Consider the following 57,671-nt stretch of genomic DNA (forward strand, 5'->3'; position numbering starts at 1 on the left):
GCCTTATCCGTGAGTACATTCCCAAAGGTAAATCACTTCACCACTACTCGAACACACAACTCCATCAGATTCAGTTTGCACTGAACCACCGACCACGTCGCATCTTAAACTACGCCACGCCTACCAATGTCTTTAGTTCATACGATACTTTATTTGATTAGTTAACTAGACCACTATGAAGTAGTGTCTTCCAAGTGTTGCACTTGATTTGACAATTCGGGTTTTTGAAAATTTTTCATCATGTTTAACTCTAAGAAGCTGGTTTGACCTTAACGATCCAATTAACTTGCGGATTCGGTTCATTTAGCGTCTCGACATTTTTACCAATATCGTGATTTTGAGCAATGACGGTGCCGGCAATTGGCGATTTTAAGGTTTCAACAGATTTGTCACCTTCAATGTCCAACAGGTCATCATCAACTTGGATTTCTTTAAGCTGGGTCGGAAAGTCCGCAAAAGTAATTTTCCCCATCAATTGATAAACCGATTTGTCAATTCCTAAGAGATAAGTTCCATCGCTTTGCTTTGCATACCAAATTCCGTCTTTTACCTGAGCATTTTCAACAGTTGACGCACTTTTTTTGCCGGCAAAAAATTGTTTAATGCGCGCCCACAATGACATCTTAGCCATAAAATGACACCGCCTTAATATGATTTAACTTTATTATAACGTATAATGGACAGTGTGTGGAACAAAGCGGTTAGGGGGAGGACGTTAATGTATCTGATTGATATTTCCAGAAATGGGCAGCCAAGCTACGATGCGAGGGTGAACCAGTCTCTGGATAATTATTTTGTCAATGATTTGAAGTTACCAGGTCATGGGTTGATGTTTTATATTAATCAACCGTCCGTGATCATTGGTCGGAATCAAAATGCCTGGGCAGAAGTCGATATTGATTATCTGCACGAGCATCAAATTGAAATGGTTCGGCGAACTTCCGGTGGCGGAGCTGTCTACCATGACATGGGCAACTTTATTTTTGAAAATATTTTGGTAGATGATGCGTCGCATTTTGGCGATTATGAGTATTTTGCCAACCCGGTTTTGAAGGCGCTTCAAAAGCTGGGATTGGATGTTCAAATGAAGCCTAATAGCAGTGATTTGATTTTGGAAGGGAAAAAGTGGTCCGGCATGACAATGTTCAAGAGCGGTCAGGGAATTGCGGCCGGCGGTACGATTATGTACGATTTAAATATTGAAAATGCTAAAAAAGTTTTAACCGAAAACCAGCTTGAAAAACAGAAACGATTAGGGGTCTTTTCTAAGCGCAGTCCGATTGTTAATTTGAAGGAGTATCTACCGGATGGCATGACCATGCCGGAATTTCGAGAATATTTATTAAAGGAACTCTTTAAAGTTAAATCACTCGATGCCATCGAAGTTTATCACATGACAGGTGATGATTGGCGTAAAGCAGATCAGCGGTTGGCTGAGACGTATGGGACTGATGCGTGGAACTTTGGGCATAATCCCGGTTATTATGATTATCAGGATCATGAATTTGAGGCGGGTAAACTAGGCATTAATTGGACGATTACAGATAATCAAATGGTTCACCTTAAATTCAACCCATTTTTTAAAGTTGACGGGAATTTGGACGAAGTGGCCAACTATTTAATCGGCAGAAAGGTTTCACCGCGAACCATTAAGAAAGCTGTTAAGAAGGGCAATTTACAAAATATTGATCCTCGGGAACTAACGGACTTTTTAACGCAAAGCTTTCAGGTATGATTAAACCCGTTAAATCAATCAAAAAGACCATTTCCAAAGTTAACGGAAATGGTCTTTTCTACTATTATATAGGTCCAGCTTAGTGACTAATTATTTGCGACGTTATTTGACGCTGCCGACTGAATCGATTCCTTGACCGATTCGGTTGTGTGTTGACGCCACCAAGAAGAAAGAACTGAGCCGGAAACGTTGTGCCAGATCGAGAAGATGGTTGATGGGATGGCAGCGGCCGGAACAAAGTATTTCATAGCTAGCGTTGCGCCAAGACTGGAATCTTGCATGCCAACCTCAAACGTAATTGCCTTTCGTTGGGGTTGACGAAGCCGGATTAAGTGGCCAAACAAGTAGCCAAGTGCGTAACCGCTCAAGTTGTGCAGCATGACGACTGGAATGACTAAAGCAGTTTGAGCAGTGAATAAGTCGTCGTGGTTAGCGGCAAAAACGGCACCGATGATGGCAAGAATTGCCAACTGTGAAATTAACGGTAGCACCAAGTTAACCTTGGCAGCCTGCTTACTGAAGAGGGTGTGAACAACCACCCCAAGAACCACCGGAATAACCACAATCTTCAGGGTACTAAGGAAGAGTTGAGTGGTTGGGATCGCAACGTAACGACCAGCGTAGAACTGGAGTAACAGTGGCAGCATGATTGGTGCCAATAGGGTTGACAGTGCTTCAATTGAAACATCCAAGGCAACATCCCCCTTTGCCAGATAAGCCATCACACTAGAGGATGTTCCACTTGGGCAGGAACCAACCAGGATGACACCAACGGCAGTGGCGCCGGTTAAGTGAAACAGCTGGCAGAGCAAAAACGCAATTAATGGCATGATGACGTAGTGGGCAACCGTCCCAAGCAGGACTGGTACGGGTCGCTTTAAGATTCGGGCGAAGTCGTCCTTACTTAAAGTTAATCCCATGCCGAACAGGATAATGCCTAATAGATAGGAAGTATTCGGTGCAATCCATAAACTGGCCTGTGGTAAGAAGTAATTAACAGCGGCCCATAAGATGACGAGTAAGGTGAACCACTTACTCATCCAATTACCGACTTTAGAAACAGTTCGCATAAGCATTCCTCCAATAAATTCAATTCCCTAAAATTTCTCTATTTTAAATTGATGATGACTAATTAAATAGTTCGTCGTAACCCCGCATGACACCACCCGTATTAGCGGAAGTCACCAATGCTTGGTAACGGGCTAAGTAACCTGAACGAACCTTTGGCTCAAATTTAGGCAGGTGTTTGCGGCGCTCAGCTAATTCTTCTTCTGAAACGTCTAATGAAATATCGTGATTCTTCAGGTCAATGGTGATGGTATCGCCGTTTTTGATCAGGGCGATATTGCCACCTTCAGCAGCTTCTGGTGAAATATGACCAACCGCAATCCCACGAGTAGCACCGGAGAAGCGGCCGTCAGTGATCAAGCCAACTTCGCGACCGAGTCCCCGACCAACAATACTGGAGGTGGGGTTTAACATTTCCGGCATGCCAGGGCCCCCTTTAGGACCTTCATAGCGAATGACAACAACGTGTCCCGGCTGAACTTCACCGGAATCAATTCCATGAACAGCTTCGTCGTGGGAGTCGTAGCAAATTGCTTTACCCACAAACTTACCTTGATCACGGATGTCTGGATCAACACCACCGACTTTGATGACCGCCCCGTCCTGGGCAAGGTTGCCATGAAGAACCGAAAGACCGCCGACATTGGAATAGGCGTTGTCGAGGGTTCGAATGACTTCAGGATTCTTGGTCTTGGCGCCGGCGACATTTTCACGCAATGTCTTGCCGGTAACGGTCATTCGATCTGGATGTAAGATGTCACCCTTTTCGATTAATTCGTTAAGAATGGCGGGGATCCCACCAGCTGCGTGAACATCCTGCATGGTCCAATGAGAAGATGGCGCAATTTTGGCTAAGTATGGCACCTTGCGACTGATTTTGTTAATGTCGTCAAGGTTGTAGTTAATGCCGGCTTCGTGGGCGATTGCCAAGCCATGCAAAATGGTGTTGGTTGAGCCACCCATTGCCATATCCAGCGCATAAGCATCGTCAAAAGCTTCCTTGGTCATTAAGTCTCGTGGTTTGATGTTGTTCTTGACCATGTACATGACTTGTTTAGCGGCGTTTCTAACCAATTCCTTTCGTTCTTCGGAATCAGCTAATGCAGTGCCGTTGTAAGGAAGGGCAACACCTAAAGCTTCCATCAGTGAATTCATTGAGTTGGCGGTAAACATCCCGGCACAGGACCCACAGCCTGGGCAGGCGTTTTTTTCGTATTCCAGTAAATGTTCTTTGGAAAGTTTGCCGCTCTTGAAAGCACCAACGGCTTCAAACATGGTGGAGAGCGTGGTGGCCCGGCCTTTAGGATCGACGCCGGCCCGCATTGGTCCACCGGAAACAAAGACTGATGGGACGTTGGTTCTGGCGGCGGCCATTAACATCCCGGGAGTAATTTTGTCACAGTTTGGCATGAATAAGACACCATCAAACCAGTGGGCGTTAATCACGGTTTCGGCTGAATCGGCAATGATTTCCCGACTTGGTAAGGAATACCGCATGCCAACGTGGCCCATGGCGATCCCGTCATCAACGCCAATGGTATTGAACTCGAATGGAATCCCACCGGCCTCACGAATGGCCCGTTTAGCAACGTCGGCTAAGGCTCGCAGATGAATGTGACCTGGCACAATTTCGATATACGAATTACAAATGGCGATAAACGGTTTTTTCATGTCACGTTCGTTCTTTACTCGGCCTGTTGCGTAAAGCAAACTTTTCGAGGGCGCTTCGTCAACACCAACTTTGATCTTGTCGGATCGTTTATTGATACCTTCTCCTTCTGCATTAAAATCAAGTGTATTTGCCATTAACTATCATCCTCTCTGATATGTAGTGGTGTGGTTGAGCACCAAAATTTGCTTCTTGACTGGTGGGGATAAAACAAAAAGCCAAGAGCTGTGTTGAACAGCTCTTGGCTTGAAATTCACCAATGCTGCCCGCCGGGTTAGACGGGCTCATTACAAATTAGCCCGTCTAGATAATAATAATCACGACGAGAACAATAATTTGTAATAATAATAAAGCATTGGTAGTTTTCATTGTTGGTATGTCCTTTCACTTGTCTAAGAATTGCATTAAGCTTATTATAATTTTCCTCACTTGTAAACAGCTAATGAAAAAAATGAGGGAATACCCTAACACTTATTCTCATTTTTATTTAATTGTCAAGCATCTTGCTTGGCAGATTAAATTCGAAAATTAAAGAGCACCGCGCCGACATTCAGTCGTAAAACGCGATGCTCACTATGAGAAACGTTCAAGTAATTATGAGAAATTTAAACCAACATCCGGTAAAGCGCTTGGTTTTCCTGGAGATTGATGTAGTGGGGGTCAAATTGTTGCAGACGGTTAAGCAATTGATCCAGATTGGCGACGTTACCGAGGCGAACACCGATCAGGCAGGGCCCCATAGTGCTGTTAACTTTCTTGGTGTACTCGAATTTGGTGATATCGTCGTCAGGATTTAGAACGTGATTGACAAATTCCCGAAGCGCGCCGGCTCGCTGGGCAAAATTGACGACGAAGTAGTGTTGCTGCTGATTATAGATCAATGACCGCTCTTCAATTTCCTGCATCCGGTTGATATCATTGTTACCGCCGGAAATGACGCAAACGACGGTCTTACCGACCACCCGATCTTTATTGGCTTCCAATGCGGCGACGCTTAAGGCACCAGCCGGTTCGGCCACGATGGCAGCTTTGCTGTAAAGATCTAAAATGGTGTTGCAGACCTGACCCTCTGGAACCTGGCATAAGCGATCAACGTTTGCTCGGCAGGTGGCGTAGGTTAATTCACCGACTTTCTTGACCGCGGCACCATCGACAAAGGTGTCCAAAGCCTTTAATTCAACCGGTTGGCCGGCGTCAAAGGCGGCTTTCATCGAGGCGGCCCCGCTGGGTTCAACACCGACGATAGTTGTTTTGGGACTTTTAGCTTTGGTGTATGTACTGATCCCACTTAGTAGGCCACCACCGCCAATCGCCACAAACAACTCGTCAACTTTTAGATGCTGTGCAGCGGCGTCATTAAAAATTTCAACGGCGATTGATCCTTGACCAGCCATGGTGTTTAAATTATCAAATGGCGCGATGAACGTTTGCCCATGATTCTGACAAAAGTCCAAAGCGGCCGTGGCTGATTCGTCAAAAGTGTCACCGGTCAGCTTGATGGTGGCGTGATCACCGCCAAAGTACTTCACTTGGTTCACCTTTTGAGCCGGGGTCGTGGTTGGCATGAAGATGGTTGCCGGAATTTTCATCCGGTTGCAGGTCCAAGCGACTCCTTGGGCATGATTACCAGCACTGGCACAAACGACGCCGGCTTGCCTGGTGCTTGCTGGGGTTTGGGAGATTGCGTAATAAGCGCCGCGGAGTTTGAAAGAGCGTACCAGTTGTTGGTCCTCACGTTTTAAGTACACGTTGGCATGATAACGCTCGGATAAGTAGCGATTATATTCTAAAGCGGTATGCGCTACAATCGGCTTTAACACCGCATAGGCTTTGGTCACATCTGTTTCGGTTAGTTTGGGAGTTCTTGTTTGCATTAAATCATCACTTTCCTTTCTTGAAATAAAAACGCCGGGACCACTGCTGATTTGACAGTGGTCCCGGCGATAGTCGTCTTGAAACGACTTATCTTAATTTCCCATGTACAACCGTAACACAACGGACGGCCCGGCTTTTTGGACCCATTGTTGTGTGGCCTTCTTGGGATGATAAGTGTCCAAAACAAATGCAGGGTTAACCTGTTGCGCACTGCCAAATGTCATCTTTGGGTTATCGATCGCCAAACCAATTTCTTGGTTTGGCGTCATAATGGCCCCGATGATTGAAAGGTCCTTTGCAGTGACGTTGCTGATGGAAACTTTAGCGATCCCCTGATCATGGGCAATCTTAATTCGATCGGTGAGGCCGGCAAGACCGTATGCTGAAAAACCGCCAAGATTCACAATGGCGTTGGTATGGGTGTCGGCCAGTTCGGCCTTCATAGTCTGAATTTTAACTTTGAAGTCTTTATCGGAAAGTAGATTTGGCTGGTAATTAGCAGTCTTACTCTGGTAATCGCTGATCAGAATGGTATCCGCACCACAACGGACCAGTTCATCTGCAGTCGTTGCCCAGTTGGTAAGATTGTCGCCACCAAAAGAAGTGTCAGCCAATAGGCGAGCACGGGTCGCGTTTCTCATACAACGCAAGTATTGTGCGTAATCTGCCAAATCTAACACTCGATCAGCCTCTTCACCCATTAATTGGTTTGCCACCGAATCCTTATCGATGTAAAGTTCGTTAAATCCTTGTGATTCGAAGTATTTCAGCATTGGCGCATTAGCTGCAGCTGGGATTATGCTAGTCGTCATGGTCATCATTCCTTTCTGAATGTCAAATCTAAAATCAAATTAAAGCAAAAAAGTCAAAATAAAAACGCTCTTTGAAAGTTTTTCAAAGGGCGTCTTTAACGCGGTACCACCTTTGTTCGCGACTGAAGAACGGTCGCCTCAAATCGTGTTGAAACACGGCTGGATATTGGGCAGTGCCAGAGACGATTTTTATAACGGAACTACCTTCACTGATTGATTGCTACCCTGTTCCAGCAGCCCAGGGCTCTCTTGCTAACAGTCGGTCAGTTACTCTTTCCTGAATCGATTTCTCATTTTTTAACTTGTCGCTAACTATACCACAGGTTGTGAAAATTGCAACAAAAATCTTACAAATTTTTTTTAGTCCCCGATTTAAAATTGAAGTGCAACACTTGATAACTAGACCAATTAGACTAGCTTAAAAGGCCATGAAGACCTATTCTTATTATTAACGACAAAATCAACAGATAAGGATAGGTGTCTTCATGACCCTGAATCACCGTCCCCGCCGCTGTTTAAGCTATAGTTGTCCAGCAGATGTTATGCCACAACTGGTTTAACTTCCTAGACCAATTATAAGAATAGGCCGTTAGTGTTGCACTTAACTTGACAATCGAGGAATTTTTTTTAGTGAAGCAACTTGATTGAATTTCTTCATATAAGGCGAAAAAAGCGGTCTGGCAGGCATCAAGAAACTTCAAAAAATGACTTGACTTGTTAAAAAAAGCTAGTATTGTCAATAGGCAAGTGATATTTTGCTAAGTCCTCACATGGCAGTTGGCGAAAAATCATTTAAAAAAATTTTTTTGAGCGGTCAAATCGGCCATCTGTCAGCGCTTCCACGCAAAAATGGTGAGATTGAGATTAAAATAAATCTAATTTACGGGTTGACAAGTTCAAAAAAGTTGTGTTAAATTTCAACCATCACGAAATGGTTATTCGCAGATTAAGTTAAAACGGGCCTAACGTGATGTTGTTAGATACATAATGTGTTTTGAAAGGATGTGAATCAGAGATGCTTGCTGAAGAATCAAAACCGGCAACCGGAACTGAAACCGGGGCCGAAATCCTGGTTGATGCATTAGCGGAACAGGATGTTGATTTCTTATTTGGATATCCGGGTGGTGCCGTATTACCGTTATATGACGCGCTTTATACCAAATCATTTGGGAATGTCTTAACCCGTCATGAGCAAGGGGCCGTGCACGCTGCTGAAGGGTATGCCAAAACGACCGGTAAAACGGGCGTTGTTTGTGTGACAAGTGGTCCGGGGGCGGGCAATGTCGTCACTGGCATTGCGGATGCCCAGATGGATTCGGTACCGTTGGTTGTGTTTACGGGTCAGGTAACCCGTTCTGCAATTGGCACTAATGCATTTCAAGAATTGGACATTGTCAGTGTGACCAAGCCAATCACCAAAGCTAATTTCCAAGTTTCAGACGTCAACCAGTTACATAATACCGTCACTAAAGCCTTTGAGATCGCCCAAAGTGGTCGCAAGGGACCGGTTTTGGTTGATCTCCCCAAGGATGTCACATCACAGATGGCCGCCTTTGACCCTCAAGTCACCTCAACGAAATCGGCGGCGCCAGCCAAGTTGGGCAAGACCCAACAGGCAACGTTGGCTGCAGCCCTTGAAGCATTGAGTTATGCGGCTAAACCGGTTGTTGTCGTCGGCGCTGGGGTTGCTGCGGCGCAGGCAACGACTGAGTTCAATCAGTTCGTTCATGATTGGAATCTGCCGGTAGTTGCCACGTTACTTGGGTTAGGAACACTTCCAAGCGACGATCCGCTGTTCTTGGGCATGGGTGGCATGCACGGTAGTTATGCGGCTAACATGGCTTTGGCAGAAAGTGACTTTTTGTTGAACATCGGCTCGCGTTTCGACGATCGGATGGTGCCTAAAGCGGCCAACTTCGCCGATCGTAAGACGATTGTGCATATCGATATTGACACCCATGAATTGAACAAGATTTTGAAGGCCGATTACTCAGTGGAAGCCGATGCCAAAGCGGCTCTTCAGGAAATGAACGCCAGTCAGGCGACTAAGCCACAAACGCCGGCTTGGAATCAGTTATCAGTTGAACGAAAGGCTGAGCACCCTGAGGATACTGAACCGGCACGGGGCCAATTTAACCCTCATGAAGTGATCAGTGCCGTGGGTAAAACCACGAACGGTGACGCGATTGTGGTCACGGATGTTGGCCAACACCAGATGTGGGCGGCCCAATCGTATCCGTTCAAGCATCCCCGCCAGTTAGTGACTTCCGGGGGGTTGGGTACCATGGGATATGGATTACCCGCCGCAATCGGTGCCAAACTGGGCAACCCAGATCGGGACGTTGTATTGTTCGTCGGGGATGGTGGTTTTCAAATGACCAGTGAAGAACTGGAAGTGCTGGCCGCAGAGGGCTTAAATGTCAAGATTTTCCTTTTGAATAATCATGCATTAGGAATGATTAGACAATGGCAGGATGCCTTCTATTCAAATCACCGGTCACAATCACTGTTTAACCATCAACCGGATTTCAAAAAATTAGCCGATGCCTACGACATTAACTATCGGCAATTGGATTCGGCCAAACCGTTGGAACAACAATTAAATGCGATCTTTGATGATCCCAAGTCAACCTTGGTTGAGGTTCAGGTACCGGTTGACGAACAGGTTTATCCAATGGTGGCACCTGGCCACAAGAACAGTGATATGCTGGGCTTTTAAAGAAAATTACTTTGAGGAGGTGAGGCACTTCATTACTAATTTGGCTTTAAGTTCCTACGACAGTTGTTTTTAGAAAAATACTTAAGTGTAAAAAATGGAGGAATCAGTATGAGTGTAGAAATGTTATATGACAAGGATGTTACCACCAATTATCTTCAAGGAAAGAAAATCGCCTTTATCGGTTACGGCTCACAAGGCCATGCTCAAGCCAACAACTTACGTGATTCGGGTTACGATGTTATCGTAGGTGTTCGGCCAGGACAATCATTTGAAAATGCCAAGATCGACGGCTTTGATGTTTATACACCAGCCGAAGCAGCTCGTCGGGCAGATTGGATTCAAATGTTAACTCCGGATGAAGTTATGAGTGATGTTTACAAGAAGGAAATTGAACCAAACCTTGAAGAAGGCAATGTATTAGGCTTCTCACACGGGTTTAACATCCACTATAAGGAAATCGTGCCACCAAAGAACGTTGATGTTGTGATGATGGCCCCTAAAGGTCCAGGTAATCTTTGCCGTCGTACATACGTTGAAGGTTCCGGTGTTCCGGCATTATACGGCTATTACCAAGATTACTCCGGTCATGCCGAAGATTTATCCAAAGAGTTTGCCAAAGGAAACGGGGCAGCTCGTGCCGGCTTACTGAAGACAACCTTCAAAGAGGAAACTGAAGAAGATTTATTTGGTGAACAAAACGTCTTGATGGGCGGGGTAACTGCACTGATCGAAACTGGTTATGAAGTTTTAACTGAGGCAGGTTACTCACCACAGTTAGCTTACTTCGAAGTTGATCACGAAATGAAATTAATCTGTGACCTAATCTACGAAGGCGGCTTTAACAAGATGTACGCTGACTGCTCAAACACGTCTGAATATGGTTCATACGTTGTTGGCCCAAAGGTTGTTGGTAAAGAATCCAAGCAGGCAATGAAGGATTCTCTCAAGCGGATCCAAGACGGTTCATTTGCTAAAGAATTCATGGATGATTACCGTAACGGCTTTAAGAAACTTTACAAGATGCGTGAACGTTCAGCTAACTCACTGCTTTCACGAGTTGGTGCCGATCTTCGTGACCACATGTCATTTGTTGGTGAAGCTGACAAGTACAGCACCCCAACGGAAAAGGAAGCGGACGCGGAAAAGTAGTAGTGAGCGGATTCAAGCGGTTAATCTACGAAGGCTAAGGCGTCAAGAGGTGAAAAGCCTGACTTTGGCTTTTTGCCTCTTGATCCCTTAGACGTAGTAGATTGCTTGAAGGAGATGTCCTACTAACAAGCGGTTAGATTCCAAGATTATTTTCTAACATGTTGATTAAATTGTGAGCTTTCCCCCTCACAACTAACTAGGCAATTAAACGAAAGGACTGAATGAAAACCCACTCCGGTTTATTCAGTCCTTTTGAATACATATACAATCAAGGAGGCAATTATGGAACGAATTTTGAGATTTGATGACGTCTCGGTGACTCGCGGCAAGAAAAAAATTCTGCACCATATTAATTGGCAGGTAAATCAAAATGAAAACTGGGCCATTTTAGGCTTGAACGGGGCGGGTAAAACGACCATGTTGAAAATGATTCATGGTGATCTATGGCCAACAACTGGTCAATTGGAAGTTTTGGGTGGCGTTTTTGGCCACACCAATATTCCCGAACTAAAAACTAAGATTGGTTGGGTCAGTAATGCGCTTCAAGACCAGCTGCATACCGGTGATCCGGTTGACTTGATTGTGCTTTCCGGAAAATTCGCCAGTATTGGGATTTATCAGGAATTTTCACAGTCTGAATTAGATGAAGCCCGTCAAATCTTAATCGATATGGGTGGCCAAAAACTCTTGGGTAAAAAGTATGCGGTACTGTCGCAGGGAGAACGCCAACTGGTGTTAATTGCCCGGGCAATGATGGCACATCCCAAATTACTGATTTTGGATGAACCTTGTAACGGTTTGGATTTATTTGCCAGGGAAGAATTGTTGAGCCGAGTTGCCAGGATTGCGGAAATGCCCAATCGGCCAGCTTTATTGCTGGTGTCCCACTACACGGAGGAACTATTGCCATGTTTTAATCACGTTTTATTGCTGCGTTCGGGTCAAGTGATTAAGAAGGGCGCCCGTAAGCAAGTCTTAACGGCAGATAGTTTATCTGACTTCTATGAAAAGCCAATTCAAACGGTCACCATTGATGGTAATCGATTGGCTGTTTATCCTAAATAATGACTGAATTTGTAGGGTAACTGTCTGCTTATGAATCCCATTTTAGCAAAATCTAAAAAATCTCGTATGATCAACATGTTAAGACGTTGACGATACGAGATTTTTTTAATCTATTTATGGCTTTTAGACAAAATAAATTATTTTGACTAAATTTAATGGCCAAAATGGCATAGTTTCTTCATGAATTATTCTAAGAATGGTTAAATTTTCCTGTTAAGCTAATAAGCGTAAATTAAAAATGTCTAATTGTAACCATTAGCAACCCATGGGGAGGATAACCATGAAGTTCTTAAGTAAAAAATTGATTATTCAAATAGTAGGTGTGTTGACACTGCTTTTTGGTAATTTTTTGACGGCTGGACAGGCTTTGGCAGAAGCTGCCAAACCTGGCGATGTTTCTGTAAGTCAAGCAGCCTTAGTCAATGAACGAGAGCAGTTGATCAATCAGACAAAAGTTGGTGAAAAAGCGAAGCTGAGCTTTAATTTAACGGTGGGCAGCCGTTCTAAGAATGGGAAGGTGAGGTTTAATTATGATGATCAGTTGTTAAAGATCAAACCAAGAAGATATCGGTACGCAAATGGTGCGACTCGGGTAGTGATCACAATTGGCGCCGATGAGTCCGAAATTCGTTGGCGCGGCGCCGATGGTCGGGTGACAGTGCCAGTGAGTTTACCGACTACGTTTCGACGACCAGCTGATCAACTGGCGCTAAAATTGACGATTGCTGGGCAAAAAATTCAATTGCCAGCGATTAGCGTCTTGAAAAAATCAGCTGATTTAAAACAAGAAAAAGCGGCGACTGCTGGTGACTTGAAATCGGCGAATCAATTTGAAACAATGCAGCAGCAAGAGCAAGCAGAAGCTGCTCAGAAGGCGAGTCAGCAGCAACAGCAACAAGCTTATTTAGAGAAGAAACAGGCAGCCGATCAAAAAAAGGCGGCTGAAAAACAACAGCAAGCAATTGCTGAAAGCAAGAAGCAACAGCGTTCTGCAGACAATCAACAATCGGTAAAGACACCTAAAGCGACGGCCGATTCTGTCAAAAGTCAGAGTAGCAGTTCGGAATCAACACTTAAAGAAAGCGTTACTGACAGTCGGAAAGCTATCGAAAAAACGGCTGAAGCTGATGATGAGGGCGAGCCGCCAGCGGGACCAACTGCTGGCGTCCAGGAATCTTCAAAAAGCCAATCAGCGGTAAAACGGGTCTTTACTCGAAGCGACGAATCAGAAGGCACACGATCTATCAACGAATTGGTTAAAAATTATTTCTTTGATAAAATCAGCTACACCATTCATCAAGATGGTAATTCATCAACGCATGACTTGCCGACAGGTGAAAATTCAGGCAACGTTCAGATCCCTGAAACGATCCGGGGAAGTGACAGCGTTGATTTACATTGGGAATGGAGTACGGGCAACATTGAAGACAAAAATGCTTTCCCGGCTGATCAACGAATTCAAGATGGTGACTATTACGAGTTTGACTTGAAAGGGTTCAAATACGACTATGGTCAAAATGAGCGGATTAAACAGCCAATTGTTGCGAGTCAGAATAATCGACGGGTCGGATATTTTATTATGACGCCGACGGATGACCCAGGCGTTCAAAAGATCCGGATTGTCTTTACACCGGGCGAATTGGCTAATACCGATGTCAGATACAGTACTAATCTCTCGACAACTTTTGATGAAAGTAAGGAAGAAATTCACTTTGGTCAGGTGGCTGAAGATGGTGGCGGCGTGCAGGTAGCTAAGGCGTCGATCGATATTCGAAAGGATGGTAATTGGAATACTCAAATTGTTGACGGGAAAGAGTACAATGACTATTCAAAGGTAAAATGGACGTCTGTTTTTAACGTTAAGAGATCTGAAGGCCAAGATCAAAGAGGAGCCTCAAAAGTCGTCCTGCTTGATCAGTTTGAGCAGCGCGGGGGCTACGACAATAGTGGTAAATTTGAATATGAAATTGAAGGAATTAAGGATGGTAAGAAGGTCTCCAGCCAGGCTAAACCTGTAGTGGAGCGGGATGGCACCTCTAAAACAGCCCGATTTACGTTTAATGCGGCCGATATTTTTGAGGACCCTGAAGTAGTGATTACCAAAATCACGTTAACGCATACCGCTTCGATTTGGAATTTAAACAATGACCTTTATGAAAATCAAATTCGGGTAGAATCCTGTCAAATTGGCAACGATAAGGTGCAGACGGATTGGGCTGAAGCCAGTGTTAAGAACACGAAAGACCATCTTCAAAAAACGATGGATATTTTACCTGGCGGCATTGTCCAAGCAAAAGTGCGGTTCGCAGTGGACGCCGACGACGATATTGCCAAGCTCACTTTAACAGATAAGGTGCTATCTCAAAAATTTAAATATGATGAAGCATCATTTAAGCTATTTGCCTTAAACGCAAGTGGGCGGTATGAGCAGGTTAATTTAGACGAGTTGAGTAACTGGAGAATTGCTGATGATGGCCATTCTTTTGAAATTAAATTTAAAGAAGAAGTCAAACCTAAAACAGGTCGTCAGGTTTACCGGCTGGAGTATCAATTAAAACCAGACGGTGCGACGAACGAAGATTACAATCCACTGACAAATCAGGTCAGATGGAAGGATAAAGAGTACGCTGAAAAAAAGACGTATAAAACGGCTAATGAAAAAACAGCAACCGGTAAGTGGGTCAGTGGCACTTTCGATGACGACACTGACTGGGATAAGATGACGACCAGTTGGCGAATTGGTGTCAATTTATTGGACCGTGACATTAATTTTCCGGTTGAGATTGTCGATTTTGATGCGGCTAATGCTAATACCGCTAATTACTTGAAGTATCAACAATTCTTCGATAACTTTAAGCAGGCCGATGCCGATAGATTGAAGGATTATCTTGACTTTCAGTACCTGCCAACCGGGTCTGGGACTCATAGATCAATTGCCTATTACTATGATGCTGAATCAGGTAAGTACTATTGGGGTAACCAGGATGATCAATCAAAACGGGAAGCCTTTGAGATTAGTTACAATGAAGGTAAGATGACCATTCAGGTTAAGAGTAATCCAAATACGGCAGGTGAGGGTGAACGGGCCAGCCGAAAATTTTATGTCAAGCTGAGCCAAGTACCAATCGACACCGAGAAGCTGCATCAAGCCCTGGAATCGGACAAAGCACCTGAAAGGTTGTCCAATAGCGCCTCGGTTAAATTTGATGGCGAGAAAAAACAATATTATTCAGCAAGTGTGCCAATTCCAGAACTTATCGCCGAAAACATTTCCAAACGGGGTCAGTTGGACGAGAACTTTCAAGATCCGGACCACCGTTATATCAATTGGGAAGTCGCGATTAATTATCAAAATTATTTGATTCCTGAAGTCCTCAAGGGAGGCATTCATATTCACGACATTTTTGGACCAGATAAAATGATTAATAAGTCAGGCACTAGCAGTACTTCTGCCAATTTACAAGATCTGTCTGGGTTCAAAGAGAGCTTAAAAGTTTCAGTAGCCAATCTTTCCGGTGATGGTAGTGAATTAGTGGGTGACCGCCAGCAACTTTCACCGGCTGATTATAAAATTGAGGATCTAAAGATCGATACCAAGCCGGGTGACTCACTAACCGATTTAACGTGTCGATTCATTTTAACGGAATCCGGGAAAAAGATAGTCGAAGACACCGGTAAGCACGTTTTCGTTTTTGAGTATCAAACTAAAGCTAATCTCAATAAGCAATCTGATGAACTCAGTCATCTTGGTAAATGGGTTTTCCACAACCAGGTTAAAATGACCAAGGGCGAAGGCGCAGAAGCAAAATCACTGGAGACCAAAGCTGAAGTCGGTTATGCCGACAATGGGTATTTACTGCACAAATATGGTAAGTTGGAGAAAATAACACCGAACAATCAGGAATTATCTGGGATTAAATGGACAAATTTAATTAACGGGGAAGGTAAAACGATTTCCGGTGATCACATTAAAATTGTCGACCAGCTGAAAAGTGTCAATCACGCTCATTTGAACACGGATGACCCAGCGTACCAGCCGAAGCTGTACTATGCTAAACGAACCTTGGATAAAGAGAGTCAGACGGTTTACTATGAACCGGATATGGATCGGGAATTCCCTGCGGATAAGTATAACATTAGTTACAGCGATGATTTATTAACGATGACAATCGATTTCAAAGATGATGACGGTAAATTCAAAATCGATGCGCCACTCATGTTGGTTTATCATACGGTCATTAATGACGGTAGTGCAGGTAGTGAATATGGGAATACCATTACCTTGCATGTCGGTGAGAAAAAATTTACCGATGGGAGTGTGATTGGTTCCAATATTGAAAGTGGCGCCTCATTTAAACAGTTTGGTGTTAATATCAAGAAAACGAATCGAAACGGCGTGCCGCTGCCAGGCGTGATCTTCAACTTGGAAACAACGACCAAGCAGGATCCAAATGACTGGCAAACGGTGAAGGGCACTGACGGGCAAGCCATTACCGCAACAACCAACGAAGACGGCGTCGCCTCGTTTGCAGGACTAGGGACTAAGGACGTGTATCGAGTGGTCGAGGCTAAAGGAAACGATGATCATTACTTTACGAACTTTATTTCGGAAACGATCACCTTTGAAAAGGCCGAAGATTATTTGTATCACGTCCAGGCTAAAAATCCGTATAAGGGCGATTTGGAAATTCACAAACAAGTTAATTCAACGGATCCGAGCCATGCCAATGATCCCTTTGAGTTTCACTTACGGGCTCGTGACAATGATGGAAATTATCCGAAGCCCAATCCACTGGGCCCTAGTGGAACAGATGGTCAACTGCCGGATTTTGGTTATGAAATTTATGAGGGCGACCAACAGGTGACTAGTGGGACCGTGACCTTTGGTGATGAGAGCAATACGCTGGCAAAATTACCAGCCATTAAAGACAATCAGCACATCGTTATCAAAGGGTTACCTCAAAACCTGCTTTACCAAGTTGAGGAAATCAATAGTACCACATTTAAAACCAGTCACGAAACAAATAATCTAACAGCCAAAATAAATCAAGAAAATCAAACGGGCAAACGGACGGATTTACTTCAACTGCAACAAGGGAAGGGGACTAATCCAGGCATTATCACGTTTACCAACCGCTTTGATACGGAAGAAAAACCGGCTGAGTTTAAATTCACCAAACGTTTGAAAGATCCAAGCACCGAAAGTGATCGTCAAAAGCCGTTTGAGTTTAAGCTGGCTCTCTATAGCTCGACAAATGAGCTGATGGATTATGATGGGAGAATTAAAGGTGTCAAAGTAACGGCTGATGGGACGACGAGGACGGATGTTTGGTTTGACTTTAAAGATGGGCAGGCCACTCACTGGGCAACTTCCAGTGATGGAGCAGCCGATCAAAAGATCACACTGGCGGATGGAGAGTCCTACGAGAAAATCATGCTGCCAAACGAAAGCCGATTGAAATTGTTTGAAAAAACTGACGATCAGTATTCCTTGGTCAGCTACCAATTGGATGATGGCAATCAAGTTAAACCAGCTGATCAGGAAGGCGACTTCCATGCGGTGGGACCAATTGAAGCCACTCACCAGTCTGTTACGGTCATTAATGAACAACGTGAGAATCAACTGGCTTTCAGTAAGTCAGTGATGGGACAATTGGGTGACCTTAAGGCGTTTAACTTTGAAATCGAAGCTGCTAACGAAAAGACGTTGGCGGCCATCAAAGAAAAGACCTTTGCGGTTTCGATTGTGAATGCCACGACCGGTCGGCCAATCAATACTGGAAAGGTGACTTTTGATAAAAACGGTCAAGCTTCCCGGATTAAACTAGGTGAGCTTAATGAAGAACCGTTAACTTTACAGGATGGTCAAAAGTTGATTTTATCCGGCTTACCGACTGATGCAACCCATTTTAAAGTAACTGAGAAAATCAATGCATCTGATCCGCAACTAAATTTTGAGACCACTTATTCAGTAGCCGGTGGGGAAGTTCAATCCGGAAGGGTAGCGGGAATTGAATTGAATACCGGAAAGGTACCGAATTTAATTGCCTTTACCAATACCATTGAAGATTATGTACCATTAATTGTTAAGAAAACGGTTAGTGGGGGCGCACCAAAAGATCAAAAATTTGAATTTGACATGACGATTGCGCCAAGTGAACGGCTAAAAGCGTCAAAAGTTGAATTTAATGGCCAATTAATGACGGCCGATCAGCAGGTAACTAAGGTGAAGTTAATCTTCAATCGTCAAAAGGATGGGTCATATCGATTAGACGATCAAAAAATTCGATTATCGGCTGATGAATGGTTAATGGTCTATGTTCCAACAGGCACCAAGGTGACAATTAGTGAACGGGTCCCAGATGATTATCGGGTTTCTCACCGTTATGATGGCCAAACTAAAGACGGATCGACGGCCGTTTTGACAATTCGCAAACAAGCGTGTTATCACGAACTGATTTTCAATAATCATTTACCGACCACTTCGTTGAAATTAACGAAGCAGTTAAGGGATGTAACACCGTCAGGCAAACTTTTAACGGCCGCAGACTTTGACCTCGAGTTTGAATTTGATTTGGAAGTGACCGATAACCGTGACAATCACTTGACTGGTCAGTTTGAAATCCGACACTATGATGCCAATAACCAGTTGAAAACCGGGGAAATCTCTTTCAAAGATGGCCAATTAGTTAATGTTAAACTAGGCGAATTGACAACTAACAAATTGATCTTGAAGGGGGCTGAACACGTCGTTATCCTTGGGTTGCCAGACAAAGCAACCGTTACGGCAACTGAAAAAGCTCGGCAGGATTTCAGTGCCAGTTACCAAGTTAGTGGCAAGGAGGAACGACCGGGTAACGTCGCAACTAGTCAACTTCATGAAACCAACTCGGTGACTAACGAGTTGCGGTTTATCAACACTAAATTGGCAACCAATTTAAAACTTAGCAAGCAGGTTGTCGATAAGGCGGGTAAACCGGTAACTCATCAGCAAACCTTTGCCTTTCAGATTTCGGCGGATCCTGCGCTGAACCAATCATATCGGGCAATTAAACAAACCGCTGATGGCCAACAGCACCTGGTAACGGTCGACTTTGAAAATGGCCAGTCAATCGTTCATTTGAAGAGTCAAGAGTCGCTAACAATGATTGGCCTGTCGAGTCAATCTCGTTATCAAATCAGTGAAGAACTGGTGACTGGTTTTAGACCGTCTTATCGATTGGATGAAACAGCCGATGAGATAGCAGGCCTGGCAACACCGAAATTCCAGTTAACAACCAATCAACAGCGCGTTGTTCGGTTCACAAACCAACTGGATGAAGTACCGGCAACTGGTTCGCTAGTAGTGCACAAGTTCGTTAACCAATTAGGCGATCGAAGTCGTTCGTTTAACTTTGAACTGCAACTCACGGATGGCTTGGGACAGCCAATTAATCAGAACTTGTCTGCAGTCAAATGGCAGGCAGGTAAACGCCAACCGATTAATTTACAGTTTGCGAACGGGAGCACGAACTTTGAACTGGCACACGGTGACTCAATCAGATTAAATCTGCCACTGGGAAGCATTTACCGGATCAAGGAACAGTTAGCCGGTCTTGAAGATTATACTGTTACTGCAACGCGTAATGGGAAGCAAGCCGATACCGAAATTGTCACAGGTCAGATTGATTCGGATGGTGAACAGGTAGCCTACCACAACGATCGTCAAATTGCATTGGCAGATCAAGCAATCTCCCCTGAAGAAGGTGTTGAAAGTACCTTGAAGCCTGATACAGGAAGCTTGGTGACCCCTGATAAATCAGTCGGTGGCACCGCTGCAACCGGAACGGACTCACAGTATGCCCCGACAGGCCAGACACATTTCCAACGTTATCCAATCGTTGATTATCCACTCACTTCAACACCAGTTTCAGCTGGCGGGGCATCGGGATTACCAGCATCGATGCCTGGAAGCTTGCCATCTAATGGCTATACACCTAAAGGCATGCTGCCACAAACCGATGAGAAAACTGATTGGTGGTTGACGATGATTGGCCTTGGCTTATTACTGATCCTAATGGGTGGTGGCTACTATTGTTATCGTCAGCGAAAATCTAAAAGAACCGACAGATCATGAGAATGACTGTTAAAAAATAAGTTTATGGTGGGCCAAAATCAGTTAAAAATTAGAAATTGTCTGAAGCAAATGGCCAAGATGGACTATTTAAGCAAAAAATGTCTTGACAATTTCTAAGTTATTCCTCATAATCGACTTATCAATTTGAAAGAAGCCATTCATTTAACCAATTACCAGAAAAGTCATTCGGCGGCTGAAAGATGACATTGGTGAGATAAGTGGTGACTTTCATGCTTAATGAATAAATCGGTGAGCTGAGGAGTTAGCCGGTTTCGGACTTGTCCGTTAACGCAGGTGAACGAGTGGATGCCAAACAGGGTATCTAAAAAAGGTGGTACCGCGGCGAACGTCGTCCTTTTGTCTAAATGACAGAGGGGCGGCGTTTTTGGTAGTTTGCTTGTTTAGGGATGATAAATGACTGGAAAGGAAGTTTGTGATAATGAAATATACAGTAGTTGGTGCAGGCGCAATGGGATTACGGTATGGGGTCCTACTTCAGGATGCCGGCTTTGACGTTGACTTTGTGGACACTTGGGAGGATCAGGTTGAAACCATTCGCAACCAAAAAGGGGTTTATGTTTCAAGAGATGGTCAGAATAAGCACCTGGTTCCGGTCAACATTTATTATCCGGAAGATTATCACGGCAATCCGGATGTCTTAATTTTCTTTACCAAGCAATATCAGCTGGCCGATTTTCTGAAACGTAGCGCCCATTTCTTTAATGAAAAACAGTATGCAGTGACATGTATGAATGGAATGGGGCATATTGAAAAGTTAAATCAATACTTCCCTAAGGAACGGGTATTGGGCGGTACAGCCTTAATTGGGACCGTTTTGAATCAGGCCGGTGACGTTGATTTCATCGGAGCCAAAGGTGCCGGGTCAATGAACATTGCCAACGAAACCGAAGCACCTGATCAAATGACCCACCAGATTGTCGATGAATTTACTCAAGCCGGTTTAAATCCTAATTTGACCACCAACTTTTTGGGAACTTTAATGGCTAAAGTAATCTTTAATTCCGTCGTAAATACGCTTTGCACGATGTTTAAAATTCGGATGGGCGAATATATCCAATCTCCAGTTGCTAAAAAGCTTGGTGTTCAGTTAATTAACGAAGCCTTTGACGTTTGTGAACGGGCAGGCGTTACGTTACTCAACACTCGTCAGGAAGAATGGGAAACCGTTTCATACGTTAGTCGAATTTCTAATCCGTTGCATTTTCCCTCTATGTACCAGGATATTTCCAAAAATCGTCAGACAGAGGTCGACTATATCAACGGCTATATCTATGAATTGGGCTTGAAATATCATTACGAGGCTAAGACCCACGACTTTTTAAGAAATTTGGTTCATTTAGCTGAATTTTCGGGGACGTTTGATGTGGATGGCTATATCCAATCCGTATTGGAAAAGGACAAGAAACAGGCAGAAGTGTCAAAGGAAGATTAATTTTTTGAAATTGGATTACCGCTGGGCGACGCTCGCTAGGACAGTTTCACCCAGCAGATTTCTACATGTAAGGGATCAGGTGAGTAAATCCAAAAGCGGGATTTTCCCACCTGCCGCCTTACACTCGAAATCTACCCGCTGGGTTACACTCACTTGTTTTAGGACAGTTTCACCCAGCAGTACCATTCCATATAAGGGATAGATTGAAAAAATCCAGGTTCAGGATTTTCCCAATCGACGCCTTATATTCCAGGTACTAATCGCTGAGCGACACTCACTTTGACAAGGTCCAACCGCTCGTTTTAGGATGAATGTATAGTGATCTTGTCAAAGGGGGCTGTTCTTTGTTAGATAAAGCACTTTTAACTACTTTACCGATTGAGTCGGTTGAAACGGCTCAACCGGTTGGTGGTGGGGATGTCAATCAGGCATACAAACTCACCACTCAAGATAAAAATGATTATTTCTTATTAATGCATCCCAGCGAGACAGCCGATTTCTACAAGCAGGAAATCGTCGGTTTAAATTTGTTGGGGCAAACGGCTGAGGTTCCCAAGGTGTTAGCTAATGGGACTTGGGGACCGGATGCTTATTTATTGTTGAGCTACATTGAGTCACAGCCGTTTGGTGATCAATATGCACTCGGTCGGGTTGTTGCCAAGATTCACCGGCGAACCAGCCTTAACGGCAAGTTTGGTTTCAATGTGAATGATCCGGAAGGTAAGTCCGACCAGGGTGGTACTTGGTATCCGGATTGGGCATCTTTCTTTATTAATGAACGACTGGAATATCGAAAAAAGATCATTCTGAAGCGTCATTTATGGACTGGCTCAATGGACGCCATGTATCAGAAGGCAGTTAACCGATTCAAAAAGCTGATGCAGACTCATCACAGCGATCCCTCACTGCTTCACGGTGATTTCTGGTCCGGAAACTTCATGTTTGATACTTCCGGCAATCCGGTGATTATTGATCCGGCTGTTTTTTATGGTGATCGCGAATTTGACCTTGGCGTCAGTCAGGTATTTGCCGGTTTTGATCCCGAATTCTATCAGGGTTACCAAGATGAATATCCACTGGCAGCAGGATATGAAAAACGCTTACCATTCTATCAACTCTATTACCTGATGCTTCATCTCGGCAAGTTCGGGATTGGTTACCAGGGGAGTGTGGTTCGCCTGCTGAGAGAATTACAATAGGCAAAGTGATTAAAAAAAGTCTCCAATTTTTATTTTGGAGGCTTTTTTTAATATTCATTCGATTAAGTTAAGCAGCAATGGTTTGCTGATCACTAACCGTTACTTGGTTTGAAGAAGTACCGGATTGATGATTGTCCACAGCATTCAAGAAGGCTTGAATATGTTGCTTATAAGCTAAAACAGCATTATTGGCAGACGCGTGGCCGCCAACGTGACCATCGAGAATCCATAATTGTTTATCTGTAGAAGCACTTGCGGCATAGAGTGCTTTGGTTTCGGAATCCGGGATGAAGGAATCATCTTCGGTAGCGATAAACAACGTGGGTAACGTTGAATTTTTAACCGCTGTTAAACCTGATGCATCGTCTAAATTAAACCCTTGGAAAAAATGATTGATGTTGTTTAAATTATTCAAAAATTGATCGTAAGGAATTAATGGAATTGACCCGTTTAAGTGCCAACCGACTTTTGACGTGACACTGTCCAGCTTGTTAGCCACTCCTGTGTATAGGGAGTAAAGCAATGACGGAATCGTTGAGTAACCGCAATCGGCAATCACGGCTTTAACGGAAGATGGCAGGTTCTTTTGAGCAGCTGTTTCCAAGGCATCATCCGCCCCGAGTGACTGGCCATAAAGAATGACTTCACTATTGGTACCGTTTATTTGGTTAACCTTATTAATCCAGTTAATCCAATCGGCTTTATCTTTGTAACCAAAGGTCATGAGCTCACCGCCACTACTATTTTGACCACGAGTATAAGGCATGAGGACGTTATAGCCCAAGTCATAGAAAATCTTTGCAATGTAGCCCATCCACTCCGGCTCAGTGGTCCATCCCTGGCCGTAAATGATCGTTTTAGTGGATCCGGGATGAGCAATGTAGGTTGCCGAAGCCGTTCCGGTACCGTCCGCAAATGGCACCGTTAACGTTTGTTTGGTCACTCGATTGTCATACCAGTCTTTGGCGTCAGTATAAAATTGTTTTGTGTAGGTTGGATCGTATTTTTCGTCGATATCTTCCCAAGTATGATCAATATCATAGCGGGTTGGCGATAACAATGTTCGGAATTGGGAAACTAAATGCGATCCTTGTCGAGACGTGATAAATGGATAGATTAAAGCAGCTGCTCCAGCACTAGTTAAATTTGTCAGCCAGTTAAGCAGCGGATTACGACTGGATTGCTTAATTGCCGGATCCGTTGAGCTACTGGTTCCTGAAACGGTGATTTGATCAGGATCGGTGTGAGTTGTAGTTGCCTGTGTAGTGTCGGTATTGGGACTTACCGCCTGGGTTACCTTAATCTCGGCACTTGAAGGTGTTACAGAATTGGTTGTGTTCGTAACAGTTACCGATTGAGCGGGTTGCGAGGACGATGAAGCGGTTGGCTGAGAATCAGACGACTCAGTAACTGATGGGGAAGTATTTTCGATAACACTTGAACTTGAATCCAAACCGGCTTGATCTGAACTTGATTCAGAGTTTGAATTAGCGTCATCTGAATTAGCTGAACTGTTAACTGGTTGGACAGTGTTTTCATCGTTACTGGAAGTACTGACTGTTTCATTAGTCGAAACGGTTTTTTCAGTTGGCGCAGGTGTTGTGGCACTGGCTGATTCATGCTCTGCCGAAGACGCAGTGGTAGTTGCTGATTGTTGACTCGAAGTGTTTTCAGTAGTGCTGCTTGGGTCTGTGGACGATGAGCTAGTAGTGACAACTGGTTGATTATTTGCGCCAGTCGTTACTTGATTGTTGGCAGACTCACTGGTAGAAGCCGAATTACTTGATGTCCCCGTCGTTGCAGCACTTGATGAGGTGGTTGGAGCTTGAGCGGTTGACGCACTTTGGGCCGCTGACGGATCAGCGGCATATGTAGGATTGGTTAAAATTAAGATGCCAGTTAGTAGGCCTAATAAGCAGAACATAACCGGCCAAGATGATGTTAACCCCCGTGAATAATTTCTTTGCATAACTATAAAACCCCTTTATTAATATCAAAAATAGTATACCGCATTTTGAGTTAGCTGAACAAGGTTAATTATTTCCGGGGTATATAGTCTACTACTGCGACTATTGGAAAAAAGCTAAAAGCCAATCTATGCTTCTAATTATTCGGATCAAAAGTATTTAAGGCACAAAAAAAGCTGGCGATCACTCGCCAGCTTTTAAAAATGTTAGTTTTTTTAAATTAGTCGTCAACTACAGTTACGTTTGCAGCTTGTGGGCCACGGTCGCTGTCTTCAACGTCAAGGGTTACATGTTGGCCTTCGTCTAATGACTTGAAGCCGTCTTTGTTGATAGCTGAGAAGTGAACAAATACGTCACCATCGTCAGTAGTAATGAAGCCATAACCTTTGTCAGCGTTGAACCATTTAACAGTACCTTGTTTCATAATATATGAAACCTCCTTGCGCTTTTGGCGCGATATAAATTTTAATGCATCTAGTTGAACTGATTCCAAGGAAGTTATTTCATAAAACTATAAAACAAGTACCTTTGAAAATCGACTCCTGAAACACATTGACTATAATATACCAACATCACCGCTTCTTGTCAATGGATTAACTCCGAATTTCATCAGAAACATTACTTGTTGGTAGCGGGTTCCTTACTGGTAGTAGGGGTAACCGTGATTTCATGATTTGTGGCTTGAACAGTAAAGTTCTTTTCTTCGGGGTGAGCTAAGAAACTATTGGTTAATTTATCAGTGATTTCCTTCGTAATCACTCTGTGCATTGGTCGTGCACCAAGTTCTTTACTATATCCCATGTTAACCAATTGTTCCTTGGCATCGTCAGTTACTGTGAAGTGAATGCCACGTGACTTGTTGACCAAGTGATCCAAATCGTTGAGCATCAGATCAAGAATCTTCAACAGATCAGCTTTAGTCAATGAATTGAATTGGATGATATCATCGATTCGGTTCAGGAACTCAAGCTTGAAGTAAGGCTTTAAGCGGTCGATGACACTCTTTTGATCGTCAACGTGTTCCTGACCGGCGTTACTGGTCATAATGATGACGGTGTTGCTGAAATCAACCGTTCGACCTTGGGCATCCGACAGACGGCCATCATCCAAGATTTGCAGTAACAGGTTCAAAACGTCTGGATGAGCCTTTTCAATTTCGTCAAGCAAAATCAAACTGTATGGATGACGACGAACCTGTTCAGTTAATTTGCCGCCTTCCTCATAGCCGACATACCCAGGTGCGGAACCGATCAATTTAGAGGCACTGATCTTATCCATATACTCGGACATATCGTAACGAAACATTGACTTGGTTGTCCCAAACAGCTCTTTGGCTAAAGCTTTAGCAGTTTGGGTCTTACCAACACCGGTTGGTCCAACAAACAGGAAGCTGCCAATTGGTCGGTTGCCTTCCGTAAAGCCGACCCGGCTTCGTTTGATAGCGGCAGAAATCGCGTCAATGGCTTTATCTTGGCCGATGACTTCTTTCTTGAGGTCACGATTCAAGTTGTTTAACTGACTAACTTGGTTCTTATTGACATCGGTCACTGGAACACCGGTAATCCGTTCAACAACGTCTTTAATTACATCTGAGGTGACTTCTGGTGCTTCAACCTTGGTGCCATTATCAATGGCCTTGATCTGGTCGTTAATTTTATCTAACTTGTCGCGCAGGTTAGCTGCTTTTTCGTATTCTTCATTTGTCGAAGCATCGTTCTTGGCCTTTTCAAGCTTGGCTGCTTCTTGCTGCAGACTGGACTTGTCCTTCGTAATTGACGAGCTCATCGCAACTTTGGCGCCGGCTTGGTCAATTAAATCAATCGCCTTATCTGGATTCATCCGATCCTGAATGTAACGGTTACTGAATGAAACTGCGGCCTTTAAAGCGTCGTCAGTGTAACGAACGTGGTGGAACTTCTCGTACTTCGGCTTTAAGCCTTTAATAATCGTCAGTGTATCGGCTTCACTTGGTTCATTGACCATAATTGGTTGGAACCGACGGGCAAGGGCTTGATCCTTTTCAATTCCCCGATACTCATTGCTGGTAGTGGCACCAATAAGCTGAAAGTCGCCACGTGCTAATTTCGGCTTCAGAATGTTACCAGCATCCATTTTGTCATCTTCGCCGGTTGAGCCAGCCCCGATGATTTGGTGGATTTCATCGATGAACAGGATGACATCCTTGTTCTTGGAAACTTCGTCAATTAACTTCTTCATTCGCTCTTCAAATTGACCACGAATACCGGTTCCTTGAACCAGTGAAACAACGTCGACTGAAATGATTCGCTTGTTAAGTAATTTTTCAGAAACGTCGCCGTCCACAATCTTTTGGGCGAGTCCTTCAACAACCGCTGTCTTACCAACTCCGGCTTCACCGATGAGCACCGGATTGTTCTTGGTTCTGCGGCTTAAAACTTCTTCCATTTGTTCAATTTCTTTATCTCGACCGATAACCGGATCCAACTTGCCGTCTTTGGCCATTTTAGTTAGATCGGTACCGTACTGGTCTAATAATGTGGTTTTATTTTGAGGCCGCCGCTCTTGAACTTGAACGGGCTGTTGACGCATTTGTGATTGACCGTTCATGTTAGGAAATTGTTGCTTAAAGAACGGGTCATTAAAAATGTCATCGAAAATATCGTCGTTCATATGCATGCCTCCAATTGATGTCTAAATAACGATTCAGTAATTTTAAATTATTAGCTTAATTTAACTCGTTCGGAATATCCGTTCCCCTTCCGAACAATTATATAATATCACGTATTTGTTATTGATGCAAGAATTTGCCTCATGATTTCTTGTTGTCTAAATGCCTGTTTGACAGTATTTATTAAAAATTTACATAAAAAATAAAATAAAAAATTAGCACTCAAAAAAATAAGTGCTAACACGTTTTGTAATCTTTGTAGTTTTTGAAATAAGAAATAATGATTGGGGTGGTGAGGGAGTTAATACTTGACCTAAGACAGTTTTAGGACAACTCCTTCAAGCAACACCTCTCCTGCTAAGAGATCAATCTGAAAAATCCAAAAACAGGATTTCCCGGATTGACGTCTTAGCATCCGGGTGTTAACCGCTTTTGTCCGTTCACTAATTTATGTCAAACGTAAATTCCACCGCTTCCTCCAACGTATTATGGACCGTGCAGAGATGGATCACTTCCTCAATAAATTGGCGATTTTCCTCTTGATTCAAATTGGTTTCGCAGGTAAGCTTGACATTGATTTTAGTCACTCTTGAGGCACCATTTGCTTGTCGTTCGGTTTCACCGGTCACCGTCACTTCGAATTTTTTAATTTTGATTGTCGATTTTGGCCGGTTAACTAATGACGCCGCACTGGCACCCAGGCAAGCGCCAACTGCGCCAAGCAAGTATTGAACCGGGCTGGGGCCGGCGTCCGTGCCACGAAACATGGTGGGCTCGTCAGCGATAAATTGGTGATCGCCAGCCTTGATCATGGTTTGGGCACCAATGTTACGATAGGTAGTGTGAACTGTATGGGTTGTCATGAGAAAGACTCCTTTGCAAATTAGATTAGTTAGTTTTTGACTTTACGCATCTACCATATCAGGTATTTTAAAAATTAAGAAGCAAGGTGATTGATTAAAATGAAAACGTTGATTTTGGTGTCCCATCCAAAAGTCGAAGAATCGGGAACCCAGGAATTTTTGAAAACTAGTGCCGGTAGTCTGGACAATACTACGTGGCGTTACATTGACAAACGTTATCAGGATCATCAATTGGTGGTGGCCGATGAACAGAAACTGTTACGCCAATTTGATCGGATTGTTTTTCAGTTTCCGATGTACTGGTACTCATCACCAGCCAGCTTAAAACGCTACATGGACGATGTTTTTACCAGAAACTTTGTTGTTGCCAAGCAGGGGTTAAAGGGTAAAGAACTCGGCTTGGTACTAACTTTAGGAGATTCGGTGAAAGATTTTCAAGCGGGTGGTCGTGAGAAATTTACCATTTCAGAACTGATGCGACCGTTTGAAGCGTTTGCGAATAAAGCGGGGATGACCTATCTAAAGCCGTTTGTTATTTCACAGTTCGGTTATTTAGACGTTTCAGAAAAGCAACGATTGTTGGTGGCTTACCTCCAATATTTGAGCGCGTCAATGCCACTGACTTTTGAAGTCCGGGAAAAGTGGTTAATTGATCGTTTGAAACGGTTAAAGTCCGATAAGGCCGATCAGCAGCAACAACTACTCGATTTGATTATCGAGTCAATCGACAGTCGCCAAGACCAAATTAATGATTTAAAATTAACCGTTAAGATGATTCGAGATCAGGAGGAATGAGATCATGAGTGAAAACAAAGATTGGGCAGTTGAGCAACTTGCCAAAATGGCAGCACAAGAACCGTCATTTGTTAATCAGTCAATTTTAAAGGCTACCCAGGCATTGATTGCTGAGCAGACTAAACGACTTGATCAGGCTCAACAAGAAGTTGACGGCCGGATTTGGAGTCCGGATAAGTGGTAAATTCAATTTGGAATTTTGCATTAAAAAAACTCGAGGTAGTTTGTAAACCATCTCGAGTCTTGCTGGATTTAAATGAATGACCAACCTTAGTGTTACGCTGTCAGGAAGTGTTTACTTACAGTTCATCTGCCGGCGCCCAATGATTGATCGGACCAAATTTGTGGCCAACCTGAATTTCGTGTTCAATCGCTGTATCAACGAATTTTTTCGCTATCCGGCAGGCTTTTTCAACAGAGTTTCCTTTGGCCAACTCGGCCGCAATGCAAGCGGAGAGGCTGTCACCGGTGCCGTTTTTTCGATCTGTATTGAAGAAAGCGCCAGTTAACCAGAAACCTTTTCCCGACTCAAGCAGGATATAATCGGAAACCTTGGTCTGATTTGGATTGTGATGGCTGCCTTTCAGAACGACATTTTTCGCACCCAGTGCCTTGAGTTTCCGAGCAGCGGTTTGCATATCGTCTTCGGTTTCAATTTGCATTTCGGCTAATTTTTGAGCCTCAAAGAAATTAGGCGTAATGACCGTTGCCAACGGAATCAATTCGTCCCGCAACGTTTGATAAGCACTCTGCTCCAATAACATATTGCCATGTTTAGTCGTAATCACCGGATCAACGACCAGGGGGCCGAAGTCATATTGCTGGTAATTTTTGATGACTGTGCGAATCAATTCGGAATCCGACAGCATCCCGGTTTTGCTGGCCCGCACGTGGTAGTCGTCTGCCAAGTCCTTAAATTCCTGATCAATAAATGACGTTGGTAAATTAACTGAATCATGAATGCCGTAACTGTTACCGGCAACACAGGCGGTCATGACCGAAGTGCCATAGACGTGTCGCCGAAAGAAAGTATGTAAATCTGCCTGCATCCCCGCACTGCCGTCACTGTCGGAGCCGGCAATCGTGAGTGCTTGTGGAAATTCATTTGCCAAAATAATCACCCTATCCCAATTCATATTTATCAATAAAGATACCACAAATTCCGAATAATTGGTCAAAAATTATTGCAATTCATTCAACTTTTGCTGGATAAATTGAAATGAACGTAAACTAAAAGCACCCAAGACAACGTTACAGTTATCCTAGGTGCTTAGTAAGTTTACTTGGCAGGCTTCTGCTTCAAAAAACGTTGAAGATCTGCCAGTTCTTTATTCCGCTTAAGATCTTTCTTGCGGCTAATTGGTCGACGGCCTTGAACGCCGTTTGGATGACAAATACGCATAGTAAACGCTCCTTATTATTTTTCCAATTATAAAATTCCAATAGACTAAATTATTATAATACAAATGCCGGGTGGAACGCAAATTTTTTTGGAATCTCCGGCGCTTATGAGCTAAGATCGTTGCAATTCCACCCTTAACTGCCTATGATATCGAAAGATATGATGGGAGGGGGAGAAAGTCAAATGACAAAAAACGATGAAGTGGGCGTTTTTGAACATCTGATAAGTGGGGCGTTATTAGCAATGGCCGCCGGCGCACTGGATGCCTACACCTATTTGGAAGATGGCGGGGTCTTTGCTGGGCTGCAGACGGGAAACTTGATTTTAACCGGCTTGCGACTTGGCCGCGGCGACTATGGCGAACTGATTCAGGGGATTACGTCCTTAGTCATGTTTGCGGTTGGTGTTGCGATCATCCGGGTAGTGCAATACCATTATCCAAGTGAACAGGTTTTGAAACGGAAATTAGTTACCTTAGGGTACGAGATCGCCTTGTTTATTTTAGTGAGTTTTTTAGCCGGCCGGGTATCGATTCTGGTGACAACCGGTTTATTAGCGATGGCCGCTGCTGCTCAATTACAGGAATTTCGGACGTTGAAAAATGGGCCGTTCACATCACTCATGATGACTGGTAACGTGAGAACTCTGGCAGAAAGTCTTTTGGATGCCATTGCCCAGGGAGATCGAAAAGCGCTTGGAAAAGCCGGTGATATTGTAACCATTATCGGGGCTTTCTTTGTTGGCGCGTTTTTAAGTGGTTATTTGGTAAGTGATTTTCACGGTCAAACTATTTTATTATCAGCCCTGATTTTACTAGTTGCGATGATTGTGGGTCGATAAATGGCATGCTTTAAATCGACAAAATTAATAATTGAGCCCTTCGAAAATCGGTCATCAACCAATTTTCGGAAGGCTTTTTTGGGATGTGGGTTATCTGGTTGCCAAGTTTTCAAAGCGTTGGACGTCGGTTCGAGTACCAATGACCGTGACCACATCGCCCTTCTTTACTATGGTTGCTTGGTTGGGAATGGCGGCCCCTTCCTGATCAACATGGGAAATGGCAATCACGGAAATTTTGTAGCGGTTGGTTAAATCCAATTCGTTAAGAGACTGATTAAAGAATTTCGGATTGGTTAGTTCGAATTCGACCACGGCCAATTCACCCTTTAACTTCAAATCGTTTAAAATCTTGGGTTCCATGACGTGTAGGGCAATTCGTTCGCCCATATCACGTTCGGGCTGAATAATTTCGTCGGCACCCAATTTCTCCAATACTTGAGCATGGCGGGCATTCTCGGCTTTACAAATCAGATGCTTGACACCGAGATCTTTACAAATCAAGGTGGTCATAATACTGGCTTCCAAATCAGTCCCGATGGCAACAAAGACGTTATCGAAGTTACCGATTCCCAACTGCCGAAGTGCCGCTTCATTTTGAGTATCGGCAACAACGGCTTCGGTGGCAATATCCCGAAAGCGATCGATGTTGGCTTCATTTTTATCAATTACTAGAACTTCTTGCTGATTTTGAACCAGTGTATTGACGATACTGCTGCCAAAAAGTCCCAAACCGATAACGGCATAATTACTTTTCATAAAAAAGCTCCTTTATGTGGTAAATTAATGTAACGGCTAACCACTAGCCAATCATGACGTTCTCTTTTGGATAACGAAAAGCGTCTTCTGGGTGCTTTGAATTCAATAGTGAATACATCACGGTGAAGATGCCAACCCGCCCCATAAACATTAGAACCATAAAAATCAGCTTGCCAATTAAGGTCAGGTGAGGGGTGAGGCCGAGTGATAAGCCGGTGGTCCCGAAAGCTGAAACCACGTCGAACAGGATGTATTCAATGCCGAAACGTTTGGGGATGCTTTCGGTCACCGTTAAAATCAATGTGGCGACTGACAGGACGACAAAGACTAGAAAAACCAGCGTTAGGGAACGGGAGATGTTTTCGTTGGTAAATCGCCGACCCATGAAAGTTGCATCCCGCTTGCCGCGCAAGGTCGCCCAAACCCGGATTAGTAGAATGTCGACCGTGGTGCTTTTGATACCGCCGGCAGTGGATCCCGGCGTCCCACCAATCAGCATTAAAATCATCGTGAAAAACATCCCACCCATCGAAATTTTAGTGTAGGGGTAGGTGTAAAAGCCGGCCGTTCGTGGGGTGACCGCCATGAAATAAGTATTCATTAGTCGCTGAAACAGAGTTAAATGCGGATTCTCAGAAAAATTACCCTCGGTTAATAAATAGACGATAAAACTGATGCCGATCAGTCCTAAATAGGTGGTTAGCGCTAATTTGGTATGCAAACTGAGGAAATGATCCTTTCGATACAGGAGCAAATCTTTCCAAACTAAAAATCCCAGTGAGCCTGAGATAATCAAACAGGTCAACACAAACAACAGGTAAGGATCGTTTTGAAATTGGACCAAACTGTTGTCGAATAGGTCAAAGCCGGCATTACAAAAGGCATTGATGGAATGAAAAATACTGCAACTGAGCCCCTGAATCAAGCCGTATTTAGGATAAAAATCCACCATTAATAGACCGACGCCCAGCAATTGAATCGCCAATGACAGGCGAATTACCAGAAAAACCACGCTACGGATATTGGCAAAACTTTCCAGATTGAGGGATTGCTGCGTCAATAGTTGAGTAGTTAGATTGACTTTGCGGCCCATAAAAACAAACATTAAAACCGCGAAGGTCATAAATCCCAAGCCACCAATTTCGATTAGGATTAGAATCACCGTTTTGCCAAAAATACTCCAGTGAAGCGCCGTATTGACCACGGTCATTCCGGTGACGCAGGTAGCGGAAGTGGCTGTAAAAAGAGCGTCAATGTAGCTGATTGCCGTCCCATCCTGGCTTGAAATCGGCAGTGTCAGCAGGCCAGAACCAATCAGAATGATCACTAAAAACCCCAATGTTAAAGTTTGTGGTAACGAAAGTTTTCCCCACCAGTTCACTGTTTAATTCCCTCCAAATCAGCCAATATGTATCTGGTACTTGTTTAGCTATTACCCGCTGGGCTACACTCACTATTTTAGGACCGTTCCGCCCAGCAATGTTCTACATGTAAGGGATTGATTTTAAAAATCCAAGAACGGGATTTCCAAAATCAACGCCTTACACTCCGAACATTACCCGCTGGGCTACACTCACTTATACATTATCTCACAATTTTCAAGCCGGTTCTGCATTCGCGCCCAAATAAGTTATAATACCAATAAAGACACGTTGATAAAGGACTGAGAAAATGCTAATTAAAAATGCTTATATTGAAAATGCCAAGCACACCAGTGATTTGAAAATCGAAAACGGTCAGTTTGTCAAAATTGCGCCAACCATTGATGCCGAGGACGGTGAACAAGTAATTGATGCGACTGGTAAGCTATTGCTGCCGCCATTTGTTGATCCCCACGTTCATTTAGATGCAACTCAAACAGCCGGAGATCCGGAATGGAATCAAACTGGTACCTTATTTGACGGTATTCGAATTTGGAGTGAACGCAAAAAGAAGTTGTCCATTGCTGATGTAAAAACGCGGGCCAAAAAGGCCATCCAGATTCAGGTTGCTAATGGCATTCAATTTGTACGAAGCCACGTTGACGTTACCGACCCGAATTTAACAGCCTTAAAAGCCCTCTTGGAAGTTCGTGACGAGCTAAAGGGGCAGGTTGAATTACAATTGGTCGCTTTTCCACAAGAGGGAATCCTGTCTTTTCCTCATGGTAAGGAGTTGATGACTGAAGCAGCCAACTTGGGTGCTGATGTGATTGGCGGCATTCCTCATTTTGAATTTACCCGAGAATACGCAGTTGAATCGTTGAAGTTCTTAATGAATTTAGCGGAAACCAAAGCCAAATTGGTTGATGTTCACTGTGATGAAATTGATGATCCACAATCCCGCAGCCTAGAGACTTTGGCAACGTTGGCCCTGGAATCCGGGATGGGTGATAAAGTGACAGCCAGTCATACAACTGCTATGGGATCATATAATGATGCCTATGCTTATAAGCTGTTCCGATTACTTAAACTATCTCAAATCAACTTCATTGCCAATCCGTTGGTCAATACGAACTTAGGCGGCCGATTTGACAGCTATCCTAAGCGCCGGGGGATGACTCGGGTTAAAGAATTATCGGCGGACGGCATTAATGTCGCTTTTGGCGAAGATGATTTGAAAGATCCGTGGTATCCAATGGGCAATGGTAATATGTTGGATCCCGTTGAAATGGGGATTCATGTTGGTCATTTGATGGGGTACAACGATATTTTAAACTCGTATCAATTTGTGACGACCAATGCTGCTAAAGCCATGCATATTATGGATCATTACGGAATTGAAGTCGGCAAACCCGCAAACTGCATTATTATGAATAACAATAATTTTTATAATGCACTAAATGAACGATCCGAAATTTTGTATTCGATTCACCAAGGACGTGTGTTGGTCAAAACAGATCCCAAACAGGTTCATAATTATTTGAAGGACTAATTTTAGGGTGAAAGTTAAAAACCACCCTCAACTCATCCCTGAAAACGGCTTTTTCAGAAATGAGTTGAGAATGGTTCGCAAAAATGACGACGATAACAGCCTTAGAATTCGGGCGTTAATTGCTTTTGATCAGGCACTATTTTTTCTTGGCTGCTTTTTTCTTTGCCACAGCCGCTTTCTTTTCTTGCGATCGTTTGCGAAGAATATCCTTTAATTCGTTGATATCATCTTCATGCTGATTCTTCCACTGCTTATAAGAAGTACTTGTATCGGTATCGGTTGGTTTAAGACCGGTGTCCAACCAAAAAATAGCTTCAGTTAAACTTGGAAAATTATGCATCCAGAGTGTTTGACCATTTTCGGAATCAAACGCAACGTAGGAACGTGGGTGTCGCTGCAAAAAAGTGTGCTTTCTGATTTTAAAAGCTTCCCGTTTTCTTGTAAGGCGATAGTCGGGTAAAATGTATTTTCCCTGCTTTTTAAGTTGTGGGAAACGTTCATTAATTTGATCTGATCGGTCTTTAAGAAGTGCCTTGGCTTCTTCGACCATAATCAATGTGGCTTTAGTTCGGGTCATGTGGTCTTTGCCCCCTTTTACTTACTATTCTCGCATAGATTTATCTAATTGAAAAGTGGATAGAAATATTATGAGTATTTTTTCTGAAAATTTATAAAATTTGGAGGTGAAATTATTGAAATATTACGCTGTTTTAAAAGGACGAAAACCCGGTCTCTATACTTCATGGGACGAAGCCAAGCAACAAGTTTCGGGCTTTTCGGGCGCCAAATATAAAAGCTTTAAAAGTTACGAGGACGCGGCGGCTTACTTAGGTAAAAAGCCGGGAGCGTCAAGCCTTCCAAAAGTCAAAAAAAGTGCGGGGACCGGCCAGACTAGTCAGCAACCACTTGATTTGGCTTTTGGCGATGAGATTACGGTCTATTCGGATGGTGGTTCCAGAAGCCACGGTAACCGTACTGGCGAACACGTTAAAGAGACGGATAAGGCGGCTTGGGCTTATTTGATTACCATGGCTGATCCCAAACAAGAGGTTTCCGACACTGGTGGTGAATATGGTGCGACTAATAACCGGATGGAAATTATGGGGCTGTTAAAAGCACTAACCTACTTAGTAGCGCATCATTTTGAAAAGCGACCAATCACAGTGGTTTCTGATTCCAAGTATGTCTTGAATGCTCTTACAAAGGGCTGGCTATCTAACTGGCAAAGACGAGGTTGGAAGCGGGCTGACGGTCCCTTAATCAATAAAGAACTTTGGCAGCAGATGGCCGAAATTTTAAAGAAAATCCCAGATATTCGCTACGAATGGACGAAAGGTCACGCAAATAATGACGGCAATGTTTTTGTCGATAACTTGTTGAACCAGACAATGGATCAAATGACGGCCAAAAAAGAGCAGGGGACTTCTCAGTCGACAGCGACTGTGGCAAAAGTAACTGATGCAGAAACAACCGATTCAGAAACAGCTGAGTCAACTGCACCGGAAGTGACCGAAACGACGGCAGCTCAAGAAGATGAAAAAACCGCCCCTGAGTCTGCTCATGAAAGCAAGAGTAAGCGGCGGAAAATTAAATTGGATACCGAAAGTCTCAAACCTTCCGAACCGGCACCGACACATTTGTCACCGGAAGTTGAGAAATCGGTTCATGATGTTGAAGAAAGCTTGAAAAAATTAGGCTTTTATCATGGTCATTTGGATTAACGTGAATTGACACCGTGGTAACGACGATCCACTTCTTTACTCCAGAAGCCACCGGACAATTGAACGGGCTCTTGAACCATGATAAAGGCATCCGGCGAAATTTCCTTAATTTGTTCCATAAGCCGCCGATCAGCTTTTCGAGGTGCCAGAATGCTGAGTACCAAACGGGCTCCCGAACGACCTTCAGCACGGGAAACGGTAACCCCATAACCTAAATTACGAAGCTTTTCAGCCAGTTCTTCATTATGGGCGTGGACTGGATTTTCCGGATCGATTTGAACCGTTACTTGGAAGTTGACATAACCCAAGGCGATTTTATTTTCGATGACAATGCCAATGTAGATGCCGACACCGAAACCAACCGCATAGGAAGCGACGTTTAGTGGGCTGTCGATATGGTCCAATGCGATAGCCAGTGCGATCACGTAAACCAGTTCCTCGCCGACTGCGACAAGGGGTGCCAAAAATTGATGCCCCTTAACAACCAGCATGGTTCTAAAGGTGTTGATTGAAATGTATAAGGCGTTCAAAACAAAAATCGTAAGTGCAAGTTCCATTAGTAAATTCCTCCCAGGTGAGTTTGAGCAATATAGTTGTCAAGTTGTATGATATTGATGGTTGTTATAGATCTGATTGTTGAATAGGTTGATCCTCCTTGGACTTTAGTAATAGTTTACTCTTTTTGAAGCGAAATAGTAGTAGGTGAGGGGATGCTAATCGTTTGGCTACGCTCACTGACTTAGGACAACTCCTCAAAGCAACCTCACTTCAGCTAAGGGATCGATTGGCAAAATCCAGACCCAGGATTTCCCCAATCGACGCCTTAGCTTTCGGAGGTTAACCGCTTTGATCCGTTCACTGATTTAGGACAACTCCCAAAAGCAACACCGCTCCTGCTAAGAGATCAATCTGAAAAATCCAAAAGCGGGATTTTTCAGATTGACGTCTTAGCCTCCGGGTGTTAACCGCTTTTGTCCGTTCACTGTTAACATTGACATCCCCTTCAATTAACGGTATTCTAAAATTTGAACATAAATTATGATAATGATTATATCTAAAAAATAGTAAGGGTTGCTGACCTAATGGGTAATACGAAATTAATTCCATACTTAACATTTGAGAACACTAAAAATGCGCTTGAATATTATAAGCGAGTATTTGGGGCGACGGATGTCACTCGTGAATCACCGACCGAAAAGCAGGCTGAAGCGATGTCCCTTAATCCGGACGTTGATCTTGATAACCTGACACTTCAGGCAAGCTTTAAGGTGTTGGGACAACAAGTTTTTGCTGCCGACAGCTTCTTAGGTAAACCAGTCGTGTCATCGTTGATTTCCTTGATGTTGGAGGTCGATGCGCACGATTCCGATGCGGAGACGGCTTTGGAAAATCTCTACAAGCAAGTTGCCGAGTCAGAAGAGGTTAAAGTGATTATCACGTTTGAAAAGAAGTCATCCGGTAACAAGTACGGCCAAGTGGTCGATAAGTACGGCGTTACCTGGATCTTTAACGCGGTTAAGTAATGGACTCGTAGATTAAATAAAAACGAGGGAGAGAGAATTGAGGTAATTTTCTTTCCCTCGTTTTATAATGATTGAGAGGACTAAGGGTGAAAGGGGCGATCATGGTGAGTGATTTTGACAAAGTAAAAGGTGTTTTATTCGATCTTAACGGGATTATTACCGACTCGTGGGCTTATCACAGCCGTTCCTGGCAGGAAATTGCCAATCAGTTGGGCATTAACTGGACGGACGAGCTGGAAGAAGCCATCAAGGGTCGGGATCGAATCGACTCATTAAACGCCATTTTAGCGTCGGCTGGTAAAGCGGATGAGTATTCGCTTCAGCAAAAAGAGACACTTGCAGATCAAAAAAATGAGATTTATCAAACGATGTTGGATAAAATGAATCCTGGCGATATTCTGCCCGGCATTCCGGCATTTCTGGATGAATTAACCGCTAATGATTATCAAATGATTATTGCCTCTGCTTCTGCCAACGCGCCTAAAGAGATTCGCAAACTGAAGCTTGAAAAATATTTTCCACTAATCGTTGATCTAAAGACGATCAAACACAACAAGCCGGCACCGGATGTCTTTGCCAAAGCCGCCGAAATGCTTCATTTGCTCCCGGAGGCCTGCGTTGGCATTGATGACGGGATGGTAGGTGTTGAATCGATCAACGCAGCTGGCATTGTTTCAATTGGCGTTGGCGATCCACAAGTGCTCCATGAAGCCGACATTAATTTTGAAAGCACTCGGCAATTGACCCTTGAAAATATCCGTCAGGCTTGGCCCAAGTGAGCATCTAAGTATTGTTTTAAAACAACGGCTTGATTATGTTCACGATCTTTGGCGCCATAAAGCAGAATGACATTTTCGGCTTTTAGTTTGTCTTGGACAAGGGAGACAAAGTCAGCTACTTGGTCATTTTGCTTTAATTCATCAAGGTATTTTTGCTTAAAATCAGGAAACTTTTTGGGGTCGTGTGAAAACCATGACCGCAATTCTTTGGAAGGGGCGATTTGCTTTTCCCATTGATCCAATTTTGCGTTAACTTTTGAAATTCCCCGTGGCCATAACCGGTCAACCAGAATTCGGTAACCGGACAAATCTTGTGGCTTATCGTAAATTCGTTCAAGTTTTAGTTCCATATTAAAAATTCCTCCAATAGAGATTATTTTGAAAGCTGTGATAATTTGCTTACCAGTGATCCATTTTATGCCAGCGCCCCGACCGATCAAATTGCCCAAAAAATGTTGGGGATGCTGCTTACATATCAGTCACCCAAAGGTCTAGTGGGCGGCTGGATTGTCGAAACCGAAGCCTATATGGGCCAGTTGGATTCGGCAGCTCATGCTTTTAAAGGACGACGAACCGCTTCAAATGAACCATTATACGGGCCTCCAGGTACAGTTTACATCTATTCAATTCATGGGCGATACCTACTTGATGTGGCTGCCCAGCCAAAAGACGTCCCACAAGGAGTTCTCATTCGCGCCGTTGAGCCGTTTGTCGGCCAAGAAATTATGATGAAAAATCGCACCAAAACCGGTTGGGACTTAACCAATGGCCCAGGCAAACTCATGGAAGCCTTTGGAATTTCAGATAAGAAAATGAATTTTGAGATCTTCGGTGATAGTAAACTAAACATCGATCAGCATCGTAAAAAAACGCCTAAAAAAATTGGCGTCTCGAACCGTGTCGGCGTTTCAAATCAAGGCGATTGGGCTGTCAAACCGCTAAGGTACTTTGTGGCGGGAAACCCGTACGTTTCCGGAATGAAGAAACGGGGGATGGACCTTACTGATTTTGGCTGGCGGGCTTAGGAAATGTTGACCGTTTGGCTGCGTTCACTGGATTAGGACAACTCCCAAAAGCAACACCGCTCCTGCTAAGAGATCAATCTGAAAAATCCAAATGCGGGATTTCCCAGATTGACGTCTTAGCATCCGGGTGTTAACCGCTTTTGTCCGTTCACTGGATTAGGACAACTCCGCCAAACAGCATCATTCCATATACGGGATCGATTAGCCAAACCCAAAACCAGGGTTTCACTAATCGACGCCGTATATTCCAGATGCTAACCGTTTGGCTGCGTTCACTAATTGTTTCTATGCGCAATCCTTGCCGATACCGCGCTGGCAATCGCGCCGACAATATCGTCAATAAACGTGTAAGAAGTGCCATTCTTGGCTTCGTCCAGTTTTTTAATGACCCCGGTCTTATCTCGATCAATGTATCCATAGTTGGTGATGCCAATGGTGCCATAGATATTGGCGATGTTTAACGCAATCCCTTCATCAACACCGAAAACGCCGGAATCGTTCATAATGATGCTTTCTAATGGTTCCTGGAGTTGGCCTTCGGATGCCAATCGGTCCAATTCCAAACCAACCATGGCGTTATTCAGCACTTCCCGTTTATGCAGGACGTTAGTGGTGTCCTTTCGAACCTCTTCCATAGTGAGATTCGGGATGAATGGTTTTTGTAAATTAATGGCCATTTGGGAAATGTCATCCGGCGTAATCCCACGTTCCTTTAAAGCTTTGATAACAAAGTTATACGCTTTGGTGTCTGGAAATTTAAAATTCTTATTGTTCATTTATAACTAACCTCCAATTTAGAAAAAAGCCGGGTCAAAAATTAAATTTTGCACCCGGCTTTAATCGTTTATAGTTATTCAGACAACTGCGTCAAGCGCGGTTCTTTATTTTAAAGATCAATTCAAAAGCTTTGAGTTAGCTTCTTGAATTGATGTCTTGCGTTTCGTGATAGATATACTTTGCGTCAATGTCCGGATCCTGAATCGTCAGAATTTTTGGACCGTCTTTGGTGATGGCTAAAGTATGTTCATATTGTGCCGAAGGACTACCATCAGCTGAGACGTAGTAGGTCCAATCATCTGCTTTGTCATAACGATCCTTGATCTCCCAAGTGCCGGTGTTGACCATTGGTTCAATGGTGATGGTCATTCCTTCCTTGAGTCGTAAGCCACGATGGGCAACCCCATAGGCCGGCACATTTGGCTCTTCATGCATTTTTGGCTGAATGCCGTGGCCGATCAGTTCCCGAACATCGCCCATGTGGTGTTCATCTTCAACGTAGGTCTGGATGGCAGCACCGATGTCACCAAGTCGATTACCGATGACAGCTTGGTCAATTCCAAGGTACAAAGCTTTACGGGTAACTTCCATTAAGTTTTTAATTTCTGGTGAAACGTCACCGACAGCGTAAGTCCAGCAAGAGTCACTTTCAAAGCCATCTTTATTGACAGTTAAGTCGACTTTAACAACGTCGCCGTCTTTCAAGATTAGTCCCTTACGCGGAATGCCGTGGGCAACTTCATCATTAACCGAGACACAGGTGGCAAATTTGTAGCCCTCAAAGCCCATTTCTGAAGGGTAGGCATGGTGATCTTTAATGTATTTTCGGGCGAATTCTTCAATGTCCCAAGTGTCCAAGCCTGGCTTGATCATTTTTCTTAAGCCTAAGTGGACACCGGCCAAGACTTTTCCGGATTCAGCCATTTTTTCTATTTCACGTGGTGATTTTAATGTAATCAAGTTTTTCTGCTCCTTAGGAATGATTTAGTACTTATAGACGATTAAACCACAATTGGTAGTCGCCTTGCAACCGGAGTGAGGAATGACAATGCTGATATCATAACCCAAACAAAATGAGGTTGCCAGCAAAACGATCGTTTTACTCCAACCTCGTAATTATGCTTCGTCGATGATCCCTTTTTGAAGGGCTTCCAAAATTAACTTAACTTCAGTAATTTTGGAATCAACTAAATATTGTGTTGGTTCATCTTTTTCATTTTTGGCGGTATTCATTTGATCATTCAAAAATTTTAATTGATCATGAAGATATTCAGCTAGTTTCATGATGGTCACCTCACAGGTTCTCTTTACTACTATTATATATCTTTTGGAAAAAGTGTACAAAAATATGTTCAGTGAACGGACAAAAGCGGTTAGCACCCGGAGGCTAAGGCGTCAATCTGGGAAATCCTGTCTTTGGATTTTCCAGATTGATCTCTTAGCAGGAGCGGTGTTGCTTTTGGGAGTTGTCCTAAATCAGTGAACGGACAAAAGCGGTTAACCTCCGAAAGCTAAGGCGTCGATTGGGGAAATCCTGGGTCTGGATTTTGCCAATCGATCCCTTAGCTGAAGTGAGGTTGCTTTGAGGAGTTGTCCTAAGTCAGTGAACGGACAAGAGCGGTCACACCCTCTAAGCTCACTTTCTTTGCAACTTGCGTTGAACCCAGCTGGTGATCCAATAGACCAAAAAGAAAATTGTGAGGAAAAAGCTGCTGGTGCAAACCAAGTAACTGATTGTCCAAGCCGCCTGTAAATAATCAGGAAGTTTAATTGATTGAAATGAAAAGAAAATAAAGGTAAATAGAATGTCACAGCCAAAAGCGACTCGACGTCCCAACTTTGAGTTGGACAATCCTTTTCGGTCTTGGGCAATCAAATAGGTCATGGAATGAACTGAAATGATTAAAGAACCACTGGCCAAGACAAAAAAGATTAATTTTTTCTCTGGCGTCGTGTTCAGAAAGAATGCAAAAAGCAGGGCCATGAGGATCCCTAAAACATCTAGAACACTAAGCCAGCGATATCGTCTGATTGTTGATGCCAATTTTTAATCAAATCCTTTATAATTCAAAGTTTGTTCATGATGATATGATTTGTTGAATTGAGAAGCGTTATCTTTTTGGGGTAACAAATTGATGCGTATTCATTAGTAGATACTTCTTTCAAATTACCAAATCATTTAGTGCTCGTCAAGATTTGACGTGGCCATGATGAATTTCTATCGTGACGGTTGTACTTCGCTGACGTTAAAGCTATCCTAATGATAGGGGGCGACAATAGTGACAGATAAATTGTGGTTAAAATGGTTCTTCGTATTCTTCTACTTAATAATGGGCGTCTTACTGCTAATGGGTCACAGTATGATTGTGATGGCCATGATGGCGGTGGGGATGCTGTTGGAATCTTTGGATAGCTTAATTGAAACTTATTTGAATCGAGAACCCAAGGAAACGAGCGGCCTGCAGAAACGCCATCAAGCATAGGCAAATGACCCGACTGTTTTGATGATTGGAAAATGGTCGGTTGATTTGCATATGTGAAACTAAAAAGCAACGGTGAGTTGAGAAATGTCAACTTCATCGTTGCTTTTTGTGTTTTTAGAGACTGAATTACCAGATTTTAACTCGATCTTCCGGCTTCAAATACATGCCGTCGCCGGGTTTAACCTCAAAGGTTGAATAAAAGTCGTCCAGATTTTTAACTTGAACGTTGGCCCGAAGTTCAGCCGGGGCGTGAACGTCAATGTTTAATAGCAATTGTTTGTACTGGCTTGTGGCCTTCATACGCCAGATTTTTGCCCAGTTAATGAAGAAGTCATACAAGTTGTAATCCGGCTCGTTCTTGGCGGCTTCATCAGCACAACTTAAACCACCGGCATCGGCAATATTTTCCGAAACCGTCAGCTTACCGTTAACCTTACTACCGGCAAATGGCAGCCCGTCGAATTCTTTAATCATTTTATCGGCTAATTTGGTGAAGTAATCGTGATCGGCTTTGGTCCACCAATTGTTAAGGTTACCAAATTCATCAAATAGCGAACCGTTGTTATCAAAAGCGTGTGAAATTTCGTGAGCCATAACAGCGCCAATCCCACCATAGTTTTGACTTGAATTTTGATCCAAACTGTAGAAAGGTGCCTGCAAAATCGCTGCTGGAAAGACGATTAGGTTTTTAAATGGATCGTAATAGGCATTAACGGTGCTGGCACTCATTTCCCATTTAGTCCGATCAACCGGTTTGCCAAGTTTAGCGTAATTATCGGCTAAGGCAACCTGACCAATTTGAGTCATATTGTCAAACAGGGTTCCGCCTTGACTTTCAGGCGTGATCTTGAATTTGTATTCCAACTCGTCGATGTGGTCGGGATAACCAACGTGTAAGCCAAGCTTGTCCAGTTTAACAATGGCTTTTTGACGGGTTTCTTCGCCTAACCAAGTGTTGTTTTGAAGGCGGTTTTTATAAACACTGATCATGTTGCGAACCATGTGCTCAACGTCCGCCTTGGCTTTTGGCCCAAAGTATTTCTTGGCGTAGTAGTCACCAATGGTTTGGCCAAAGGTTCCAGTTGCCAGATAGAAGGCCGACTTCTTTTGCGGAGTGGCTTCTTTTTTGCCTGAAAGGGCCCGGCTGAAAGTCGATCCCGTTTGCCGAAATTCTTCAGATAAGTATCCAGCGGCAGCATAGACCGTGTTGACCAGCATCCAATTCTTCATATCTTGGAAACTGTTATCGTTTACGATGTCATCCAGAGCCTTAAAGAATTGTGGCTCAGTGACGATGATTTGCTCAGGAACTTTTTCAAAGAGGCCGGCTGCCAAGCTGTTTAAATCAAGATGACTGCTTGATTTGGCGAAGTCGGTAAATTTCTGTGGGTTGTACATCTTGCTGTAATCAGCGGCCTCTTCGGCTGACTTGACGTGAGGCGCGATGGCGGCATCGAATTTCTTGGCCGATTCAACAATCTCATCGGCTTCGTTGCTGCTGTAATCGGCCAATATCAGGAGTTGGCTGAGCGTCTTGGTCAGGACCGGCATTAATTGAGCATAGGCTGGATTATTGTTTTCGTAATAGGTGCGGTCCGGCAGGAATAGGCTGGGACTGTTGGCAAACAGTGCGTTGACCTGAGTGTTCTTCATATCAGGTTCAACGAAGAAGCCCAAGGGCAATGGAAAACCGGTTTTAACCCAGTCGGCAATTTGATGGTTTAAATCATCAAAGCTTGACAGATTTTCAATTTTTTCCAAATAGGGTTTTAATGGTTCGGCACCGTCAGCATCCCGTTTTTTGAAGTTTTGAGCTAAGTCATAAAGCTTCAGCATTTCCGAGAATGGCGCTTCAAAACTGTCATTATTTTTGGCTTTCGCATCGTCCAAGTCACTCATGAGTTCCTTGTCGATGTTGTCTTTGAGATCCATAAAGCCACCGGTCGAGGAATGATCAGCGGGAATTTTGGCGGTCTTTTCCCATCGGCCGTTGACGGCTTGATAAAGGTCATCCTTTAACAGTGATTCATCGATTGAATCATCGGTGGGCTGATCGGCTTTGCCACCTTGTGCGTTGGTTGTCTTCATAATTACTTTTTTCAAACTGAATTCCTCCCTGCTAAACGTCATTGAAATAAGTATAGGCTATTGAAGGGGGAAAGAAAAGCAGTGAGCGGACAAAAGCGGTTAGCACCCGGATGATAAGACGTCAAACTGGGAAATCCCGGGTTTGGATTTTTCAGTTTGATCTCTTATCAGGAGTGGTGTTGCTTTTGGGAGCTGTCCTAAGTTCAGTGAGTGGATTCAAGCGGTTAGCATCTGGAATATAAGGCGTCGATTGGGGAAATCCCGGGTTTGGATTTTTTCAATCGATCCCTTATATGGAATGATGCTGCTTGAAGTAACTGTCCTAAGAAGAGTGAGTAGATCAAAGTGGTTAATTTACGGAGACTAAGGCGTTCGTCGGCGAAAAGCCTGGGCTTGGCTTTTTGTCGATTAATCCCTAGATCACTCAAGCTTATTGGGAAATGATCAAAAAAATTTCACATTTTTCTTGTAGTATGGGTAACAAAATTACAAACTTTTGGAGGGCTTTATCAATGAGTTCAAACGATGATGGGTATCAAGAGCGACATGCGAAACGCATAAAGCACGAAATTGTTTGGTGGATTACATACTTATTTTCCCTTTTTATTTCTTTTAAGATTTTTGATTTCGTCGGAAATATGGTTGGCGTCATATTAATTCACTGGCTTACCAAAGTTAATCCATGGGTAATTGCGATTCCAGCGTATCTTTTCATTTTGATTTCTACTTTCTATGTGGCAATCAAGGTGACTCATAAATTGGTAGGAAAGCTGGACTTGGGATAATGAAAGTAAATAATTCGCGAAAAGATCTGGCTATTAAGCGGTAGGAACAGTTCAGGCAACACTTATAATAAGAAATCCCGTGTGGTCAGCATACTAAGTCGATCACACGGGATTCCTTTAATTCTTGATTGATAAAAATTTTTAAGCCATAAAATGCAATTTAAACGTTACCGCGCGTTTTCATCATTGAATTTAGCATAGAGCTTCTCGAAATCGATGGTCCCAAGCCCAGTTGCCTGATTGTACAGCTTGCCAGGTTGACCGGTGTAATACAAATTGTTGTTATTATCGGCATCGTCCAAGACGTGAAATGGCGTATCGGCTTGTTGAGCAAATTTGTAAATTTGAGGATTCCAGAAGCCAATCGGCGTACTTCGCTGGGTGTTCATAACGGCGTTGGCAGCGGCCATTTGTGGCGCCACGTAACTGGTCCCGCCACCGATCGTCCAAATTTTTTTAGGTGTCAACTTAAAACTCTTATGAGTAATGTTAAGCTGGTTGCCGGAGACGTAAGTGGCGTACCCGGTTTGGGAGTCGGCATTGCCGGAAACATCCGGTAGATTTCTGGCATTTCCAGTACCCGTAATGACTCTGGGATGCTTATTGATGGCGTAATGGCCCTTGCCGAGATACTTCAAAAGGGTGATTGCCCGGAAAGTGTTGACACCAGGAACGCCCAATTGATATCGGGGTGTCGGGTTGAGTGCTGAGAAGCCGCCACCACTGCCAGGGAAGACCCCGGCTTTGATCTCGGCAGGACTGGCACTATAAATATCACCCCAAGCGCGTTCTTTGGTAACCTTAATGATCTTATCATGAATGATCTTGGTGTAAGGCAGTGTCGTGCCGCCAACGATCACTTGATAGGGTGAGGTTGACATGACGTGATTTTCCTTGCCGATGGGGGACTCACTGCGTCCATAATCACCGCTGGCTCTGAAAACAGTAATTCCTTGGGCAGCTGCTTGTTCCAACATTAAGTTAAATGCATGGGTGTACTGTTGCAGCGAAGCACTGTGATCCGTCCAGCTTTTGGCCAGTTCAACACCGGGACCAAAGCTGGTCGTGAGTTGCTTATCATTGTTTTCTGAAATGGCGGTCATAAAGCTGGTGTAGTGCATCGATGGTGTAGACGTGGCATCATTGTTGGTTTGGCCAATGTAAACGTCGATTTGAGCTTTGGGTGCAACTGAACTGGCTGATTGAACGTCCAGCGAAGTTTCTGCCTGATAAGGCGTTAAAATTTTGCTGGTTAAACTGCGTGCAGCTTTTTTACTGCCTACCGGATAAATTCGATGAATCCGGCTGGTATCGTCCGGTAAGCCGACTTGTTTTAAGTAGGTTTTAATATCGCCCATTCGAAAATCGGCGTGGGTGATAATCCCAATCCGTTGTCCCTGGCCTTCCAGTCCTTGATTATAAAGGCTGGTTAAGTGGTAGCAATTAGCAAACTTTAGGGCACCATATTTTCGTGAAAAAGCGTTACCGGTGACATCGGTATTTGGTTTGGCGTCACTGATCGGCACACCAATGTCCTTTAAGCTCGACAATTTGGTAAACGACTTTTTAGTTGGCGATTTTTTGGTTGACTTGGTTGATTTCTTTGAATGGGTCTTGGGGTTGGGCGCGTATACCCCAATGACAGCCACCACCTGCTTGGATAGTTTTCCTGGTAACTTGTAGGTGGTTTTTGAAGGCAATCCTTTTTGTCTGACATACTTGGCCTTAAAGGCTTGGTTGACATTAGCTTTGGTTCCCTTGATTTTGAGCGCTAAATTTCCTGGATAAACTGTGGCACTCAGATGGTAGCCACTAAGATATTTTTTAAATGCTTGTAAGTAGTCGGTTGACTGGCCAAATTTATCAGCGAATTCTCCGGGCGATAAATAGTGATGAAAGTCACTCGAGGTGGGGTCAACTGTGTGATAGACGTAATCGGTCAGACTTGATTCACTGGTTGGCTTAAGAGCAACGTTCACCACGGTTTGGCGCCGATCAACTTTGGTTTTAGCTTTAGCATTGGCAGTCACGGTGGTGCCCAAAACCAGCGTGCCGCTTAGTAAAGCAACTATCAGATATTTTTTCTTCAATTAAATCACTTCTCCCCAGAATTAATTAATCGACTCAATTATAGCAATTCGAGTTGTTAAACTTGCTAATCATGCTCTGATTCCTGGGGAGAAGCGACTAACGATTTTTAGGATTTGATTCCTAATAGAGCAGCTAAAATATAGAGGCCCCAGATGTGAAGTGGGTAGAAAGCGTAGAAGAAGCCTTTCATACTTTTACCGAGTTGGCCATTGTAAAGTGAAAGTGGGATGATGGCTAAGATTTCCAACCATTGGGTGTTTTGGGTGAAGAGACCGGTAAAATGAAACCCGGTTGTCAGAAGGGCAAATCCGGCAATTGCCACCATTTGCCAGTTGCGGTGATGCCGCAAAAGGTAAAGAACCGGTCCTAAATACAGGAAAATTGAATTTTCAGCGATAAATGGGGTCGGTAGCAGCAAAACTACAGCCGATGCGTAGTGAGGCATGCCGGGCTGGGTGAGTAGAATTGCCACAACACTTAGCAGAAGGGGGATGGCGACGATCAAAATTCCCATCAATAATTTACCTGGTCGGTGCTGTTTTTTGCCTTCTGCCACCGTTTGAATCCCATACATTGTCAGGACGCCGACAAATAAATCAGCGAAGATATTATTCATCAACCCGAGATTGCCAACGCTGAAGAGCCGACCGATGACCATATTACCAATTGCCATGACCCAAAAACCGATCAGTAGGCGCAGTAAATAGCGCTTTTGATCATGGGTGTGAGTAAATCCCTCAACACTTAAAAACATGAAGAGGGTGGCCACCGGACGGCCAAATAGGTCGACCCGGGTTGGCACGCCGGCGCCGGCAAACATTTCGTGAAAGTGATCGATGAACATTAACGTGATGCCGAGAATCTTAATGTCGAAATTTGTTAATCCACGGCGCTTAATGGTTTCCAAAAATATCAAATCCTCCAAAAGATCAATTTGTTAATTGGTTAGTTATATGACTAACTAACGTCGTGTGTTAAAAATATCGGATTTGATGATCATTGTCAATTGTTAATTTTGAAATTAAAATGGCAGCTAAAAATGAAATGCTCACTTTTGGCTGCCGTTGAGGCGTTATTGTAAAATTGATTAACTTTCATTAAATTTTTTAAATTCATCGTTAATATAGTCGTGCTTAGGACCGATACCGTGATCGTCAAATTTGATGACCCGTTTTAAATCAGAAATATCTTGCGCGACTTCTTTGGTCCCCCAAATGACCACGTGTTGAATCCCGTACTCGGTTTCAACCTTGGCTAGATTGCCAGGTTTGGGAGTTCCTTTAGTGTCTTTGTCAATTCGCCATTTGTAGAATCGATTGGTATTTAAATGAAGTTCGTTGTGATGCTTTTTATTGGCGCTTAGGTGAAGGGCCATTAAAACGTTATCTGCCATGATTGGTCGCTGCCTCCTTTTTGTAGTTTCTAGTTTGAATTATACCATGGATTGTGCACGGGATAAGATGGCTTTGGGGCATTATTTTTGGTATTATATTAAAAAAGAAAAGCATTAAGAGGTGAATTATGATAAAAAATCAAAATCAGATTATTTTTCACCCCGGCTATTATGTGAAAGAATTTTTAGATGAAACTGAGATGAGTCAATGCGAGTTGACCAAAGAATTGAATGTGACGGAGAGAACCGTTAATCAACTTGTTAATGAAAAGCTTGATCTAACGGACTCGTTGATTAATAAGCTGTCTTCAGTGTTAGGAACCTCTAAGACACTTTGGAAAAATTTAAATACCCAGTATCTTAAGGATCAATCGAAAATTAAAAATAGTCATTAACCAAAAGGCAGCGTTTCATTTCCCAAAACGAGAACTGAAACGCTGCCTTTTAAATTGTTGTTATAAATCCAATCAGATTATTATTTAATTGTTACTTTGCTCCAATCCCACTGTGGTGAGGTTGGGAAGAATTGAACGCCTTTAACTTTGGCCTTCATTAAGGTTGATTGCCCTTGCTGAGTTAGTGGGACAATTCCTTGATCGTTCATCAGAATCTTTTCGGCCTTGATCATGTCATTCCAACGGGCAACTTCATTGTTGGCATCTTGGTTTTCGGATTTTTTGATTAATGCATCGTACTGGGCATTCTGCCATTTTCCATTGTTATAGGAGTTAGTTGATGTGAAGAGATCCAAGAAGTTGGATGGGTCAGGGTAATCGGCGATCCAACGGGAAATCACAATGTCAAATTGACCGTTTTGGGAGCGGGAAAGTCGGGTCTTGAACGGGATGTTCTGATTGGTGATCTTTAAGCCTGGGAGCTTGGTCAGCTGGCTTTGAACAAATTCGGTGACTTTCTTGGAGTTATCGTCATCATCACCCATCAGCGTCAGTGAAACCGACTTTTTACCAATTTGCTTCAACCCCTTGGCCCAAAGACGTTTGGCTTCAGCGGTATTTTCCGTTACGGCGCCTTTCACGTAGGCCTGATCAGCGAAATCTTTGCCATTTCGTTTGTTCATACCGGCCGGAACGTAGCCCTTGGGTGCTTTGGAACCATCAGCTAAGACCTTATTGACCAGTTGGTTGCGGTCCACAATCAGCGAGAAAGCTTTTCGAATGTTCTTATTTTTGAACATTGGCAGCCGCTTTTCGTTCATTTCCAAATATTGAGTTGAAGCTTCCAGGTAGGATTTGTAATCCTTATCGTTCTTATATTGTTTAACCTGGGTGCTGTTTAGAGTGGTGAAGTCCAACTTACCGCTTTGATAACTATTTAAGGCAGTGGCTGGATCCTTAATCACCTGAACGTTCAGGGTCTGCAGCTTAATGTTTTTAGCGTTCCAATAGTGTTTGTTTTTAACCAGCTTCAAAGTATCGTTGGTTCCAGTCCAACCCTTGAGAACGAAGGGGCCGTTGTAGCCGTTCTTGGTGGAATTGGTCCCGTAACTTGAACCGTATTTTTCAACCACCGATTGTTCTTCTGGAAAGTAGTAGCTTTGGGCTACCATGTACTTGAAGAAGCTTTGGGGCTTGATCAGGTGAACGACCAGCTGATAGTTACCCTTGGCTTCGACGCCCAACTTGGTCGGAGAAAGCTTGCCGGCATTGATCTTGGTGGCGTTCTTGACGTTATCAAAAATGTAGGCGTACTGTGAAGCGGTCTTCGGTGAAACGGTTCGGCGCCAGGAGAAGACAAAATCCTTGGCCGTCACCGGTTTACCGTCGTTCCACTTTGAGTGGCGAAGATTAAACGTCCAGGTCTTACCATCTTTAGAGACCGTATAGTTTTTGGCCACCCCGGGATAAACCTTACTGTTACCCATTCTTAGTAACCCCTCGTTGGTGTCATTTTCAATTTGTGATGAATACAAATCCGTCATTTTGGAAGCATCCATCGTGGAAATATTAGCTGGCAGCATCCAATTTAGGGTCTGCCTCTTGGTCCCGGATTGTGACGAGCTGCTACAGCCGGCTAGTGCTAACACTGAGAGCAGTGCGACACCGCCAATCTTAACAAGTGATTTTAACTTCATGCTTTTGCACGTCCCTTCGACATGTGAGATTTATTAACGTTCTTAATTTTAAGTTAAAAATAAATTAAAATCAACTAATTTTAATCAATAGTAAAAGAAACACATTATAATAATGGTTAACGTAGGAAACTATATTAAACAAAATTGTGACTAAAATAAAAATTCGTCACTGCTGGTGTCCTGCTACCCAACAGAACTTTCAAAAGTAAAGTTCACCTTACAGATCAAAAAAATCACTTCTAAATTATTAGGTGAGATTAGAAGTGATTTTTTTAGTTATGGGTATCACAAGAATCGTTAATTTGAAGCGAATATAGGGCTTATTAACAATAATATAAGCTAATCAAGTCATTAGATAACAAACCCTTTTTCGTTGATAATTTTAGTTTGCCGTTCATCAATTACATATTCGTACAAGGCTTTGAAGACGGCTTTTTTAGCTGGATCTTTTTCGTAGAGTGCATGATTTAATAATTCAGGTGTTGGGATTTTTTTGGCACTCTCAAGTAAATCATTTAAGCATTGGTCATCGCTAAAATGTTTAGTTTGATTTAACACATTGATCACCTCGTCTTTTTGAAGATATTAACCTGATTAATTTTCCTTTACACGATTAAGTATATTATAACTTTAGTGGAGGATCATTAAGTGAATGCAGGCTGATAGCGGGATTAAAATAATAACTGACCTGAAGATATTAAAGAAAAATAAAAATAGCAGGAAGCGATTTGGACTCGATATATCGTAAAATTGAAAAGTAGGTTTTTGGAAAGAAGGAGGGAAACCGACAGTGAAGGAGCTAAACTATTATTTAAGTTTGCCGTATAGTTTAAAGATTTATTTGGTCACCGATGATAATGAAACATATTATAAAATAACGATGCCACAGCTTCCGGGAGTCATGGCATTTGGTGAAACCTTAAAAGAGGCAGTGTTCGATTTAACTGGTGCAAAAAAGATTTGGTTTAAAAAATGTCTTAACGATGGGATTAATATTCCGGTCCCGAGCGATACTGACAATTGATTATTTTTAGTTTAAAGAGGCCTAATCAATTTCCCTTTTTAAAGGAACTGATTAGGTCTCTATTCGAATCAAGCTAGTTAAAAAATTAACTAACTTTATATTGCTGGTAGGAGAGCGGAAGTTGTTAACCGTAATTTCGATTCAACGCGGCCGCAAACGTCTCAACTTCCTTGGCTTGATTACTTGGCCCAAAGGAAATCCGGATATAGCGATTGATTTGTTCGTTGGTGAGTTTTAAGGCCGTTAACGTTCGGTCGGGTCGCGGATCCTTAATACTGCAGGCACTAACGGTTGAGAAACAGAAACCCTGCTGGCCCATTTCCGTGGCGGCACTTTGGCCAGGCGTTCTGGGCAGAATCAATCCGCAGATTCCGGGATACTCCGCCCAGGAAGCCACTGGGTGGATGGTGGGTGCCAGGGCGGCTAACAATTGCTTTTTTAGTTGGCCCACGTAAGTCAGATTCTCAGTCATCGCCTGCCAGGCGTTTTCAAAAGCAACGGTGGCACTGACAATTTCAGGAACGGCGAGGGTGCCGGGCAGGAAACCGTTTTGCTGGAAAACGTATGGGTAAGGCGCTTGAGTCAGGACTTGAGGCGACAAATAAAGCAGGCCACAGCTCTTGGGGCCGTTAAATTTGTGGGCACTGGCACTAAACCCGGCCAAGTCACTTAAATTAAGGGGAACTTTTGCCAGTCCCTGAACAGCATCGACAAATAGTGGTAGGTGGGCCGTTTGAGCAACCTTATTGAGCGCCTGGATGTCTTGGACAATCCCGGTGATTGCATTGACGGCTTGAATGACAATCAAGCCGGTTTGGTCGCTCAAGGCCTGCTTGAGAATCGTCGGAGTGACGTGGCCCTTGGAATCAACCGGGAGAAATTTAATCCGGTAGCCTGAATTGGTTGCCAGATAATCTAAAATTTGATAAACGGAGGAGTGCTCCAGTGGGCTGACCAGAATTTCTTTCTTCTGAGTGCCAGCAGCCAGACAGCGAATGCCCAACTGGTTACTCTCGGTGCCACCGCTGGTAAAAATAAGCCCTTCTGATGGAATCTTTAAGAGGCGGCTGATTTTATCTTTGGATTCCTGAACTAATTGACCGGCAGCGTTGCCGGCTTGATGGAGACTTTCACTATTGGCATAAAAATGTTCGGCAACTTCCCGATAGGCATCCAGCGCCTCGGAACTCATGGGGGTTGTTGCGACGTGATCAAAGTAAATCATCATTTGTCATCTCGACTTTCTAAAGACTGAGTTGTAGCATTCGATCCAGCGCCTGCTTGGCCCAATAAGCAGTTTGAGGATCGACGGTAATTACATGCCCTGACTGGCCGGCCGCCAGTTGATCCATGGTCCAAGCCAGGTGTGGCAGATCAATTCGATTCATTAAAATGCAGGCACAGGAGTATGGATTTAAAAACATGACTTTTTTAGTTGGTTGACTTGCCTTTAGCCGGCCAACCAAATTATTATCAGTTCCAATGGCAATGCGGGTGCCGATGGGAGCCTGATCAACGTACTTGATTAGCGCAGACGTGGAGCCAACAAAATCGGCGGCTGCAGTGACCTCGTGGGCGCACTCGGGATGGACAATGATTTTAATGTCGGGATATTTTTGGCGTAAGGCTTGGACGTGATGAAGTTTGAACTGTTGGTGAACCGAACAGTAGCCGTCCCAGAGAATTACCCGCAATTTTCGAGGGTCAGCGGCCTGCAAATTAGCTTCCTGAGCTCGCCACAAGCCGATTTGGTCAGGCTTGATGCCAAGTGATAAGGAAATGTTCCGGCCTAAATGCTGATCCGGTAAAAAGAGGAGGTGCTTTTTCTGCTTAAGCGCCCATTTCATAATGGCTTTGGCGTTGCTTGATGTAATCGCTACACCGCCTTTTTGGCCGACAAACGCTTTGATGGCCGCGGAAGAATTGACGTAGGTTACGGGGATGATTGACTGGCCATAGTTGGCGGTCAAAAATTCCCAAGCTTTGGTTAACTGAAATGGATTGGCCATATCAGCCATTGAGCAGCCGGCCATCGGATCCGGTAAAATCACATCCTGATTGTCGGCCGTCAAAATATCAGCGGTTTCGGCCATGAAGTGAACGCCACAAAAGACAATCTTTTTGGCCGTGTGATTATTGGCAGCAATTTGGGCAAGCTTTAGTGAATCACCCCGAGCGTCGGCAAATGCGACGACTTCATCTTTTTGATAATGGTGGGCAACAATCATCAGGTCCGATCCAAAAGCCGCTTTGATTTTCTTAATTCGCTTGATTTGATCGGCTGGCGCTTCGTCATAGTAGCGATTAAACGCAATTTTTTCCTTTAAATTAAGCATCGATGGATTCCTTTCGTTAAAAATTGACTTGGCTGGTTAACGACTTGGAACAGTTTCTTCAAGGTAGTGGGCACCTAAACTTTTCGGCTCGGCAAAGGCTGCTTTGGCAATGAGGGAGGCGCAAAGGCAGAGGTTGGCGATCGTTAGTTGATCAGCCGTTAACTGCCTTGGCGATAACTGTCGGTAATTAAATGGTGACAGCCAATCCAAAAAGGCCTTCAAACCGGCTGGGGTCCGAACAACACCCAAGTATCGCCAGGCGTGGGCTTGAAGGTCGGCTAATTCGGGTAAATGCGGGGTGATAGCTGGTTTTGCAGCAACGGCAGCTTTCCCGATTTCCGTCGGTTGAAGCGCTTGAATCTTGTCGGCGGCTTTTTTGGCACTGACCAGGCAATCGAGTAGGGAATTGCTGGCCAGTCGATTAGCACCGTGAACGCCGTTGCAAGCGACTTCCCCGATTGCGAAGAGGTGGGGGATGGACGTTTGAGCAGACAAGTCAGTTGTGACGCCACCCATCACAAAGTGGGCGCCAGGTTGAATCGGAATTCGATGAGTTGATCGAAAGGGCACGTGATGACGGTCTAGATTCTCGGTGACGCCTGGGAAGCGTTGAGTAAAGTTTGGGATGGCTGAAATATCCAAAAATAATTGGTGACCGCGTTGTTGCCAAGCCTTTAGATGCCGGGCAACCACGTCTCTAGGGGCCAGGTCCTTTTGAAGCACGTCAGCCATAATCCGGTGATCGTTTTCATCAACTAAAATCGCACCACTGCCACGAATCGCTTCGGTAATCAGACCATAACACCGGCCATGGAGACTAAGCAGGGTTGGGTGAAATTGGACAAAGGCCATGTCTGAAATCGCCGCACCAATTCGAGCAGCCATCGCAATGCCATCGCCGGTAATGGTGGCATCGTTGGTGGTGAGGGGAAACAGGTTGCCTAGGCCGCCGGTGGCCAGCACGATGGCCTCACCGGACAAGATTTCGATTTGATGCGTTCGCTGGTTTCGGACGATCACGCCGGTACAAATCCCATTTTGGCGTTGCAGTTCAAGGGCGGTTGTGTGGGGCTGCCAATGGACGTGGTTGAGGTGACTTTGGACGAATTTAGTGAGTGCGGCGCCGGTCCGATCACCGTTGGCGTGGAGAATTCGGTGGTGGCTGTGCGCACCTTCCAGGCCAAAATCAAGTTGACCATTGGCTTGATGATCAAAGGCCATCCCATGGGTGATTAATCGTTGAATCAGTTTGGGCCCGGTGGTCACCAGTTGGTTAACAGCAGTTTGGCGATTGTGGTATTGGCCGGCCGCCAACGTATCCGCTGCGTGTTCGGCCGGTGAATCGCCCGGATCAAGCGAAGCGGCGATCCCGCCTTGAGCCAGCATGGAATTACTGTCGGCTTGAGTGCCTTTGGTGATCATGGTGACATGGCAGGTATCTTGTAGCAGACTGGCCAGGTAGCAGCCGGCCAGTCCGGCACCGATAATTAGGACTTTTTTCATGATAGACTTCCTTTGGTAAGATTGATTGAATAAAAGTAATTTATACTTTAAATTTGGCATTAAAAAAGTACAAAATACTTTTATTTAATTGAATTTAGTATAGCGCCAAAATCGGGAATGACAATAGGGGGAAACCCTTATTCTTTGGGCAAACTGAGTTTTTGAGAGCGGCTTAATTAACTTAAAAGCTTGGTGCCAGTGCAACGATAAAGCAAATGAGTAATACCGCTAAACTAAATTTGCTTAGCTTATCAACCTTTCCTAATTTTATACGGACAAGCATGCCGATAATTCCAATTAGTAGAAATCCTGAAGTGAAGAGTAACATGATATTCATGGCGATGACCACGCTCCTTTAAAAATATAAGATTTGAGAATAAGCCAATTTGCAATTGGGTCAATTATCCCCGAAATTTTTTTAATTTTCAAGTGAGCTTAAAATTGCTGCAAAAGTTAAAACAAAATGTTGTGGTGCGAGACATGATTGGTTTTCAAATCAATGATACTGTGTGATGATTACGGCTTCAAACCTACACATGATTGGTGGCATTCGTTGATGGGAATTAAGAATGACTAAAATTTTATGAAAATGTTGCATCATAAATCACAAATAATAAATGACGAATGATAAATGATTTGCGATAAAAGATCCTGTAAAATCAGCATTTATTCGCATGATTTTACAGGATCTCGTGATGATTGTTTGAACAAGCAACATTTGCAAATCAACTGTGACTATCGACCTGTTATCAAGTTAAGACGAATAGGTAGAAACCCAGTCATAACGTTTAAAGAACTTATCGGATTTATGGTGACTTGAAATTTCCTTTTGTTCTTCCTTAGCTTGCGCCAGCTTGAAGTTGACATCTTCGTGAATTTAGTGAAAAGGAAGTGCCACTCCAATATCTAAGAATTGTTGGCCAACTTTCAACGTTTATGGTATATTAAAAGTAAGAAAAAGAGAATCTGAGTCAACAGATTCTCCCTTGCAAGCCGCTTTAAAGGCGG

Annotated in this window: 48 protein-coding genes and 1 pseudogene; 20 read left to right on the plus strand and 29 right to left on the minus strand. The window is 43.7% G+C overall.

The annotated features are described in order from the left end of the window. Positions 1-161 (plus strand): annotated as a pseudogene (locus ED605_RS15040) (IS30 family transposase); the annotation flags it as partial. Positions 162-250: 89 nt separating this feature from the next. On the opposite strand, the gene ED605_RS01055 reads toward ED605_RS15040, so the two are convergent. Then, the gene (locus ED605_RS01055) at positions 251-631 is read right to left on the minus strand and encodes a glycine cleavage system H family protein (protein WP_121977090.1); all 381 of its coding nucleotides are present in this window, start codon (positions 629-631) and stop codon (positions 251-253) included. Positions 632-718: 87 nt separating this feature from the next. On the opposite strand from ED605_RS01055, the gene lplA reads away from it, so the two are divergent. Next, entirely contained in the window at positions 719-1,735 is a 1,017-nt protein-coding gene (gene lplA / locus ED605_RS01060; RefSeq protein WP_121977091.1) for a lipoate--protein ligase, read from the plus strand. 86 nt (positions 1,736-1,821) lie between these two features. On the opposite strand, the gene ED605_RS01065 is transcribed toward lplA, so the two are convergent. The 4 genes from ED605_RS01065 to ED605_RS01080 form a co-directional block, all read right to left on the minus strand. Next, a complete protein-coding gene (locus tag ED605_RS01065; protein WP_191981324.1) occupies positions 1,822-2,805 on the minus strand; it encodes a bile acid:sodium symporter family protein in 984 nt (327 codons plus the stop codon). A 58-nt stretch (positions 2,806-2,863) separates the two neighbouring features. Beyond that, positions 2,864-4,609, minus strand: coding sequence for a dihydroxy-acid dehydratase (gene ilvD / locus ED605_RS01070; protein WP_121977093.1), 1,746 nt, complete (start codon positions 4,607-4,609; stop codon positions 2,864-2,866). 468 nt (positions 4,610-5,077) lie between these two features. Continuing rightward, positions 5,078-6,346: a threonine ammonia-lyase IlvA gene (gene ilvA, locus ED605_RS01075; RefSeq protein ID WP_121977094.1), complete on the minus strand. Its 1,269-nt coding sequence runs from the start codon at positions 6,344-6,346 to the stop codon at positions 5,078-5,080. A 93-nt stretch (positions 6,347-6,439) separates the two neighbouring features. Then, on the minus strand, positions 6,440-7,159 hold the full coding sequence (locus ED605_RS01080) for a hypothetical protein (protein ID WP_225419012.1): 720 nt from the start codon (positions 7,157-7,159) through the stop codon (positions 6,440-6,442). Positions 7,160-8,174: 1,015 nt separating this feature from the next. Between ED605_RS01080 and ilvB the strand changes: the two genes are divergently transcribed. The 6 genes from ilvB to ED605_RS01115 all read left to right on the plus strand — a co-directional run bounded on the left by ilvB (position 8,175) and on the right by ED605_RS01115 (position 22,860). Further along, complete coding sequence (ilvB, locus tag ED605_RS01085; protein ID WP_121977096.1) at positions 8,175-9,878, plus strand: biosynthetic-type acetolactate synthase large subunit; 1,704 nt, start codon at positions 8,175-8,177, stop codon at positions 9,876-9,878. 108 nt (positions 9,879-9,986) lie between these two features. Further along, positions 9,987-11,027, plus strand: a complete 1,041-nt coding sequence (ilvC, locus tag ED605_RS01090; protein WP_121977097.1) for a ketol-acid reductoisomerase — start codon at positions 9,987-9,989, stop codon at positions 11,025-11,027. Between the two features lie 282 nt (positions 11,028-11,309). After that, complete coding sequence (locus ED605_RS01095) at positions 11,310-12,092, plus strand: ABC transporter ATP-binding protein (protein WP_121977098.1); 783 nt, start codon at positions 11,310-11,312, stop codon at positions 12,090-12,092. A 280-nt stretch (positions 12,093-12,372) separates the two neighbouring features. Beyond that, positions 12,373-20,208 carry a DUF7601 domain-containing protein gene (locus tag ED605_RS01105; RefSeq protein WP_162919724.1) on the plus strand — a complete coding sequence of 2,612 codons (7,836 nt, stop codon included), beginning with the start codon at positions 12,373-12,375 and terminating at the stop codon, positions 20,206-20,208. A gap of 439 nt (positions 20,209-20,647) precedes the next feature. After that, positions 20,648-21,661, plus strand: a complete 1,014-nt coding sequence (locus tag ED605_RS01110) for a ketopantoate reductase family protein (RefSeq protein ID WP_121977101.1) — start codon at positions 20,648-20,650, stop codon at positions 21,659-21,661. A 344-nt stretch (positions 21,662-22,005) separates the two neighbouring features. Continuing rightward, a complete protein-coding gene (locus ED605_RS01115) occupies positions 22,006-22,860 on the plus strand; it encodes a fructosamine kinase family protein (RefSeq protein ID WP_225419013.1) in 855 nt (284 codons plus the stop codon). Between the two features lie 67 nt (positions 22,861-22,927). Here ED605_RS01115 and ED605_RS01120 read toward each other — a convergent pair whose 3' ends face one another. The 4 genes from ED605_RS01120 to ED605_RS01135 all read right to left on the minus strand — a co-directional run bounded on the left by ED605_RS01120 (position 22,928) and on the right by ED605_RS01135 (position 28,337). Continuing rightward, a complete protein-coding gene (locus tag ED605_RS01120; RefSeq protein ID WP_121977103.1) occupies positions 22,928-24,829 on the minus strand; it encodes an alpha/beta hydrolase in 1,902 nt (633 codons plus the stop codon). Positions 24,830-25,047: 218 nt separating this feature from the next. Then, positions 25,048-25,251, minus strand: coding sequence for a cold-shock protein (locus ED605_RS01125; protein ID WP_035178119.1), 204 nt, complete (start codon positions 25,249-25,251; stop codon positions 25,048-25,050). Positions 25,252-25,445: 194 nt separating this feature from the next. Beyond that, positions 25,446-27,482 carry an ATP-dependent Clp protease ATP-binding subunit gene (locus ED605_RS01130; RefSeq protein WP_121977104.1) on the minus strand — a complete coding sequence of 679 codons (2,037 nt, stop codon included), beginning with the start codon at positions 27,480-27,482 and terminating at the stop codon, positions 25,446-25,448. Positions 27,483-27,917: 435 nt separating this feature from the next. After that, on the minus strand, positions 27,918-28,337 hold the full coding sequence (locus ED605_RS01135; RefSeq protein WP_121977105.1) for an OsmC family protein: 420 nt from the start codon (positions 28,335-28,337) through the stop codon (positions 27,918-27,920). Positions 28,338-28,436: 99 nt separating this feature from the next. Here ED605_RS01135 and ED605_RS01140 point away from each other — a divergent pair, with 99 nt between their 5' ends. Then, the gene (locus ED605_RS01140; RefSeq protein ID WP_121977145.1) at positions 28,437-29,132 is read left to right on the plus strand and encodes an NAD(P)H-dependent oxidoreductase; all 696 of its coding nucleotides are present in this window, start codon (positions 28,437-28,439) and stop codon (positions 29,130-29,132) included. A 4-nt stretch (positions 29,133-29,136) separates the two neighbouring features. Then, positions 29,137-29,316: a hypothetical protein gene (locus ED605_RS01145; RefSeq protein WP_121977106.1), complete on the plus strand. Its 180-nt coding sequence runs from the start codon at positions 29,137-29,139 to the stop codon at positions 29,314-29,316. 115 nt (positions 29,317-29,431) lie between these two features. On the opposite strand, the gene thiD is transcribed toward ED605_RS01145, so the two are convergent. Next, positions 29,432-30,268 carry a bifunctional hydroxymethylpyrimidine kinase/phosphomethylpyrimidine kinase gene (thiD, locus tag ED605_RS01150; RefSeq protein ID WP_370824326.1) on the minus strand — a complete coding sequence of 279 codons (837 nt, stop codon included), beginning with the start codon at positions 30,266-30,268 and terminating at the stop codon, positions 29,432-29,434. 143 nt (positions 30,269-30,411) lie between these two features. Further along, positions 30,412-30,534, minus strand: a complete 123-nt coding sequence (locus ED605_RS14840; RefSeq protein ID WP_263852921.1) for a hypothetical protein — start codon at positions 30,532-30,534, stop codon at positions 30,412-30,414. Between the two features lie 183 nt (positions 30,535-30,717). On the opposite strand from ED605_RS14840, the gene ED605_RS01155 reads away from it, so the two are divergent. After that, positions 30,718-31,374 carry a YoaK family protein gene (locus ED605_RS01155; RefSeq protein ID WP_225419014.1) on the plus strand — a complete coding sequence of 219 codons (657 nt, stop codon included), beginning with the start codon at positions 30,718-30,720 and terminating at the stop codon, positions 31,372-31,374. 90 nt (positions 31,375-31,464) lie between these two features. On the opposite strand, the gene ED605_RS01160 is transcribed toward ED605_RS01155, so the two are convergent. Both ED605_RS01160 and ED605_RS01165 read right to left on the minus strand, forming a co-directional pair. Beyond that, positions 31,465-32,130 (minus strand): potassium channel family protein, encoded by a 666-nt coding sequence (locus ED605_RS01160; protein ID WP_121977109.1) that lies wholly within the window; start codon positions 32,128-32,130, stop codon positions 31,465-31,467. A 43-nt stretch (positions 32,131-32,173) separates the two neighbouring features. After that, on the minus strand, positions 32,174-33,511 hold the full coding sequence (locus ED605_RS01165) for a TrkH family potassium uptake protein (protein WP_121977110.1): 1,338 nt from the start codon (positions 33,509-33,511) through the stop codon (positions 32,174-32,176). 290 nt (positions 33,512-33,801) lie between these two features. Between ED605_RS01165 and codA the strand changes: the two genes are divergently transcribed. Next, positions 33,802-35,043, plus strand: coding sequence for a cytosine deaminase (gene codA, locus ED605_RS01170; RefSeq protein ID WP_121977111.1), 1,242 nt, complete (start codon positions 33,802-33,804; stop codon positions 35,041-35,043). A gap of 136 nt (positions 35,044-35,179) precedes the next feature. Here the strand turns inward: codA and ED605_RS01175 are convergent, their stop codons facing one another. Continuing rightward, complete coding sequence (locus tag ED605_RS01175) at positions 35,180-35,620, minus strand: hypothetical protein (RefSeq protein ID WP_121977112.1); 441 nt, start codon at positions 35,618-35,620, stop codon at positions 35,180-35,182. Positions 35,621-35,726: 106 nt separating this feature from the next. Between ED605_RS01175 and ED605_RS01180 the strand changes: the two genes are divergently transcribed. Continuing rightward, a complete protein-coding gene (locus ED605_RS01180; RefSeq protein ID WP_225419015.1) occupies positions 35,727-36,764 on the plus strand; it encodes a ribonuclease H family protein in 1,038 nt (345 codons plus the stop codon). Here ED605_RS01180 and ED605_RS01185 read toward each other — a convergent pair. After that, entirely contained in the window at positions 36,761-37,321 is a 561-nt protein-coding gene (locus ED605_RS01185; protein WP_121977114.1) for a DUF2179 domain-containing protein, read from the minus strand. The two genes, ED605_RS01180 and ED605_RS01185, sit on opposite strands and share 4 nt — an antisense overlap. Positions 37,322-37,846: 525 nt before the next feature. Here ED605_RS01185 and ED605_RS01190 point away from each other — a divergent pair. Beyond that, positions 37,847-38,287, plus strand: a complete 441-nt coding sequence (locus ED605_RS01190) for a VOC family protein (RefSeq protein WP_121977115.1) — start codon at positions 37,847-37,849, stop codon at positions 38,285-38,287. 104 nt (positions 38,288-38,391) lie between these two features. Beyond that, entirely contained in the window at positions 38,392-39,066 is a 675-nt protein-coding gene (gene pgmB / locus ED605_RS01195) for a beta-phosphoglucomutase (protein ID WP_121977146.1), read from the plus strand. Here pgmB and ED605_RS01200 read toward each other — a convergent pair. Beyond that, positions 39,048-39,416 (minus strand): DUF488 domain-containing protein, encoded by a 369-nt coding sequence (locus ED605_RS01200; protein WP_121977116.1) that lies wholly within the window; start codon positions 39,414-39,416, stop codon positions 39,048-39,050. The two genes, pgmB and ED605_RS01200, sit on opposite strands and share 19 nt — an antisense overlap. Positions 39,417-39,461: 45 nt before the next feature. Here ED605_RS01200 and ED605_RS01205 point away from each other — a divergent pair, with 45 nt between their 5' ends. Further along, positions 39,462-40,091 carry a DNA-3-methyladenine glycosylase gene (locus ED605_RS01205; RefSeq protein WP_121977117.1) on the plus strand — a complete coding sequence of 210 codons (630 nt, stop codon included), beginning with the start codon at positions 39,462-39,464 and terminating at the stop codon, positions 40,089-40,091. Positions 40,092-40,366: 275 nt separating this feature from the next. Here ED605_RS01205 and ED605_RS01210 read toward each other — a convergent pair whose 3' ends face one another. The 4 genes from ED605_RS01210 to ED605_RS01220 all read right to left on the minus strand — a co-directional run bounded on the left by ED605_RS01210 (position 40,367) and on the right by ED605_RS01220 (position 42,912). Continuing rightward, positions 40,367-40,867: a phosphatidylglycerophosphatase A family protein gene (locus ED605_RS01210; RefSeq protein WP_121977118.1), complete on the minus strand. Its 501-nt coding sequence runs from the start codon at positions 40,865-40,867 to the stop codon at positions 40,367-40,369. Positions 40,868-41,003: 136 nt separating this feature from the next. Then, positions 41,004-41,828 carry a type I methionyl aminopeptidase gene (gene map / locus ED605_RS01215; RefSeq protein WP_121977119.1) on the minus strand — a complete coding sequence of 275 codons (825 nt, stop codon included), beginning with the start codon at positions 41,826-41,828 and terminating at the stop codon, positions 41,004-41,006. Between the two features lie 156 nt (positions 41,829-41,984). Beyond that, complete coding sequence (locus ED605_RS14530) at positions 41,985-42,152, minus strand: hypothetical protein (protein ID WP_162919725.1); 168 nt, start codon at positions 42,150-42,152, stop codon at positions 41,985-41,987. Between the two features lie 352 nt (positions 42,153-42,504). After that, a complete protein-coding gene (locus tag ED605_RS01220; RefSeq protein WP_162919726.1) occupies positions 42,505-42,912 on the minus strand; it encodes a hypothetical protein in 408 nt (135 codons plus the stop codon). A gap of 235 nt (positions 42,913-43,147) precedes the next feature. Here ED605_RS01220 and ED605_RS01225 point away from each other — a divergent pair, with 235 nt between their 5' ends. Further along, positions 43,148-43,351 carry a hypothetical protein gene (locus tag ED605_RS01225; protein ID WP_225419016.1) on the plus strand — a complete coding sequence of 68 codons (204 nt, stop codon included), beginning with the start codon at positions 43,148-43,150 and terminating at the stop codon, positions 43,349-43,351. 126 nt (positions 43,352-43,477) lie between these two features. Here ED605_RS01225 and ED605_RS01230 read toward each other — a convergent pair whose 3' ends face one another. Continuing rightward, the gene (locus ED605_RS01230) at positions 43,478-45,439 is read right to left on the minus strand and encodes a M13 family metallopeptidase (RefSeq protein WP_121977147.1); all 1,962 of its coding nucleotides are present in this window, start codon (positions 45,437-45,439) and stop codon (positions 43,478-43,480) included. Positions 45,440-45,951: 512 nt separating this feature from the next. Between ED605_RS01230 and ED605_RS01235 the strand changes: the two genes are divergently transcribed. Then, positions 45,952-46,224, plus strand: a complete 273-nt coding sequence (locus ED605_RS01235) for a hypothetical protein (protein WP_121977122.1) — start codon at positions 45,952-45,954, stop codon at positions 46,222-46,224. Between the two features lie 167 nt (positions 46,225-46,391). Here ED605_RS01235 and ED605_RS01240 read toward each other — a convergent pair whose 3' ends face one another. The 3 genes from ED605_RS01240 to ED605_RS01250 form a co-directional block, all read right to left on the minus strand. Next, on the minus strand, positions 46,392-48,314 hold the full coding sequence (locus ED605_RS01240) for a S53 family peptidase (RefSeq protein ID WP_121977123.1): 1,923 nt from the start codon (positions 48,312-48,314) through the stop codon (positions 46,392-46,394). A 107-nt stretch (positions 48,315-48,421) separates the two neighbouring features. Beyond that, positions 48,422-49,228, minus strand: a complete 807-nt coding sequence (locus ED605_RS01245) for a TraX family protein (protein WP_121977148.1) — start codon at positions 49,226-49,228, stop codon at positions 48,422-48,424. A gap of 174 nt (positions 49,229-49,402) precedes the next feature. Beyond that, the gene (locus ED605_RS01250; protein WP_121977124.1) at positions 49,403-49,708 is read right to left on the minus strand and encodes a DUF5839 family protein; all 306 of its coding nucleotides are present in this window, start codon (positions 49,706-49,708) and stop codon (positions 49,403-49,405) included. A gap of 128 nt (positions 49,709-49,836) precedes the next feature. Here ED605_RS01250 and ED605_RS01255 point away from each other — a divergent pair, with 128 nt between their 5' ends. Continuing rightward, positions 49,837-50,103 (plus strand): helix-turn-helix transcriptional regulator, encoded by a 267-nt coding sequence (locus ED605_RS01255; RefSeq protein WP_121977125.1) that lies wholly within the window; start codon positions 49,837-49,839, stop codon positions 50,101-50,103. A gap of 80 nt (positions 50,104-50,183) precedes the next feature. On the opposite strand, the gene ED605_RS01260 is transcribed toward ED605_RS01255, so the two are convergent. Beyond that, entirely contained in the window at positions 50,184-51,800 is a 1,617-nt protein-coding gene (locus ED605_RS01260; protein WP_121977126.1) for a peptide ABC transporter substrate-binding protein, read from the minus strand. A gap of 351 nt (positions 51,801-52,151) precedes the next feature. Then, positions 52,152-52,358, minus strand: a complete 207-nt coding sequence (locus ED605_RS01265; RefSeq protein WP_121977127.1) for a hypothetical protein — start codon at positions 52,356-52,358, stop codon at positions 52,152-52,154. A 232-nt stretch (positions 52,359-52,590) separates the two neighbouring features. Here ED605_RS01265 and ED605_RS01270 point away from each other — a divergent pair, with 232 nt between their 5' ends. Further along, positions 52,591-52,824, plus strand: coding sequence for a type II toxin-antitoxin system HicB family antitoxin (locus tag ED605_RS01270; protein ID WP_121977128.1), 234 nt, complete (start codon positions 52,591-52,593; stop codon positions 52,822-52,824). A 124-nt stretch (positions 52,825-52,948) separates the two neighbouring features. On the opposite strand, the gene ED605_RS01275 is transcribed toward ED605_RS01270, so the two are convergent. From ED605_RS01275 to nadB, 3 genes are read right to left on the minus strand one after another with little or no spacing between them, the layout of a single operon-like run. Continuing rightward, positions 52,949-54,052: a cysteine desulfurase family protein gene (locus ED605_RS01275; RefSeq protein WP_225419018.1), complete on the minus strand. Its 1,104-nt coding sequence runs from the start codon at positions 54,050-54,052 to the stop codon at positions 52,949-52,951. Positions 54,053-54,068: 16 nt separating this feature from the next. Beyond that, positions 54,069-55,160: a quinolinate synthase NadA gene (gene nadA / locus ED605_RS01280; RefSeq protein ID WP_121977129.1), complete on the minus strand. Its 1,092-nt coding sequence runs from the start codon at positions 55,158-55,160 to the stop codon at positions 54,069-54,071. 36 nt (positions 55,161-55,196) lie between these two features. Then, positions 55,197-56,663 carry an L-aspartate oxidase gene (gene nadB / locus ED605_RS01285; protein ID WP_121977130.1) on the minus strand — a complete coding sequence of 489 codons (1,467 nt, stop codon included), beginning with the start codon at positions 56,661-56,663 and terminating at the stop codon, positions 55,197-55,199. Positions 56,664-57,671: the final 1,008 nt, after the last annotated feature.

It is taken from the genome of Lentilactobacillus raoultii (genome assembly GCF_900411375.1).
GTDB lineage: Bacteria > Bacillota > Bacilli > Lactobacillales > Lactobacillaceae > Lentilactobacillus > Lentilactobacillus raoultii.

Excerpts from the sequence above, each read along its gene's own strand:
- ED605_RS01055 (WP_121977090.1), bottom strand. The coding sequence starts at position 631 with ATGGCTAAGATGTCATTGTGGGCGCGCATTAAACAATTTTTTGCCGGC.
- lplA (WP_121977091.1), top strand. The coding sequence starts at position 719 with ATGTATCTGATTGATATTTCCAGAAATGGGCAGCCAAGCTACGATGCG.
- ED605_RS01065 (WP_191981324.1), bottom strand. The coding sequence starts at position 2,805 with ATGCGAACTGTTTCTAAAGTCGGTAATTGGATGAGTAAGTGGTTCACC.
- ilvD (WP_121977093.1), bottom strand. The coding sequence starts at position 4,609 with ATGGCAAATACACTTGATTTTAATGCAGAAGGAGAAGGTATCAATAAA.
- ilvA (WP_121977094.1), bottom strand. The coding sequence starts at position 6,346 with ATGCAAACAAGAACTCCCAAACTAACCGAAACAGATGTGACCAAAGCC.
- ED605_RS01080 (WP_225419012.1), bottom strand. The coding sequence starts at position 7,159 with ATGACGACTAGCATAATCCCAGCTGCAGCTAATGCGCCAATGCTGAAA.
- ilvB (WP_121977096.1), top strand. The coding sequence starts at position 8,175 with ATGCTTGCTGAAGAATCAAAACCGGCAACCGGAACTGAAACCGGGGCC.
- ilvC (WP_121977097.1), top strand. The coding sequence starts at position 9,987 with ATGAGTGTAGAAATGTTATATGACAAGGATGTTACCACCAATTATCTT.
- ED605_RS01095 (WP_121977098.1), top strand. The coding sequence starts at position 11,310 with ATGGAACGAATTTTGAGATTTGATGACGTCTCGGTGACTCGCGGCAAG.
- ED605_RS01105 (WP_162919724.1), top strand. The coding sequence starts at position 12,373 with ATGAAGTTCTTAAGTAAAAAATTGATTATTCAAATAGTAGGTGTGTTG.
- ED605_RS01110 (WP_121977101.1), top strand. The coding sequence starts at position 20,648 with ATGAAATATACAGTAGTTGGTGCAGGCGCAATGGGATTACGGTATGGG.
- ED605_RS01120 (WP_121977103.1), bottom strand. The coding sequence starts at position 24,829 with ATGCAAAGAAATTATTCACGGGGGTTAACATCATCTTGGCCGGTTATG.
- ED605_RS01125 (WP_035178119.1), bottom strand. The coding sequence starts at position 25,251 with ATGAAACAAGGTACTGTTAAATGGTTCAACGCTGACAAAGGTTATGGC.
- ED605_RS01130 (WP_121977104.1), bottom strand. The coding sequence starts at position 27,482 with ATGCATATGAACGACGATATTTTCGATGACATTTTTAATGACCCGTTC.
- ED605_RS01135 (WP_121977105.1), bottom strand. The coding sequence starts at position 28,337 with ATGACAACCCATACAGTTCACACTACCTATCGTAACATTGGTGCCCAA.
- ED605_RS01140 (WP_121977145.1), top strand. The coding sequence starts at position 28,437 with ATGAAAACGTTGATTTTGGTGTCCCATCCAAAAGTCGAAGAATCGGGA.
- ED605_RS01145 (WP_121977106.1), top strand. The coding sequence starts at position 29,137 with ATGAGTGAAAACAAAGATTGGGCAGTTGAGCAACTTGCCAAAATGGCA.
- thiD (WP_370824326.1), bottom strand. The coding sequence starts at position 30,268 with ATGAATTGGGATAGGGTGATTATTTTGGCAAATGAATTTCCACAAGCA.
- ED605_RS14840 (WP_263852921.1), bottom strand. The coding sequence starts at position 30,534 with ATGCGTATTTGTCATCCAAACGGCGTTCAAGGCCGTCGACCAATTAGC.
- ED605_RS01155 (WP_225419014.1), top strand. The coding sequence starts at position 30,718 with ATGACAAAAAACGATGAAGTGGGCGTTTTTGAACATCTGATAAGTGGG.
- ED605_RS01160 (WP_121977109.1), bottom strand. The coding sequence starts at position 32,130 with ATGAAAAGTAATTATGCCGTTATCGGTTTGGGACTTTTTGGCAGCAGT.
- codA (WP_121977111.1), top strand. The coding sequence starts at position 33,802 with ATGCTAATTAAAAATGCTTATATTGAAAATGCCAAGCACACCAGTGAT.
- ED605_RS01175 (WP_121977112.1), bottom strand. The coding sequence starts at position 35,620 with ATGACCCGAACTAAAGCCACATTGATTATGGTCGAAGAAGCCAAGGCA.
- ED605_RS01185 (WP_121977114.1), bottom strand. The coding sequence starts at position 37,321 with ATGGAACTTGCACTTACGATTTTTGTTTTGAACGCCTTATACATTTCA.
- ED605_RS01190 (WP_121977115.1), top strand. The coding sequence starts at position 37,847 with ATGGGTAATACGAAATTAATTCCATACTTAACATTTGAGAACACTAAA.
- ED605_RS01200 (WP_121977116.1), bottom strand. The coding sequence starts at position 39,416 with ATGGAACTAAAACTTGAACGAATTTACGATAAGCCACAAGATTTGTCC.
- ED605_RS01210 (WP_121977118.1), bottom strand. The coding sequence starts at position 40,867 with ATGAACAATAAGAATTTTAAATTTCCAGACACCAAAGCGTATAACTTT.
- ED605_RS14530 (WP_162919725.1), bottom strand. The coding sequence starts at position 42,152 with ATGAAACTAGCTGAATATCTTCATGATCAATTAAAATTTTTGAATGAT.
- ED605_RS01230 (WP_121977147.1), bottom strand. The coding sequence starts at position 45,439 with ATGAAGACAACCAACGCACAAGGTGGCAAAGCCGATCAGCCCACCGAT.
- ED605_RS01235 (WP_121977122.1), top strand. The coding sequence starts at position 45,952 with ATGAGTTCAAACGATGATGGGTATCAAGAGCGACATGCGAAACGCATA.
- ED605_RS01250 (WP_121977124.1), bottom strand. The coding sequence starts at position 49,708 with ATGGCAGATAACGTTTTAATGGCCCTTCACCTAAGCGCCAATAAAAAG.
- ED605_RS01255 (WP_121977125.1), top strand. The coding sequence starts at position 49,837 with ATGATAAAAAATCAAAATCAGATTATTTTTCACCCCGGCTATTATGTG.
- ED605_RS01260 (WP_121977126.1), bottom strand. The coding sequence starts at position 51,800 with ATGAAGTTAAAATCACTTGTTAAGATTGGCGGTGTCGCACTGCTCTCA.
- ED605_RS01275 (WP_225419018.1), bottom strand. The coding sequence starts at position 54,052 with ATGATGATTTACTTTGATCACGTCGCAACAACCCCCATGAGTTCCGAG.
- nadA (WP_121977129.1), bottom strand. The coding sequence starts at position 55,160 with ATGCTTAATTTAAAGGAAAAAATTGCGTTTAATCGCTACTATGACGAA.
- nadB (WP_121977130.1), bottom strand. The coding sequence starts at position 56,663 with ATGAAAAAAGTCCTAATTATCGGTGCCGGACTGGCCGGCTGCTACCTG.